The organism is Mycobacterium sp. 1245805.9 (genome assembly GCF_001672915.1).
Lineage (GTDB): Bacteria > Actinomycetota > Actinomycetes > Mycobacteriales > Mycobacteriaceae > Mycobacterium.
Window position 1 is genome coordinate 1 of record NZ_LZKR01000162.1, and the last position, 55644, is coordinate 55644.

General features: G+C 69.2%; 57 protein-coding genes (1 of these 57 only partly in view). 26 read left to right on the top strand and 31 right to left on the bottom strand.

Translation table 11 applies throughout. The features are described 5' to 3' along the window. Positions 1-326, top strand: a 326-nt coding sequence (locus tag A9X00_RS31460) for a PE-PGRS family protein (protein ID WP_067158246.1), incomplete at its 5' end; no start/stop codon positions are given. Between the two features lie 14 nt (positions 327-340). Here A9X00_RS31460 and A9X00_RS21680 read toward each other — a convergent pair. The 4 genes from A9X00_RS21680 to A9X00_RS21695 form a co-directional block, all read right to left on the bottom strand. Continuing rightward, entirely contained in the window at positions 341-1087 is a 747-nt protein-coding gene (locus A9X00_RS21680; protein WP_067158248.1) for a succinate dehydrogenase/fumarate reductase iron-sulfur subunit, read from the bottom strand. Further along, positions 1087-3015 (bottom strand): fumarate reductase/succinate dehydrogenase flavoprotein subunit, encoded by a 1929-nt coding sequence (locus tag A9X00_RS21685; RefSeq protein ID WP_067158250.1) that lies wholly within the window; start codon positions 3013-3015, stop codon positions 1087-1089. The genes A9X00_RS21680 and A9X00_RS21685 overlap by 1 nt, the downstream gene beginning before the upstream one ends. Positions 3016-3057: 42 nt before the next feature. Further along, positions 3058-3885: a hypothetical protein gene (locus A9X00_RS21690; RefSeq protein WP_067158252.1), complete on the bottom strand. Its 828-nt coding sequence runs from the start codon at positions 3883-3885 to the stop codon at positions 3058-3060. A 90-nt stretch (positions 3886-3975) separates the two neighbouring features. Then, complete coding sequence (locus A9X00_RS21695; RefSeq protein WP_067158254.1) at positions 3976-4272, bottom strand: hypothetical protein; 297 nt, start codon at positions 4270-4272, stop codon at positions 3976-3978. Between the two features lie 92 nt (positions 4273-4364). Between A9X00_RS21695 and A9X00_RS21700 the strand changes: the two genes are divergently transcribed. Next, positions 4365-5123: an isocitrate lyase/phosphoenolpyruvate mutase family protein gene (locus tag A9X00_RS21700; RefSeq protein WP_067158357.1), complete on the top strand. Its 759-nt coding sequence runs from the start codon at positions 4365-4367 to the stop codon at positions 5121-5123. Positions 5124-5281: 158 nt separating this feature from the next. On the opposite strand, the gene A9X00_RS21705 is transcribed toward A9X00_RS21700, so the two are convergent. Beyond that, entirely contained in the window at positions 5282-5722 is a 441-nt protein-coding gene (locus A9X00_RS21705) for an Hsp20/alpha crystallin family protein (protein WP_067158256.1), read from the bottom strand. A 214-nt stretch (positions 5723-5936) separates the two neighbouring features. On the opposite strand from A9X00_RS21705, the gene nirB reads away from it, so the two are divergent. Further along, entirely contained in the window at positions 5937-8501 is a 2565-nt protein-coding gene (gene nirB / locus A9X00_RS21710; protein WP_082975424.1) for a nitrite reductase large subunit NirB, read from the top strand. A gap of 13 nt (positions 8502-8514) precedes the next feature. Continuing rightward, a complete protein-coding gene (gene nirD / locus A9X00_RS21715; RefSeq protein WP_067158258.1) occupies positions 8515-8880 on the top strand; it encodes a nitrite reductase small subunit NirD in 366 nt (121 codons plus the stop codon). A gap of 10 nt (positions 8881-8890) precedes the next feature. Here the strand turns inward: nirD and A9X00_RS21720 are convergent, their stop codons facing one another. The 9 genes from A9X00_RS21720 to A9X00_RS21760 all read right to left on the bottom strand — a co-directional run bounded on the left by A9X00_RS21720 (position 8891) and on the right by A9X00_RS21760 (position 17471). After that, positions 8891-9340 (bottom strand): hypothetical protein, encoded by a 450-nt coding sequence (locus A9X00_RS21720; protein WP_067158260.1) that lies wholly within the window; start codon positions 9338-9340, stop codon positions 8891-8893. A 31-nt stretch (positions 9341-9371) separates the two neighbouring features. Beyond that, on the bottom strand, positions 9372-10100 hold the full coding sequence (locus A9X00_RS21725; protein WP_067158262.1) for a sirohydrochlorin chelatase: 729 nt from the start codon (positions 10098-10100) through the stop codon (positions 9372-9374). After that, a complete protein-coding gene (locus tag A9X00_RS21730) occupies positions 10091-11242 on the bottom strand; it encodes a uroporphyrinogen-III synthase (protein ID WP_067158264.1) in 1152 nt (383 codons plus the stop codon). Before A9X00_RS21730 ends, A9X00_RS21725 begins: the two co-directional genes overlap by 10 nt. A gap of 77 nt (positions 11243-11319) precedes the next feature. Continuing rightward, complete coding sequence (locus A9X00_RS21735) at positions 11320-12702, bottom strand: NarK/NasA family nitrate transporter (RefSeq protein ID WP_067158266.1); 1383 nt, start codon at positions 12700-12702, stop codon at positions 11320-11322. A gap of 235 nt (positions 12703-12937) precedes the next feature. Further along, positions 12938-13483 (bottom strand): GNAT family N-acetyltransferase, encoded by a 546-nt coding sequence (locus A9X00_RS21740; protein ID WP_067158268.1) that lies wholly within the window; start codon positions 13481-13483, stop codon positions 12938-12940. Between the two features lie 9 nt (positions 13484-13492). Further along, the gene (locus tag A9X00_RS21745; protein WP_067158270.1) at positions 13493-14368 is read right to left on the bottom strand and encodes a 5-oxoprolinase/urea amidolyase family protein; all 876 of its coding nucleotides are present in this window, start codon (positions 14366-14368) and stop codon (positions 13493-13495) included. Between the two features lie 14 nt (positions 14369-14382). After that, entirely contained in the window at positions 14383-15057 is a 675-nt protein-coding gene (locus A9X00_RS21750) for an allophanate hydrolase subunit 1 (RefSeq protein ID WP_067158272.1), read from the bottom strand. A 101-nt stretch (positions 15058-15158) separates the two neighbouring features. Continuing rightward, complete coding sequence (locus tag A9X00_RS21755; protein ID WP_067158274.1) at positions 15159-16172, bottom strand: ABC transporter substrate-binding protein; 1014 nt, start codon at positions 16170-16172, stop codon at positions 15159-15161. Between the two features lie 48 nt (positions 16173-16220). Next, complete coding sequence (locus A9X00_RS21760) at positions 16221-17471, bottom strand: DNA polymerase domain-containing protein (RefSeq protein ID WP_067158276.1); 1251 nt, start codon at positions 17469-17471, stop codon at positions 16221-16223. 59 nt (positions 17472-17530) lie between these two features. Here A9X00_RS21760 and fadD2 point away from each other — a divergent pair, with 59 nt between their 5' ends. Beyond that, the gene (gene fadD2, locus A9X00_RS21765; protein ID WP_067158361.1) at positions 17531-19210 is read left to right on the top strand and encodes a long-chain-fatty-acid--CoA ligase FadD2; all 1680 of its coding nucleotides are present in this window, start codon (positions 17531-17533) and stop codon (positions 19208-19210) included. A gap of 24 nt (positions 19211-19234) precedes the next feature. Here the strand turns inward: fadD2 and A9X00_RS21770 are convergent, their stop codons facing one another. Continuing rightward, positions 19235-19564: an ATPase gene (locus tag A9X00_RS21770; RefSeq protein ID WP_369830781.1), complete on the bottom strand. Its 330-nt coding sequence runs from the start codon at positions 19562-19564 to the stop codon at positions 19235-19237. Between the two features lie 459 nt (positions 19565-20023). Here A9X00_RS21770 and A9X00_RS21775 point away from each other — a divergent pair, with 459 nt between their 5' ends. Continuing rightward, positions 20024-20536 (top strand): hypothetical protein, encoded by a 513-nt coding sequence (locus A9X00_RS21775; protein ID WP_156772222.1) that lies wholly within the window; start codon positions 20024-20026, stop codon positions 20534-20536. 75 nt (positions 20537-20611) lie between these two features. Here the strand turns inward: A9X00_RS21775 and A9X00_RS21780 are convergent, their stop codons facing one another. From A9X00_RS21780 to A9X00_RS21795, 4 genes are read right to left on the bottom strand one after another with little or no spacing between them, the layout of a single operon-like run. Further along, positions 20612-22822 carry an acyl-CoA dehydrogenase gene (locus A9X00_RS21780; protein ID WP_067158280.1) on the bottom strand — a complete coding sequence of 737 codons (2211 nt, stop codon included), beginning with the start codon at positions 22820-22822 and terminating at the stop codon, positions 20612-20614. Positions 22823-22875: 53 nt separating this feature from the next. Beyond that, positions 22876-23847: a 2-hydroxyacid dehydrogenase gene (locus tag A9X00_RS21785; RefSeq protein WP_369830779.1), complete on the bottom strand. Its 972-nt coding sequence runs from the start codon at positions 23845-23847 to the stop codon at positions 22876-22878. After that, complete coding sequence (locus A9X00_RS21790; protein WP_156772227.1) at positions 23823-24926, bottom strand: alpha/beta hydrolase; 1104 nt, start codon at positions 24924-24926, stop codon at positions 23823-23825. The genes A9X00_RS21785 and A9X00_RS21790 overlap by 25 nt, the downstream gene beginning before the upstream one ends. Positions 24927-24952: 26 nt before the next feature. Beyond that, positions 24953-25510 (bottom strand): TetR/AcrR family transcriptional regulator, encoded by a 558-nt coding sequence (locus tag A9X00_RS21795; protein ID WP_156772223.1) that lies wholly within the window; start codon positions 25508-25510, stop codon positions 24953-24955. A 181-nt stretch (positions 25511-25691) separates the two neighbouring features. Between A9X00_RS21795 and A9X00_RS21800 the strand changes: the two genes are divergently transcribed. Together A9X00_RS21800 and A9X00_RS21805 are read left to right on the top strand one after the other, a co-directional pair. Continuing rightward, positions 25692-26273, top strand: a complete 582-nt coding sequence (locus A9X00_RS21800; protein WP_067158286.1) for a VOC family protein — start codon at positions 25692-25694, stop codon at positions 26271-26273. A 34-nt stretch (positions 26274-26307) separates the two neighbouring features. Then, positions 26308-26859: a hypothetical protein gene (locus A9X00_RS21805; RefSeq protein ID WP_067158367.1), complete on the top strand. Its 552-nt coding sequence runs from the start codon at positions 26308-26310 to the stop codon at positions 26857-26859. Here the strand turns inward: A9X00_RS21805 and A9X00_RS21810 are convergent. Continuing rightward, entirely contained in the window at positions 26792-27496 is a 705-nt protein-coding gene (locus A9X00_RS21810; RefSeq protein ID WP_067158370.1) for a TetR/AcrR family transcriptional regulator, read from the bottom strand. The two genes, A9X00_RS21805 and A9X00_RS21810, sit on opposite strands and share 68 nt — an antisense overlap. A gap of 72 nt (positions 27497-27568) precedes the next feature. Between A9X00_RS21810 and A9X00_RS21815 the strand changes: the two genes are divergently transcribed. Continuing rightward, positions 27569-28465, top strand: coding sequence for an oxygenase MpaB family protein (locus A9X00_RS21815; protein ID WP_067158288.1), 897 nt, complete (start codon positions 27569-27571; stop codon positions 28463-28465). A gap of 9 nt (positions 28466-28474) precedes the next feature. Here A9X00_RS21815 and A9X00_RS21820 read toward each other — a convergent pair whose 3' ends face one another. Beyond that, positions 28475-29032 (bottom strand): cation transporter, encoded by a 558-nt coding sequence (locus A9X00_RS21820; protein WP_156772228.1) that lies wholly within the window; start codon positions 29030-29032, stop codon positions 28475-28477. 118 nt (positions 29033-29150) lie between these two features. Beyond that, positions 29151-29480 (bottom strand): helix-turn-helix transcriptional regulator, encoded by a 330-nt coding sequence (locus A9X00_RS21825; RefSeq protein ID WP_067158290.1) that lies wholly within the window; start codon positions 29478-29480, stop codon positions 29151-29153. A gap of 163 nt (positions 29481-29643) precedes the next feature. Between A9X00_RS21825 and A9X00_RS30130 the strand changes: the two genes are divergently transcribed. From A9X00_RS30130 to A9X00_RS21840, 3 genes are read left to right on the top strand one after another with little or no spacing between them, the layout of a single operon-like run. Then, a complete protein-coding gene (locus tag A9X00_RS30130; protein WP_082975426.1) occupies positions 29644-31434 on the top strand; it encodes a PPE family protein in 1791 nt (596 codons plus the stop codon). A gap of 41 nt (positions 31435-31475) precedes the next feature. Further along, positions 31476-32468 (top strand): permease, encoded by a 993-nt coding sequence (locus A9X00_RS21835; RefSeq protein WP_067158292.1) that lies wholly within the window; start codon positions 31476-31478, stop codon positions 32466-32468. Further along, positions 32468-33202 (top strand): TIGR03943 family protein, encoded by a 735-nt coding sequence (locus A9X00_RS21840; RefSeq protein ID WP_067158293.1) that lies wholly within the window; start codon positions 32468-32470, stop codon positions 33200-33202. The genes A9X00_RS21835 and A9X00_RS21840 overlap by 1 nt, the downstream gene beginning before the upstream one ends. Positions 33203-33214: 12 nt before the next feature. Here the strand turns inward: A9X00_RS21840 and A9X00_RS21845 are convergent, their stop codons facing one another. The 5 genes from A9X00_RS21845 to rpmB are packed head-to-tail and all read right to left on the bottom strand — an operon-like array spanning position 33215 to position 34606. Then, on the bottom strand, positions 33215-33604 hold the full coding sequence (locus A9X00_RS21845; RefSeq protein WP_067158295.1) for a hypothetical protein: 390 nt from the start codon (positions 33602-33604) through the stop codon (positions 33215-33217). A gap of 20 nt (positions 33605-33624) precedes the next feature. Next, positions 33625-33888 carry a 30S ribosomal protein S18 gene (rpsR, locus tag A9X00_RS21850; RefSeq protein WP_067158297.1) on the bottom strand — a complete coding sequence of 88 codons (264 nt, stop codon included), beginning with the start codon at positions 33886-33888 and terminating at the stop codon, positions 33625-33627. Positions 33889-33897: 9 nt separating this feature from the next. Beyond that, entirely contained in the window at positions 33898-34203 is a 306-nt protein-coding gene (gene rpsN / locus A9X00_RS21855; protein ID WP_067158299.1) for a 30S ribosomal protein S14, read from the bottom strand. A 2-nt stretch (positions 34204-34205) separates the two neighbouring features. Then, positions 34206-34370, bottom strand: coding sequence for a 50S ribosomal protein L33 (gene rpmG, locus A9X00_RS21860; RefSeq protein WP_067109236.1), 165 nt, complete (start codon positions 34368-34370; stop codon positions 34206-34208). Next, entirely contained in the window at positions 34370-34606 is a 237-nt protein-coding gene (gene rpmB / locus A9X00_RS21865; RefSeq protein WP_067158301.1) for a 50S ribosomal protein L28, read from the bottom strand. Before rpmB ends, rpmG begins: the two co-directional genes overlap by 1 nt. A gap of 110 nt (positions 34607-34716) precedes the next feature. Here rpmB and mrf point away from each other — a divergent pair, with 110 nt between their 5' ends. Beyond that, positions 34717-35916 carry a ribosome hibernation factor-recruiting GTPase MRF gene (gene mrf, locus A9X00_RS21870; protein ID WP_067158374.1) on the top strand — a complete coding sequence of 400 codons (1200 nt, stop codon included), beginning with the start codon at positions 34717-34719 and terminating at the stop codon, positions 35914-35916. Then, positions 35913-36179: a type B 50S ribosomal protein L31 gene (locus tag A9X00_RS21875; protein WP_067158303.1), complete on the top strand. Its 267-nt coding sequence runs from the start codon at positions 35913-35915 to the stop codon at positions 36177-36179. Before mrf ends, A9X00_RS21875 begins: the two co-directional genes overlap by 4 nt. Here the strand turns inward: A9X00_RS21875 and A9X00_RS21880 are convergent. The 4 genes from A9X00_RS21880 to A9X00_RS21895 form a co-directional block, all read right to left on the bottom strand. Next, entirely contained in the window at positions 36152-36643 is a 492-nt protein-coding gene (locus A9X00_RS21880; RefSeq protein ID WP_067158305.1) for a Fur family transcriptional regulator, read from the bottom strand. The two genes, A9X00_RS21875 and A9X00_RS21880, sit on opposite strands and share 28 nt — an antisense overlap. Next, positions 36636-37496, bottom strand: coding sequence for a metal ABC transporter permease (locus A9X00_RS21885; protein ID WP_082975427.1), 861 nt, complete (start codon positions 37494-37496; stop codon positions 36636-36638). Before A9X00_RS21885 ends, A9X00_RS21880 begins: the two co-directional genes overlap by 8 nt. 62 nt (positions 37497-37558) lie before the next feature. Beyond that, on the bottom strand, positions 37559-38341 hold the full coding sequence (locus tag A9X00_RS21890; protein WP_067158307.1) for a metal ABC transporter ATP-binding protein: 783 nt from the start codon (positions 38339-38341) through the stop codon (positions 37559-37561). Beyond that, a complete protein-coding gene (locus tag A9X00_RS21895; protein ID WP_197515232.1) occupies positions 38334-39125 on the bottom strand; it encodes a metal ABC transporter solute-binding protein, Zn/Mn family in 792 nt (263 codons plus the stop codon). Before A9X00_RS21895 ends, A9X00_RS21890 begins: the two co-directional genes overlap by 8 nt. 256 nt (positions 39126-39381) lie before the next feature. On the opposite strand from A9X00_RS21895, the gene A9X00_RS21900 reads away from it, so the two are divergent. From A9X00_RS21900 to mycP, 12 genes are all read left to right on the top strand, one after another. Then, positions 39382-40287 carry a class I SAM-dependent methyltransferase gene (locus A9X00_RS21900; protein ID WP_067158311.1) on the top strand — a complete coding sequence of 302 codons (906 nt, stop codon included), beginning with the start codon at positions 39382-39384 and terminating at the stop codon, positions 40285-40287. 115 nt (positions 40288-40402) lie between these two features. After that, complete coding sequence (locus A9X00_RS21905; RefSeq protein ID WP_067158313.1) at positions 40403-41914, top strand: PPE family protein; 1512 nt, start codon at positions 40403-40405, stop codon at positions 41912-41914. 170 nt (positions 41915-42084) lie between these two features. Then, the gene (gene eccA / locus A9X00_RS21910) at positions 42085-43938 is read left to right on the top strand and encodes a type VII secretion AAA-ATPase EccA (protein WP_067158315.1); all 1854 of its coding nucleotides are present in this window, start codon (positions 42085-42087) and stop codon (positions 43936-43938) included. Continuing rightward, the gene (gene eccB, locus A9X00_RS21915; RefSeq protein WP_067158316.1) at positions 43935-45530 is read left to right on the top strand and encodes a type VII secretion protein EccB; all 1596 of its coding nucleotides are present in this window, start codon (positions 43935-43937) and stop codon (positions 45528-45530) included. Before eccA ends, eccB begins: the two co-directional genes overlap by 4 nt. Continuing rightward, positions 45527-49495: a type VII secretion protein EccCa gene (eccCa, locus tag A9X00_RS21920; RefSeq protein WP_067158319.1), complete on the top strand. Its 3969-nt coding sequence runs from the start codon at positions 45527-45529 to the stop codon at positions 49493-49495. Before eccB ends, eccCa begins: the two co-directional genes overlap by 4 nt. A 2-nt stretch (positions 49496-49497) precedes the next feature. Further along, positions 49498-49806 (top strand): PE family protein, encoded by a 309-nt coding sequence (locus A9X00_RS21925; RefSeq protein WP_067158321.1) that lies wholly within the window; start codon positions 49498-49500, stop codon positions 49804-49806. Between the two features lie 3 nt (positions 49807-49809). Next, positions 49810-51306 (top strand): PPE family protein, encoded by a 1497-nt coding sequence (locus A9X00_RS21930; RefSeq protein ID WP_067158323.1) that lies wholly within the window; start codon positions 49810-49812, stop codon positions 51304-51306. Between the two features lie 51 nt (positions 51307-51357). Next, a complete protein-coding gene (esxG, locus tag A9X00_RS21935) occupies positions 51358-51651 on the top strand; it encodes a type VII secretion system protein EsxG (RefSeq protein WP_067158324.1) in 294 nt (97 codons plus the stop codon). A 28-nt stretch (positions 51652-51679) separates the two neighbouring features. Then, positions 51680-51970, top strand: a complete 291-nt coding sequence (locus A9X00_RS21940) for a WXG100 family type VII secretion target (protein WP_067158326.1) — start codon at positions 51680-51682, stop codon at positions 51968-51970. 10 nt (positions 51971-51980) lie between these two features. Then, positions 51981-52859, top strand: a complete 879-nt coding sequence (locus A9X00_RS21945) for an ESX secretion-associated protein EspG (protein WP_067158331.1) — start codon at positions 51981-51983, stop codon at positions 52857-52859. 24 nt (positions 52860-52883) lie between these two features. Further along, complete coding sequence (gene eccD, locus A9X00_RS21950; protein ID WP_156772224.1) at positions 52884-54338, top strand: type VII secretion integral membrane protein EccD; 1455 nt, start codon at positions 52884-52886, stop codon at positions 54336-54338. Then, on the top strand, positions 54335-55644 hold the 5' portion of the coding sequence (mycP, locus tag A9X00_RS21955) for a type VII secretion-associated serine protease mycosin (protein WP_067158333.1). Its footprint extends 79 nt past the window's final position; the window shows 1310 of its 1389 coding nt (coding positions 1-1310); its start codon is at positions 54335-54337; the stop codon falls past the right edge of the window. The genes eccD and mycP overlap by 4 nt, the downstream gene beginning before the upstream one ends.

The following is a 55644-nucleotide window of genomic DNA, read 5'->3' on the forward strand; positions in this document are numbered from 1 at the left end:
GGGTCGGCGGCACCGGCGGGCACGGCCGCGGGCTGATCGGCTCCGGCGGGGCCGGGGGCACCGGCGGCACGAGCAACTCCTCGAACGCCGCCTCCGGCGGGGCCGGGGGTCGGGCCGGGCTGATCGGGTTCGGCGGAAACGGCGGTGAAGGCGGGGGTGGCGCCACCCTCAGCACCAAAGGCGGGAACGGCGGGCACGGCGGGGACGCGGTGCTGATCGGCGACGGCGGCAACGGCGGAAACCCCGGCCGCGGCGCCGGCGGACTCTCGGGCCTTCCCGGTGCCGGCGGCGCAGCCGGGCTGCTGTTCGGCCTGCCGGGTTTTTAGCGAAAAATGACTTCCTAGCGCCGGAAGAGCTTGTTACCCAGCCAGACCACGGGGTCGTACTTGCGGTCGGCGACGCGCTCTTTCATCGGGATCAGGGCGTTGTCGGTGATCTTGATGTTCTCCGGGCACACCTCGGTGCAGCACTTGGTGATGTTGCAGTAGCCCAGGCCGTGCTCTTCCTGCGCCTGGTTGCGCCGGTCCAGCGTGTCCAGGGGGTGCATCTCCAGCTCGGCGATGCGCATCAGGTAGCGCGGCCCGGCGAACGCCTTCTTGTTCTCCTCGTGGTCGCGGACCACGTGGCAGACGGTCTGGCACAGGAAGCACTCGATGCACTTGCGGAACTCCTGCGAGCGCTGCACGTCGACCTGCGCCATCCGGTACTCGCCGGGCTGCAGGTCCTTGGGCGGCGCGAAAGACGGTATCTCGCGGGCCTTTTCGTAGTTGAACGAGACGTCGGTGACCAGGTCGCGGATCACCGGGAACGTGCGCAGCGGTGTGACGGTGACGACCTCGTCCTCGGCGAACGTGGACATCCTCGTCATGCACATCAAGCGGGGGTAGCCGTTGATCTCCGCCGAGCAGGACCCGCACTTGCCGGCCTTGCAGTTCCACCGCACTGCGAGGTCGGGCGTTTGGGTCTGCTGCAGGCGATGGATGATGTCGAGCACCACCTCGCCCTCGTTGACCTCAACCGTGAAATCCTCTAGCGCGCCGCCGGCCTCGTCGCCGCGCCACACCCGCATGGTGGCGTTGTAGGTCATCAGCTCTCCGTCCTCGGGGTCCGTCCTGGGTGGTCGGCCAGTTCGCCGTCGGTGTAGTACTTCTCCAGCTCGGAGATCTCGAAGAGCTCCAGCAGATCGGGCCGCATCGGCACCTGATCCTCGCGCGTGATGCTGATGTCGGGGATCACGGCGTCGCCCCCGGCGGCGCGGCAGACCAGCAACACCTTGCGCCAGGACGAGTCCATCGACGGGTGGTCGTCGCGGGTGTGCCCGCCGCGGCTCTCGGTGCGCTCCAGCGCGGCCTTGGCGACGCATTCGCTGACGAGCAGCATGTTGCGCAGGTCGATGGCCAGGTTCCAGCCGGGGTTGTACCGCCGTTGCCCCTCGACGTGGATGTTCTTGAACCGCTCGCGCAGTTTCTCGAGCCGGCCCAGGGCCTCGGAGATCTCCTCCGACTTGCGGATGATGCCCACCAGGTCGTTCATCGACTGCTGCAGTTCCAGCTGCAGGGTGTAGGGGTTCTCGGCCGCGGCGCCGTTGGTCGGTCCCTCGAAGGGGGCCAGCGCCCGCTTGGCCGCCGTCTCGACGGCGTCCTCGGCGACCGTCGGGCGGCTGCTCAGCGCCCGCACGTAATCGGCGGCGCCCAGGCCGGCGCGCCGGCCGAACACCAGCAGGTCCGACAGCGAGTTGCCGCCCAGCCGGTTGGAGCCGTGCATGCCGCCGGAGCACTCGCCGGCGGCGAACAGGCCGGGAACGGTGGCCGCGCCGGTGTCGGCGTCGACCTCCACGCCGCCCATCACGTAGTGGCAGGTGGGCCCGACTTCCATTGGCTCCCTGGTGATGTCGACCCCGGCCAGCTCCTTGAACTGGTGGTACATCGACGGCAGCCGCCGCTTGATCTCGTCCGGTGTCAGCCGGGACGCGATGTCGAGGTACACCCCGCCGTGCGGGGTGCCCCGGCCGGCCTTGACCTCCGAGTTGATCGCGCGCGCGACCTCATCCCGCGGCAGCAGGTCCGGCGTGCGACGGGCCGAGTCGTTGTCCTTGAGCCACTGGTCGGCCTCTTGCGCGGTTTCGGCGTACTGGCCCTTGAACACCGGCGGGATGTAGTCGAACATGAAGCGCTTGTCGTCGGAGTTCTTCAGCACCCCGCCGTCACCGCGCACGCCCTCAGTGACCAGGATCCCCTTCACGCTCGGCGGCCACACCATGCCGGTCGGGTGGAACTGGACGAACTCCATGTTGATCAGCGACGCGCCCGCCCGCAGGGCCAGCGCGTGCCCGTCACCGGTGTACTCCCAGGAGTTCGAGGTGACCTTGAACGACTTGCCGATCCCGCCGGTGGCCAGCACCACCGCCGGCGCCTCGAACAGCACGAAGTTGCCGCTCTCGCGCCAGTAGCCGAACGCCCCGGCGATCGCGTCACCGTCCTTGATCAGTTCGGTGATCGTGCACTCGGCGAACACCCGGATGCGCGCCTCGTAGTCGCCGAGTTCGGCGTAGTCCTCCTGCTGCAGCGAAACGATCTTCTGCTGCATGGTGCGGATCAGCTCCAGGCCGGTGCGGTCACCGACATGCGCCAGCCGCGGGTAGGTGTGCCCGCCGAAGTTGCGCTGGCTGATCTTGCCGTCCTTGAGGCGGTCGAACAGCGCGCCGTAGGTTTCCAGCTCCCAGACGCGGTCCGGGGCCTCTTTGGCGTGCAGCTCGGCCATCCGCCAGTTGTTGAGGAACTTCCCACCGCGCATCGTGTCGCCGAAGTGGGTCTTCCAGTTGTCTTTGGGATTGGTGTTGCCCATGGATGCCGCGCAGCCGCCCTCGGCCATCACCGTGTGGGCCTTGCCGAACAGGGACTTGCACACCACCGCGACCTTGAGGCCACGCTCACGCGCCTCGATGACCGCACGCAATCCTGCGCCGCCGGCACCGATGACGACTACGTCGTAGGCGTGCCGCTCGACCTCAACCATGAAACCTCGCTCAGTTTTTCTCTGTAACCGTCAAATGGCTTGTCAGCCAACAAATCTCAGGTCCGGAATGGTGCCGCTGGCCACCAGCGCGATGTAGAAGTCGGTGACCATCAGGGTGCCGAGCGTGATCCACGCGAACAACTTGTGCCGGGTGTTGATCGCGCTGACCTGCGTCCAGATCCAGTACCGCACAGGGTTCTTGGAGAAGTGCTTGAGCCGCCCGCCGGTCACGTGCCGGCACGAATGGCAGGACAGCGTGTAGATCCACAGCATGATGACGTTGCCGACCAGGATGAGATTGCCCAGCCCGAAGCCGAATCCGCCGGGGCCGCTGTCGGAATGGAACGCGACGACGGCGTCGAAGGTGTTGATGACCGAGATGATGGCGGCGATATAGAAGAAGTACCGGTGGGTGTTCTGGATGATCAGCGGAAGCCTGGTCTCGCCGGTGTAGTGCACGCGGGGCTCGGCCACCGCGCAGGCGCTGGGGGACTGCCACACCGTGCGGTAGTAGGCGCCGCGGTAGTAGTAACAGGTCAGCCGGAACAAGAGCAGGAACGGCAGCGACACCGCCGCGTACGGCACGAACCACCAGTCCGGCAGGAACTGCGGCCAGAAGTCGCTGGCCGCACCGCAGGCCTTGCTCATGCACGGCGAGTAGAACGGCGTCAGGTAATGGTATTTGAGGACGAAGAAGTAATCCTTCTGCAACCCGCGCGCTATCGCGTAGATAAGGAATGCCGCGAAGCCCAGGTCGATCCGCAACGGCGACAACCACCACCGGTCGGTGCGTAGGGTCCGCTGCGGGATGCGGGCGCGTGTGGGTGAAAAGACACCGGACGCAGGACGGTTCGCCGTGGGTGCGCTCATCTAGTGTTCCTCTTCGAACGGGCTGTCTGTCGAAGGGTACACAGAGCAAACCCCCTGTTTCGCGGGGGGCTTGAAGTTGTCCGAGGTTTGTCAGGCCCTGTTGTGACCCCCGACACCTTCGTCGTCGACATCGCGCCAAAAGTCGGTGTCGTACTGGGTGTCGGGAATGGCGATCTTCTCGCCCGACTGCTGCACGGTGGCGCGGTCGAGATCCAATTCGGCGACGTCGGTGTCGAGCAGTTCGACGTCGGACAGGATCCGGTCGGCGTCGATGACGATGCGGCGCATCGCCGGGCTGTCGCCGTATCGCGCCCGCAATGAGCTCACGCACCGCCGCAGGCCACCGATGAGGTCGTGCAGTTCGGCGAGTTCAGTCGTGGTGCTCAACGGATCTCCTACTACTTTCGGGGCGCAGACGGTGTTGCGGATCACAGTACGCCCTCGATAGTAGCGACCGTCGCGGCCTAGTGTCGGACACCATGACGGGCCGAACCACCGCCGAGCGCGCCACGGCGCTGCTCGAACTGCACCGGCCGGGCGACCCGGTGATCCTGCCGACGGTGTGGGACGCGTGGTCGGCCCGGCTGGCCACCGACGCGGGATTCGCCGCGCTGACCGTCGGCAGCCACCCGCTCGCCGACTCCATCGGCAAACCCGACAACGAGGGCATGTCCTTCGACGACGTGCTGACCCGCGTCGCCCAGATCACCGCGGCCGTCGACGTCCCGGTGTCGGTCGACGTCGAATCGGGCTACGGGCAGCCGCCAGCGCGCCTGATCGAGGGCCTGCTGGGCGTGGGCGCCGTCGGGCTGAACATCGAGGACACCGTGCACTCCGAGGGCAAGCGGCTGCGCTCCGCCGGTGAGCACGCCGAACTGGTGGGGGCGCTGCGCGCGGCCGCCGACGCGGCCGGGGTGCACGTCGTGATCAACGCGCGCACCGATCTGTTCCTGCGGCGCGACGGCGACGACGCCGATCGCGTCGAGCGGGCGGTGGCGCGGCTGACCGAGGCCGCCGCCGCGGGCGCCGACGTCCTCTATCCGGTGGGCCGCCACGACCCGGATACGTTGCGGCGCTTGGCCGCCGAGTTACCGCTGCCGATCAACGCGATCGCGCTGCCCGACCAGGACGACCCGGCTTCGTTCGGCCCGCTCGGCGTCGCCCGGGTCAGCTTCGGCCCCTTCCTGCAGGCCGCGCTGGCGGCGCGGGCCAAAGACCTGCTGGCGCGCTGGGCCTGACGCTCTGAGTGTGAATCCAGGGCTTTCGCTGTGAAGCCAGGGCGGGGATTCGGCGATTTTCCCGCCCACGCTTCACACGCAAAGCCGTGGCTTCACACGCGAATCCGGCGAGGCCGTCCAGAATTGGCGCGGCCCCGCCGGATTGATCTGTCGCGGGACTACTTGGTGATCGCGATGCGCTGCGGCTGTGCTCCGGCATAGGCGCCGGCGACCCGCACGGTCAGCACGCCGTTGTCGTAGGAGGCGGTGACGGCCTCGCCGGTGACATGCGTGGGCAGCTGGAACGAGCGGCGGAAGGATCCGTAACGAATCTCACGCAACGTGCGGCCGTTCTGCTCCTCCGCGTGCTCGTCGCGGTGTTCGCCGTGGATGACCAGTTGGCCGTTCTCGACCTCGACGTTGACATCCTTCTCGACGTCGACACCCGGCAGCTCGAGGCGGACGACCGCGTCATCGCCGTCCTTGACGATCTCGGCGGCCGGGGTGAAGCCGCTGTTCACCGGCTTGAACCAGTCCGTCGCCGCGGCGGGGCCGAAGAAGTCACGCAACCAGCGGTCGGTGTCCCAGGCCGGTCGCGACCACAATGCGAGGTTGCTCATGGGGATCTCCTTATGCTTCCTTGTGAGTTTGCTGTGACCGGCGCTTTGCCGGCCGGCTATTCCTACAAACATGAGTCGACCACGCTAAAGTTCCACTCGGGCGTTCGCCGGCAGCGAACAGCTTCACAGCCGTCGTTGTGAGGTGTGAGCACGCCGTCATGCGGGTGTCACATTGCGCGATTCCGAGTTAATTTGCCGCCCCTAACCTCATGGCATGGCCCAATCCGAAACCTGGGGCGCGGACAGTGCTGCGCGTCACGTCGTTGTGGTCGGGCACGGCATGGTCGGCCACCGGCTGGTGGAGGCGCTCCGAGCCCGCGACACCGAAGGGCGTTGGAGCATCACCGTTTTGGCCGAGGAGTCCGACGCGGCCTATGACCGTGTCGGTCTGACGTCCTACACCGAGAGCTGGGACCGCCAGCTGCTGGCCCTGCCCGGTAACGACTACGCCGGCGACGACCGGGTCCGGCTGCTGCTGGACGCCCGCGTCACCGAAATCGACCGCGACACAAAGACCGTGGTGACCGCCGACGGTCGACGGTACAGCTACGACGCCCTGGTGCTGGCCACCGGGTCCTACGCCTTCGTCCCGCCGGTACCCGGTCACGACCTGCCGCAGTGCCACGTCTACCGCACGCTCGACGACCTCGACGCCATCCGCGCCGACGCCCAGCGCACGCTGCAGGCCGGCCACGCCACCGCCGGGGTCGTCATCGGCGGCGGCCTGCTGGGGCTGGAGGCCGCTAATGCGCTGCGCCAGTTCGGGTTGCAGACCCACGTCGTCGAGATGATGCCGCGGTTGATGGCCCAGCAGATCGACGAGGCCGGCGGCGCGCTGCTGGCCAGAATGGTCACCGAACTCGGCATCGCCGTGCACCTGGGGACGGGCACCGAATCGATCGAGGCCGTCGCGCATCCGGACGGCTCGACGTCGGCGCGGGTGTGCCTGACCGACGGCGAGCTGATCGATGCCGGCGTGGTGATCTTCGCGGCCGGCATCCGGCCGCGCGACGAGCTGGCGGCGGCCGCCGGACTGGAGCGCGGCGAGCGGGGCGGCGTGCTCACCGATTTATCCTGCCGGACAAGTGATCCCGACGTCTACGCGATCGGCGAGGTCGCGGCGATCGGCGGCCGCTGCTACGGACTGGTCGGTCCCGGCTACACCTCCGCCGAGGTGGTGGCGGACCGGTTGCTGGGCGGCGCCGCGGAATTCGGCGAAGCGGACCTGTCGACGAAGCTCAAGCTGCTCGGCGTCGACGTCGCCAGCTTCGGCGACGCGATGGGGGCGACCGAGAAGTGCCTCGAGGTCGCCATCAACGACGCGGTCAACCGGACCTACGCCAAGCTGGTGCTCTCCGACGACGCCAAGACCCTGCTGGGCGGGGTGCTGGTGGGCGACGCCTCGTCGTACGGGGTGTTGCGGCCGATGGTCGGCAGCGAGTTGCCGGGCGACCCGTTGGCGCTGATCGCGCCGGCCCAGGCCGGCGGCGCGCCGGGTCTGGGCGTTGGGGCGCTGCCGGATTCGGCGCAGATCTGCTCGTGCAACAACGTCAGCAAGGGCGATCTGAAGGGCGCGATCGCCGGCGGTTGCGCCGACGTGCCCGCCCTCAAGTCGTGCACGGCCGCGGGCACCTCGTGCGGGTCGTGTGTGCCGCTGCTCAAGCAGCTGCTGGAAGCAGAGGGCGTCGAGCAGTCCAAGGCGCTGTGCGAGCACTTCAGCCAGTCGCGGGCGGAGCTTTTCGAGATCATCACCGCCACCGAGATCCGGACGTTCTCCGGCCTGCTGGAGCGCTTCGGCCGCGGAAAGGGTTGCGACATCTGCAAACCGGTGGTCGCGTCGATCCTGGCGTCCACCGGCTCGGAGCACATCCTCGACGGCGAGCAGGCCTCGCTGCAGGATTCCAACGACCACTTCCTGGCCAACATCCAGAAGAACGGCAGCTACTCGGTGGTCCCGCGGGTCCCCGGCGGTGACATCAAGCCGGAGCACCTGATCCTGATAGGCCAGATCGCGCAGGACTTCGGGCTTTACACCAAGATCACCGGCGGCCAGCGGATCGACCTGTTCGGCGCCCGCGTCGACCAGTTGCCGCAGATTTGGAAGCGGCTGGTCGACGGCGGCATGGAATCCGGGCACGCCTACGGCAAGGCGTTGCGCACCGTCAAGAGCTGCGTGGGCAGCGACTGGTGCCGCTACGGCCAGCAGGATTCGGTGCAGCTGGCCATCGACCTGGAGCTGCGCTACCGCGGGCTGCGCGCGCCGCACAAGATCAAGCTCGGCGTCTCCGGTTGCGCGCGCGAGTGCGCCGAGGCGCGCAGCAAGGACGTCGGCGTCATCGCAACCGAGAAGGGGTGGAACCTCTACGTCGGCGGCAACGGCGGCATGACGCCCAAGCACGCCCAGCTGCTGGCCAGCGATTTGGATACCGAGACGCTGGTCCGCTACGTCGACCGGTTCCTCATGTACTACATCCGCACGGCCGACCGGCTGCAGCGCACCGCGCCTTGGGTCGAATCGCTGGACGGCGGCCTGGATCACGTGCGCGAGGTCGTGTGCGACGACTCCCTGGGCCTGGCCGAGGAATTCGAGGCCGCAATGGAGCGGCATGTGCAGAACTACAAGTGCGAATGGAAGGGCGTTCTGGAGGACCCGGACAAGCTGTCGCGGTTCGTCTCCTTCGTCAACGCCCCCGACGCCGTCGACTCGACGGTGACGTTCACCGAGCGCGCCGGGCGCAAAGTGCCTGTGCCCATTGGCATGCCGCGGGTTCGGTCGTAATCAAGGAGACACGATGACACTTCTCAACGACGCGCAAGACATTCAGGTGTGGACGACCGCCTGCGCCTACGACCGCCTGATTCCCGGTCGGGGCGTGGGCGTCCTCCTCGACGACGGTTCGCAGGCGGCGTTGTTCCGGCTGGACGACGGGTCGGTGCACGCGGTGGGCAACGTCGACCCGTTCTCCGGCGCGGCGGTGCTTTCGCGTGGCATCGTCGGCGACCGCGGCGGCCGGCCCACCGTCCAATCACCCATCCTCAAGCAGGCTTTCGCCCTCGAGGACGGCTGCTGCCTGGACGACCCGCGGGTGTCAGTGCCGGTGTACCCCGCGCGGGTCACGCCCGAGGGGGACATTCAGATCGGGCGGATCGCCGCTTAGTTCGATAGCGCTAGCCGATATCGCCGACGAGGTAGCGCTGCATCGTCGGGCCGATCGCGTCGACCAATGCCTCCACCGACATCGAGTGCAGCGGTTCGGAGCGCACGCCGTAACGCATGATGCCGAGGCCCACCAACTGGGAGGCGCACAGCGACGCCCGCACCGCGACCTTGTCGGCCCCCAGGATTTTCAGCAACGGGCCGAAGACCGGGCCGATGAACATGCCCTGCACGATCTCGGCGGTCTTGGCCAGTCCGGTGGACGCGATCGCGCTGGCCGCAAAGGGGCCGCCGCCGGCGGCGTCCCAGGTGGTGATCAGCATGTACAACGTCCGGCGGCCCACCTGGTTGACCCCGCCGGTGACGATCCGGTCGATGAACTCCGGTGTGCCGAAGGGCAACCGGAGCATCTTCGCCACCGGGTCCAGCAGCCCACGCGATGGCTCTTCGCGACGCGGCATGGTGTCAGGATCGCCGGTCTGCGAGCAAAGATCAAGGGCGATTGGAAAGCGCGTGGGGGGCTTGGGTTCGCCGCCGCGGGAGTCCGGGTGCCGCGCGGCGGAACCGGTTCGCGATCAGCCGCGCCAGCCCGGGATGGGTGCCCAGCGGCTGGGTGACGACGTCGGCGCCGCTGGCCCGCAGGCGCTGTTGGAACAGGCCGTCGGCCAGTAGGTAGGAGGCGACCACGACGCGCCGCGCGCCACTGCGGCGGGCGGCGGCGACCGCGTCGGCCACGGACGGATCGCCGGTGGCCGCGTATCCCAGCCGCACCCGCGATCCCACCAGCGCGGACAACGTCGTCGCGGTCACGTGCAGGTCGGCGCGCGCCCTCTCGTCCGTGGTGCCGGCCGCCGCGAGGATCACCGAATCACCCAGGCGCCAACCGGATTCCGCCAGCTGGTCGGCGACGATCCGCGCGATCTCCCCACTCGGGCCCAGCGCGGGCGCGACGGTGACGTTCGGGTGCCCGCTGGCGGCCACGTGGGCGGGCACGTCGGTGCGCACGTGATATCCGCGCGACAGGAAGGCCGGGACCACGACGGCGGGGCTGCCGGTGGCCGCCGCCCGGGCCAGCACCTCGCCCGGCGTCGGGCCCAACACGTCGACGAACGCGACCTGCACCCGGCGGTCGAGCAGCGCGCCCACCTGCGCTGCGAGGTCTCCGATCATCGCGACGCCGCCCGGCCTTCGGGTGCCGTGCGCGGCCAGGATCAGCTCCATCCCGCGCCGCCCGGCGGGTCGATGGCCAGCCGGTAGCCCCGCTTGACCACCGTTGCGATGATGTTCTTGTCGCCCAAGGCCGTTCGCAGCCGGAGGACGGCCGTGTCGACGGCGTGCGGATCGTTGCTGCTGCCGGGCAGCACCCGCAACAGTTCGGACCGCGCGACGACGTCGCCGGGCCGTTGCGCCAGCGCGCGCAGCACCGACATCCCCGACGGCGACAGCAGCTTGATGTCACCGTCCACCAGCACGCACGTTCCGCGGATGTCGATCGTGTGGCCGGCGACCTGCACGGTGGACGATCCCAGCTGCGGCAGCTCCTCGGCGATGTGGCGGGCCAAGGCGCCCAACCGCATTCGCGCGGGCGACGACGTCGGGACACCTTTGCGGATCAGCGGTTTGGAGGTCACTGGGCCGACGCACATCGCGTGCACGTCGGTGCGCAGGGCGTCCAGCACCTGGTCCTCGACGGCCAGGTCGCGACTGCGCTCCAGCACCGCCGCCGCCGCGGGCGCCGACGTGAACGTGACCGCGTCGAACTGCCGCCGCGCGATCCCGGTCACCAGCAAATCGAAATCGCCGCCGAGCGGAGTCGACTTCCACCGGTACACCCGGATGGGCACCACCTCCGCGCCGGCGAAACGCAGGCCGCCGATGAACTCCGGGAACGGGTCCCAGGCGTCGGCGGCGCCGTGCAGCTGGATGGCGATGCGCATCCCGGACACACCCGACTCGAGCAGATACTCGAGCACCTCCTGTGAGGATTCGGACTCAGGAGACCACTCCTCGTGCAGCCCGGCGGCGCGCACCGCGCCCGTGCCCTTGGGCCCCCGCGACACGATCCGGGTCTTCGACAACGACGCGATCAGCTGGTTGGCCAGCCCCCATCCCTCGGCGGCGGCCAGCCAGCCGCGGAATCCGATGCCGGTATGCACCACCAGGATGTCGGGCGGCTGCGCGATCAAAGCTTCAGTGTGGCTTTGTAATTCGTCGTCCTCGGGCAGCGCGATCATGTTGATCGCGGGCGCGCTGCAGACCTCCGCGCCCTGCCTGCTCAGCAGTGCGCAGAGTTCCTCCGCGCGCCGGGATGATGTAACCGCGACCCGGTAGCCGGCCAGCGGCGTGGACCTCGGCTGAGCCATAAGACCTGTGTATGCCTGTGACGTTTCCGCTGCGTTACCACGCAATTGCTGCAGCATTGCCCTTGTTGCGACGGCCATCACACCCGGGCGTGATCTGCTAAGGGGACGGTTTTCGGCGCGCTGGGGCGGCGCACGTACAGCGTCCAGGTGAGGGTTGCGGCGACCACATAGGACGCCAAAAACACCCAGTAGGCCGACGTTTCGGTGCCGCTGTTGAGGTAGGACTCGCGCAGCGCCAGGTTGATCCCGACTCCGCCCAGCGCGCCGACCGCCGAGCAAAAGCCGATCAGCGATCCCGACATCGCCCGCGACCAGTGACGGCGCTCGGCATCGGGAAGGTCCAGCCCCCGGCTGCGCGCCTCGAAGATGGACGGGATCATCTTGAACACCGACCCGTTGCCCATGCCCGACAAGACGAACAGCGCGATGAAGCCGATCACGTAGCCGGTCATCGTCGTCGAGCCGCCGCCGGGACGGCCGTCGACGGTGCTGATGGCGACCAGCAGCCCGGCGCCCACGATCATGCCGCCCAGCACGCCCAGGGTGACGCGGCTGCCGCCCAGGCGGTCGGCCAGCCGGCCGCCGTAGATGCGGGCCAACGAGCCCAATAACGGCCCCACGAAGGCGATCTGCGCGGCGTGCAGCGACGCGTGCTTGGCGGTTTCGCCGCCCGCCTGGAAGTTGACCTGCAACACCTGGCCGAACGCGAACGCGAACCCGATCCACGAGCCGAACGTGCAGATGTAGAGCAGCGAGATCACATAGGTGTCGCGCTCGAACAGGACCGAACGCATCGTGCCGACCTCGATCCCGTGGTCGAGGTTGTCCATGAACAGCGCCGCCGCGACGCCGACGATCGCCAGCAACACGAGGTACACGGCGCACACCCAGTAGGGCGCTTCATGGCCGGCGGTCGCGAGCACCAGCAGACCGATCAGCTGGATGACGGCAACCCCGAGGTTGCCGACGCCGGCGTTGATCGCCAGCGCCGCGCCCTTGAGGCGCTGCGGGTAAAAGGCATTCACGTTGGCCAGCGACGCCGCGTAATTGCCGCCGCCCAGGCCGGTCAGCGCCGCGCACACCACATACGGCCACAGCGGTAGGCCGGGATGGGCCATCAGCACGATGGTGCCGACCGTCGGGATCAACAGGACGAACGCCGAGAAGGCCGTCCAGTTGCGCCCGCCGAAGGTGGCGATGCCCAACGTGTACGGGATGCGCGCACAGCCGCCCACCAGGGTGGCGACGGCGCCGAGCAGCAACTTGTCGCCGGCCGAGAAGCCGTAGACGGATGCCGGCATGAACAGTGTCATCACCGGCCAGAGGGTCCAGATCGAAAAAGCGACGTGGTCACCCGCGACCGTGCAGAGCAGGTTGCGGCGGGCGATGTTCTTGTCGCCGGCCTCCCAGGCCGCCGCGTCCTCCGGATTCCAGTCCGTGATGCGGTGATTACGGCCCATGCGAATGTGCACCTTTCGTCGACGGCGGGATATCGCGAACAGGCTTGGGCCGCCGTGTATTTCGATGCTCACATTTGGCGCGCGAGCCAGTCAACTCGATTCGACCGATATCGCCTGAAAGTTGAATCCCAGTTATCTGGTAACTAGCTGAGGGCAATTCGGCGGGCGCGTGATTTGAAGCGGCCGCGGGATTTATTGTGAGCTGCAATACATTCCGCGCGCGCGACCGCACTGACTACCAAACGTCGCCCGCCCGCCAGTCGCACATCAACTCGGCTGCGGGGTCCAGGCTCACCTCGACCGGCAGGACGAACACCGCGCCGTCGTCGTCGGGCGTGCGGATCGGGCCGGTCGGGGCCAGCACCGACGTCGGGCCGCGCCACGGCACCCAGCCCCGCGCCGCGTATATCCCGCGCGCGACGTCGGTCGAACTGACCGCACCCACCCGGTAGGCCCCGCGGATCACCTGCTCGACGCCGTCCATCAGGGCGTGCACCAGCCCCTGGCCGCGGAAGTCCTCCCGCACCGCGACCCCCTCGACGTAGCCGCACCGCAGCGCGTCGCCGCGGTAGAGCAACCGCCGCTGGACCACGGCGGCGTGCGCGATGATCGCGCCGTGCTGCCAGATCAGGGCGTGCATGCCGCCCAGCGAGTGCTCCCAGTCGTCGGCGGTGAAATCCCCGGCGAACGCGGCCGTGACCATCTGGCGGACGCGCTGACGGGTCTCGACGTCGAGATCGGCGGTGTGGACCAGGCGGGCGGTGTGGACCCGGGTTTGCACCCTCTTTGTCTACCAGCCTTGCCGAGGCCGCGCCCAGTGCAGGCGCACGTACTGGCCCGGTCGCACCTGCGCGATCTTGTCGGCGTCCTCGTCGGTGACCACGCCGATCACCGGGTACCCGCCGGTGACCGGGTGATCGGGTCCCAGGATCACCGGTAATCCGTTGGGCGGCACCTGGATTGCGCCGCGGGTGGCGCCCTCGCTGGGCAGCTGCCGGTCGGGCCAGCGGTGCTGCAGCGGGCGGCCCTCCAGCCGCATCCCGACCCGGTCGCTGCGGTTGGAGGCCATCCAGATCGTGTGCACCAGGGCGTCGGGATCGGTGAACCAGTCGTCGCGCGGGCCGGGCACCACCTGCACCTCGACCAGGTGCTCGTTGATCGCCGCCACCGGTGCCTGGTCCAGCTCGGGGTAATCCTCGGTGTGCTCGCCGACCGGTAGCCGGTCGCCGCTGTGCAGCGGCGCCGGGCCGATCGCCGACATCACGTCATAGCTGCGCGAACCCAGGACTGGCTCCACGCAGATCCCGCCGCGCACCGCCAGGTACGTCCGCAGCCCGGCGCGCGGGGCGCCCAGCGAGATCACCTGCCCCTCGCGGACGTGGTGAATGCTGTTGGTGCCGAACTTGATTCCGTTCACGGTGGGGTCGGTGTCGGCGCCCGTCACCGCGATGTCGACGTCGCCGCCGCGGACGCGGGCGGAAAAGCCGCCGAAGGTCACTTCGACGGTGGCGCGGTCGTCGGGGTTGGCGACCAGCCGGTTGGCGAGCGTGTGCGCGCGGCGGTCGGCGGCCCCGGACCGGCTGACGCCGAGGTGGGCCAGCCCCGGGCGGCCGAGGTCCTGGACGACGGCGAACGGTCCGGTGCGCAGGATTTCCAAGGTCGGCACGGCTATCTCCTTGCTCAGACGGCGCGGAACTGAACCCACATGCCCCGGGTCAGCAGGGCCGGGTTAGGCCGGTCGAGGTCCCACAGGACGGCGTCGGTGTGGCCGATGAGCTGCCAGCCGCCGGGCGACTGCCGGGGATATACCGCGCTGAACTCGCCGGCCAGGCCGACCGAACCGGCCGGCACCGACGTCCGCGGCTCCGCCCGGCGCGGCACCCGCAGCCGCGCGTCGCCGTCGACCAGGTACGCGAAACCCGGTGCGAAGCCGCTGAATCCGACCCGCCACGGGGTGGCGGTGTGGGCGTCGATCACCTGCGCGGTGGACAGCCCGGTGTGGTCGGCGACCTCGGCGAGATCCGGGCCGTCGTACACCACGTCGATCACCACGTCGGCCCGGCGGTCCGCCGGTGCGCCGGCATCGGCGGTGACCCGCATCCTGCGCAGCCGCTGCCGGGTGACTCCCTGCCGGCGGGGGCTGTCGAGCTTGACCAGCACGGTGCGGGCGGCGGGGACGACGTCGACGACGCCGGGCAGCGCCGCGGCGGCCAACGCGTCCACCCACGCCAAGACCTCGGCGGTGCTGCCGCATTGAAGCATCAGCGCATGGTCGCCGTAGTCGAACACGGTGTTGCCGACCAGGTCGGTCGACACCTCCTGGGAGAGGCCGCTGCCTATATCCGTCACGCTCATTACTGAACGGTAACCCCGGCATCCGTGCAGGCGGGAGGGAATGCGGGCGGATTTTCGAGCACTGCCAGAGGTGCCTTAACGAACGCTCAAACAGCCGGGATTCAGCCCAGGACCTTGGCGATCAGCGGCGGCAGTTGATCGGCGACCAACGGGTAGCTCAGGGGAGAAGCGAACGCGATCGCGCCGGTGAGATCCTTGGTGGTGAAGACGTGGCGGTTCTGCGCGGTCGCCAGCGAGCCGGCGACGTCGGGGTCGGCCAGCAGCGCCTTCTGGTCGTCGGGGCTCTCGGTTGTCCAGATCACCACGTCGGCGGAATCCAGCACCGCCTTGATCTGATCGCGGGGGATGACGGCGCGGTGATCGCTGCCGAACGGCTTGATGCTGTCGGCGATGACGAGTCCCATCTGGTTCAGGAAATCGGTCCGCCAGCCCGCCAGGGTCGCCACCACCGTGCCCTGCCACAGGGTGCCCTGCATGAGCAACGCCTTCTTGCCCGTCCACTGCTGGTTCTTTTGCGCGACGGCGGTGAATTGCTTGTCGACGCCGTCGATCAGGGACTTCATCTTGTCGGCCTGGAACACCGCCTGGCCGACGGCGGTGGCCTGCTCCTTCCACGGCTCGAAGAACGCGTCGCCGTCCGACTGCGCGAGGGTGGGCGCGATCGCCGACAGCTTCTGGTAGGTGTCGGCGTCCAGGCCGGCGTTGATGGCCACGATCAGGTCCGGTTTCAGGCCCGCGATCTGGTCGACCGGAATGCCGTTGTCCAGGTTCAACACCACGGGCTGGGCGCCGCCGAGCTTGGGCTGCGCCCAGGGCCACACCGCGAACGGCTGATCGCCGAACCAGTTGGTCACCGCGATCGGGACCACGCCCAGGGCCAGCAGGTCGTCCTGCTCGGTATAGCCGGCGCTGACCACGCGCTTGGGCGGCTCCTTGATGACGGTCTGACCGAACAGGTGGGTGACGGTCACCGACCCACCCGGGGCGGCACCCGGCGACGGTTTGCGCGAACAGGCCGCCAACACTCCGGCGAACCCGGCCGAACCGGCGGCCGCGGCCATCCCCGCAGCCCCCGTGAGCTGCAGGAATCCCCGTCGATCCCATCCGTGTCGCATCGCGTGAGATTATCGCTTTCTTCGCTCGGACCCGCGTCGCCGCGCGGCTCATCCCCTGCGCGGCCCTTCGTAGCCCACCCACGGGCTGTAGTCGGCGATCAGCTCCTCCTGTGGCGGGCGCCGGTCGGCCGGCACGTGCTGCAGGTTGATCCGGATCCGGTACCAGATCGAACTCGGCCCGCGCATGCCGTCGACCAGGACGTCGGCCGGCCGCAGCAGCGCGGCCGCTTCGGGATGGCGGTCGCGCCAGGTGTCCAGCGCCGCCATCGCCTCGTCTTTGGTCTTGGTGCGGGCGATCTCGATGAGCGGCTTCGACGAGACGCGCCCGCTCTCCGTGCGGCTCCCCGATCCCCGCGGCGCGCGCTCGGGCGGCCCCAACTCCTCGGCCAGCATCAGCAGCCGATCCAGCTCGCCGACCGCGTCGTCCATGCCCTCCCACGGGTCGCCCAGCTCGGCGAACCGGGCGGGCACCGTGTCGATGGTGAACGCCGCCGGGTCGCAGCCGGCGACCTCGTCCCAGTGCAGCGGCGTAGACACCCGGGCATCCGGGGTGGCGCGCACGGAGTAGGCCGACGCGACGGTGCGGTCCTTGGCGTTCTGGTTGAAGTCGACGAACACGCCCTCGCGCTCCTCCTTCCACCAGCGGCTGGTCGCCGCGTCGGGAATGCGCCGCTCGACCTCGCGCGCGACGGTCTGCGCGGCCAGCCGCACCTGGCGGAACTCCCAGCGCGGGGCGATCCGGGCGTAGATGTGAAAGCCCCGGGACCCCGACGTCTTCGGCCACGCGGTCAGGCCGTAGTCCTCCAAGACGTCGCGGGCCACCAATGCGACGTCGACGATGCGCCGCCACGCCACGCCCGGCATCGGGTCCAGGTCGACGCGCAGTTCGTCGGGGTGATCGAGGTCGCCGGCGAGCACCGGGTGCGGGTTGAGGTCCACGCAACCCAGGTTGATCACCCACGCCAGCCCGGCGGCGTCGCGGACGACGGCCTCCGCCGCGGAAGTGCCCCGGGCATAGTGCAATTCGGCGACGTCGACGTAGTCCGGCCGGTTTGCCGGCGCCCGCTTCTGGAACACGGCCTCTTGCGAGATGCCCTTCACGAAGCGCTTGAGAATCATGGGGCGTCCGGCCACGCCGCGCAGCGCCCCGTCGGCGACGGACAGGTAATAGCGGACCAGGTCGAGCTTGGTGTGGGGCCCCGAGCCGCCGTGGCTTTCGAAGACCACTTTGTCGGGGTGGGTGATGGTGACCTCGTGCCCGGCCACCTCCATTCCCACCGGGCCGGTCATGTTCATCATCGTAGGTCGGGGGGTATTAACTAGTGGCACTGCGACCTACGTCACATAGGGTGGAATTCATGCCTAACCTCATCGGCCTGCCCGGCCAGGCTGTCTCCAAGATTCAGCAGTACCTCGAGCGGGGCTCGGCCGAACTGCACTACGTGCGCAAGATCTTCGAATCGGGTGCGTTCCGGATCGAGCCGCCGCAGAACTACGCGGCGATGGCCGCGGAGATCTACAAGTGGGGCGAGTTCGGCATGCTGCCCTCGCTCAACGCGAGACGCCATCCGGATCGCGCGGCCTGCATCGACGAGGAGGGCGAGTTCACCTATCGCGAGCTCGACGACGCCACGCACGCGGTGGCCAACGGCCTCATCGAGAAGGGTGTCAAGGGCGGCGACGGCGTCGCGATCCTGGCCCGCAACACCCGCTGGTTCCTGATCGCCTACTTCGGCGCCGCCCGGGTGGGCGCCCGCATCATCCTGCTCAACAGCGAGTTCTCCGGCCCGCAGATCAAGGAGGTGTCGGAGCGCGAGGGCGCCAAGCTGATCATCTACGACGACGAATACACCAAGGCCGTCAGCAAGGCCGAGCCGGAGCTGGGCAAGCTGCGGGCGCTGGGATCCAATCCCGACGCGGACGAGCCGTCCGGCAGCGACGACGAGACGCTGGCCGACCTGATCGAGCGCAGCAGCTCCGAGCCCGCCCCGAAGGCGAACAAGCACTCGTCGATCATCATCCTGACCAGCGGCACCACCGGCACCCCCAAGGGCGCGAACCGCAGCACCCCGCCGACGCTGGCGCCCATCGGGGGGATCCTGTCGCACGTGCCGTTCAAGGCCGGCGAGGTGACCTCGCTGCCGGCGCCGATGTTCCACGCGCTGGGTTTTCTGCACGGCACCCTCGCGATGTTCCTCGGCTCGACCCTGGTGCTGCGGCGTAAATTCAAGCCGCCGCTGGTGCTGGAGGACATCGAGAAGCACAAGGTGACGGCCATGGTCGTCGTCCCCGTGATGCTGTCGCGCATCCTCAACGCGCTCGAGAAGATGGATGAGAAGCCCGACCTGTCCAGCCTGAAGATCGTGTTCGTGTCCGGCTCGGCGCTCGGGTCGGAACTGGCGGAGCGCGCGCTCAAGGACCTGGGCCCGGTGATCTACAACATGTACGGCTCGACCGAGATCGCCTTCGCCACCATCGCCGAGCCCAAGCACCTGGAATTCAATTCGTCGACGGTCGGGCCGGTCGTCAAGGGCGTCAAGGTCAAGATCTTCGACGACAACGGCAAGGAGTTGCCGAAGGGTGAGGTGGGCCGGATCTTCGTCGGCAACGCCTTCCCGTTCGAGGGATACACCGGCGGGGGCAAGAAGCAGATCATCGACGGGCTGTTGTCCTCGGGCGACGTCGGCTACTTCGACGAAAACGACCTGCTCTACATCAGCGGGCGCGACGACGAGATGATCGTCTCCGGCGGCGAGAACGTCTTCCCGGCCGAAGTCGAGGACCTCATCACCGGACATCCGGACGTCGTGGAGGCCACCGCCATCGGGGTGGAGGACGAGGAGTGGGGCCACCGGCTGCGCGCGTTCGTGGTCAAGAAGGAAGACGCCGACCTGGACGAGGACACCGTCAAGCACTACGTCCGCGACCACCTCGCGCGCTACAAGGTGCCCCGCGAAGTCGTGTTCCTCGACGAGCTGCCGCGCAACCCCACGGGCAAGGTCCTCAAGCGCGAGCTCCGCGAGATGGAGATCGACTGACCAGCTCCCGGTGGAGCCGGGGGATCATCTGCGGGCTTGGATGGCGCGGATGATCTGGGCGGAGAGCTTGGGGTCGATCAGCAGCTGATCGACGAGCGCCGTGAGCACCTCTTGCCCGGTCACGCGGGCGACCCCGATGCGGTCGGCGGCCTCGCGCTGCCAGACGTCGAGCGCGCGGTGCGTGGCCAGCGGCAGGTCGACGGTCCGCCGGGTTCGCCGGCCGCCCGCCGGCTGGGCGGGGGCCTCCCCGAGCATGTTGAGGCGCTGGGTCGGGCCGGTCTGGTCGGGCCGCGGCGGCTTGGCGGCGTAACGGGCGAACCGGTTCGGGCTGGACTCGTTGCGGTTGGGGTTGATCGTCATCGCGGCGACCCCTCTCTGGGGTGCAAGTCAGTAGATCCGCTTCTCAGTATGCGCTTCGTCGAGCACCTCTATTGATATCACCCCGTCCGGCCCGCCCGGCGCGCCGGACCGACCCGGCGCGTCGCGGCGGCGCGCGGCAAAATAGCCGGGCCCAAATTCACGCCGTTTCATGAAATTGCGACTTCCTTAAGTAATTACTTTCGCATTCACTTAGGTACTGATCTCAGTAGACCGCTTTTGAGCAGGTGAAATTGGTGATCCGCAGATACTGATCCAGTAAATCCGCAAAGATTAATCTGTACGACACCATTATCCGGGCCGCTAATCGGCCGCGCTAGATATAGGTCACATCGATTGGCTTTTTTTGTGTAGGAATCGCAGAATATGGATATTCGTTATCTGACGTATTGGGTTTCAGGCTTCTTGTTCAACAACGTGGTAAGGAGCTCACAGATGTTGAATTCACTGGGTTCGATCCGCAAGGCCGCGCTCGCCGCGGTGGGCTCCGGCGCGGTGGCGGGGGCGCTGCTGTTCGGCGGCGCGCCCATCGCGCAGGCCGCCCCGCAGCCCGGCCCCGGCATCAGCTTCGACACGGTCGGCCCGCACGGTGGTCCGGACCTCCCGCTCAAGCCCGGCGGGGGCGGCGGCGGCCACGGTGGCTGGAACGGCCCCGGCGGCGGCGGTCACGGCGGATGGTCCGGCCACGGCGGCTGGGGCGGCCCGGGCGGCTGGAACGGTCACGGCGGCTGGAACGGTCACGGCGACTGGGGCCACGGCGGCAATTGGGGTCGCGGCGGTTGGTGGGGCCCGCGCGGCGGCGACTGGGACCGCGGCCGCTGGTGGGGTCCGCGCGGCGGCGACTGGGACCGCGGCGTGTGGGGCCACCCCGGTTGGGGCAACGGCGGTTGGGGCCCTCCGGGCCTGGGCTACCGCCCGTGGTGGCCGCTGTGGAACTGGTGGTGGTGATCTAGCCGCCGCAAAGACCCGGGTCATGCCGACCTGACAGACGTGCGTCAGGTCGGCATGACCCGTTCGAGGTGATTACGGGTCGCGGGGCAGGCCCAGCAGCCGTTCGGCGATGATGTTGAGCTGGACCTCCGAGGTGCCCCCGTAGATGGTGGTGGCCCGGCTGGCCAGCAGATACTCGCCCCACTTGCCCGGCAGCTGGCTGGTGTCCCCGATCGCGGCGTCGGTGCCGAACGACGACACCGCGAACTCGGCGTACCCCTGACCGGTGCGCATCGACAAAAGCTTGGAGATCGCGGCGGAGGGCATCGCGTCCCCGCCGGCCAGCGTCAGCAACGTCGAACGCAGGTTCAGCACCTTGGCGGCGTGACCCTCCGCGATCAGTTGCCCGGCCCGGTGCTGGCCCACCTGATCGAACTGCCCGTCGCGGACGAACTCGACGAACTCGGGAAGCGTCGCAAGGAAGTTCGCGTCGCTGCTGCCGATCGACACCCGCTCCGCCGTCAGGGTGTTGCGGCTGACCTCCCAACCCCGGTTGACGTCGCCGAGCACATATTCGTCGGGCACGAACACGTCGTCGATGTAGACGGTGTTGAAGAATTCCTGGCCGGTCAGCTCGCGCAGCGGCTTCACCGTGACGCCGTCGCTGCGCATATCCAGCAGGAAATAGGTGATGCCGTTGTGCTTCGGCGCGCTCGGGTCGGTCCGCGCCAGCAGCGCGCCCCACTGCGAGTACTGGGCGGCGGTGGTCCAGATCTTCTGCCCGGTGATGCGCCAGCCGCCCTCGGCCCGGGTGGCCTTGGTGGTCAGTCCGGCGAGGTCCGATCCGGCGCCCGGCTCGGAAAACAGCTGGCACCAGATCATTTCGCCGCGCATCGTCGGCGGCAGGAACCGCTGCTTCTGCTCCTCGGTGCCGAACGCGACGATCGACGGGATGATCCAGGCCGCGATGCCGACCTGCGGCCGCTTGACCCGCCCGGCGGAGAACTCCTGGGCGATGATGATCTGCTCCACCGGGCCGGACGCCCGGCCCCACGGCTTGGGCAGGTAGGGCAGCACCCAGCCGCCCTCCGCGATCGCCACCCTGCGCGGCTCGCGGTCCATCTCCTTGAGCGCGCTGACCTCCGCGCGAATCTCGGCCCGCAGCTTTTCGGTGTCGGGATCCAGGTCGATGTCCACCGCGCGCATTCCCGTCGTGGTCGCGGTGTCCACGACTCGTTGCGGGTATTCCGAGCTGCGGCCGAAGGACGCGGCCAACATCAGTGCCCGGCGGTAATAGACGTTCGTGTCGTGCTCCCAGGTGAACCCGATCCCGCCGTGCACCTGAATGCAGTCCTGCGCGCAGCGTTGGGCTGCGGCCGGCGCCAGCGTCGCCGCCACGGCCGCGGCGAACTCGACCTTGGAAGACGCTATGTCCCACCCGTTCTCGCGGGCCTCGTCCAGCGCGCGGGCGGCATCCCACGCCGCCGCGGTGGCCCGCTCGGTGTCGGCGATCATCTCCGCGCACTTGTGCTTGATGGCCTGGAACTGGCCGATCGGCCGACCGAACTGCTCGCGGATCTTGGCGTACTGCGACGCGGTGTCGGTTGCCCACCGCGCCACGCCGATGGCCTCGGCCGACAGCAGCGTCACCATCAGCGCGTGCGCGGTGGCCATGGTCAGGTTGCTCAACACGACGTCGTCGGTCACCTCGACGGCGTTGGCCCGCACGTGCGCGATCGGGCGCAGCGGGTCAATGCTTTTCACCGGCTCGATCTCGAGCTGCTCGGCGCGCAGCACCACCCATTCCTCGCCGCTGTCGATCGCGACCGGGAGCACCAGCAACGACGCCTGCGCGGCGCCCGGGACCGCGCGGACCTCGCCGCGGATCACCAGTGCGTCCCCCTGGCGGGTGGCGGTCAGCGCACAGCACTCCATCGCGTAGGCGGCGATCGCCGCGCCCGACGCCAGCTCGGAGAGCACCTTGGCCTCGGGGTCGTGCGCGGAGATCAGCGCGCTGGCGATCGCCGACGGCACGAACGGCCCCGGCACCGCCCCGTAGCCGAACTCGGCCAGCACGATGGCCAATTCGAGGATGCCGAAGCCCTGCCCGCCCACCGATTCCGCGAGATGCACGCCCTGCAGGCCCTGTTCGGCGGCGGCCTGCCAGTACGGCGGGGGATTCACCAGGTTTTCCAGGGGTGTTTCCATCGCCTTGTGCAGCACCTCGGAAGGCGCGACCCGCGCCACCAGGGATCGCACCGAGTCGGCCAGGTCTTGATGCTCAGGAGTGATTGCGATCGGCATTGGTCGCCTTTCTCGGCCTTTGCTGGCTCACGTTTCGGCCAGCGCCTTCCAAGCTAACAACCAGTCGGTTGGTTGACTACATGGGCCAGCGGTTGCCCGTCGCGCAGCCGGCGGCAGTTCCCGACGGCCTCCGTCAGGTACCGGCGCATGGTGTCGGCGGTGTACCAGGTGACGTGCGGCGTCAGCACCACGTTGTCCAGCGCCAGTAACGGGTTATCGGGGGCCACCGGCTCCGCCTCGAAAACGTCGAGCCCCGCCGCGGCCAGCCGCCCGTCCCGCAGCGCGTCGACCAGGGCGCTCTCGTCGACCACCGCACCGCGGGAGGTGTTGACCAGCACCGCATTTGGCCTCATCCGGGCCAGCGCGTCGCGGTCCAGCAGGTGATGTGTCTGCGCGGTCAGCGGCAGGTGCAGCGAGACGATGTCGCTGGCGGCCAGCAGGTCGGGCAGCGGCCGCCAGCCGGGCCGGCCGTCGTCGCGGGTGCTGGTGTGCAGCACGCCCGCCCCCATCGCCGCGACGATGTCGGACACCCGTTTGGCGATGTTGCCGTACCCGACCAGCCCGACGGTACAGCCGCCGATGTCGCGCACCGTCTCGCCCAGCGCCGGATCCGCCGGCCAGCCCCCGCCCTCGCGGACCGCACGGTCCAGCCCCGGCAGCCGGCGCAACGCCGCCAGCATCAGCAGCACCGCGCCCTCGGCCACCGACGGTGCGTTGGCGCCCGGCATGTTGGCGACCGCGATGCCGCATTCCGTCGCCGTCGGCACGTCGATCGTGTTCACCCCGGCCCCGAGCTTGTGCACCAGCCGCAGCCTGGTCCCGCGCCGCAGATCGGCGCCCGACAGCGGCCGCAGCACGTGCCAGATCACGTCCGCGTGCGGCAGCTCTCGGTAAAATCCCTCGTCGTCGTCCTCGGCGCACCATCGCACGTCAAGCCAATCCGATTCTGGCGCAACGAAGTCGAGAACCTTTTCGCCGGGAACGAAATGGGCGAGAACTCTCAGCGCCACCTCTTGGTGATCCACCTGGCGATGGTATCGGCCTGCTCGCTGCGCGCGCCCGGGGTGGTGAAGTAGTGGTCGCTGTCGATCGAGGCCTGCGTCTTGTCGGTGCTGGCGAGCGCGTCGTAGATGCGCTGGGCGTCCGACGGGAAGACGCCGGTGTCCGCGTCAGCGTTGATCACCAGGGCCGGGGAGGTGATGCGTGCCAGGTGTGGCTCGGCGCGGGTTTGCGCCACCCGCAGGCTCCACATGCCCAGCCAGTTGCGCAGGGTGCAGGCGGCGGCGATGCCGTGTGCGGACCGGTTCGCCTTGGCGGGGACGCCCGCGTAACACAGGTTCGGTTGGCGCTTCGTCGGCTCGATGCTGGGATCGACCATGCGGGGATCGGCCCAGGTGCGCATCACCGTGAAGGGGCGGTCCGAAAAGCCCACGGCGCGAACCCGTTTGAGCTCCCGCTCGGCCCAGTCGGTGATGGCGTGGTTGCGAGCGATCTGGGCGTCGCGGTAGCGAGCGATGAACTCGGGCGAGTAGGGCGGGCCGTTGCGCTCGTCGAACATGTCGAGGTCGGCATCGGTGGCGACCGGGTCGTTCTCGTCGACGACGGCGGCGTCCATCCATGCCGTCAGGACGTCGGGGCGGCCGGGGTGGGCGGCCGTGGCGACGTAGCCGTCGGCGGGGATCAAGTCGGTGAGCCCGGCCGCAGGACGCATGCCCTCCAGGGGGGTCACGTGCGGTTCGAGCGCCTGCGCCTGATAGGCGGCCATCAGCGAACCGCCGCCCGAATTGCCGAGCAGCACAACGTAGTCCACGCCCTGCACCTCGCGCAGCCAACGCACCCCCACGCCGATGTCAACCAGCGCGTGGTCCAGCAGGAAGCTGCTTTCGAAGCCGCGGAACCTGGTGTTCCAGCCCAGGAATCCGATGCCGCGGGTGGCGATGTAGTCGGCGAGATAGTGTTCGGCGAAGTCGATCTGGTAGTGCGTGGCGATCATCGCCACCTTGGGCTTGCGTCCCACCGCGCGGTGGTAGAGCCCCTGGCAAGGGTGCCCGCCTGCACCGGCCCGGCCCGCGGTGGGCGAGGGCAGCCCGACGAATTCCTGCATCACGCCCGCGGCGCCGTTCTGACGGGTCAATTCGACTTCCCTCCGTCGCCGTAGATGGCTCGGTAGTAGATGTTGGCCAGCGTCCGGATGCAGGCGGCGTCGTCGGGGTCGCCCGGCCCGCCCAGTTTCGCGTAGCAAAAATGCGTGAACATGCCCAGAACCGCCTCGGCGATCAGCTCCGGATCGTCGTCGGTGCAGTAACCCTCGGCCTGGGCGCGCCGGACCGATTCGCTGATGAATGCTATTGGTATTGAGCATATTTCGGCCCAGTACCGTGCGAAGTCGTCGTTGACCATCGCCAGCTGGTAGACGCTGATCATCTCGGCGAGCCGGTTGCGGTAGGTCCACCACTGCGCGGCGGCGACCTCGTACGCGCGCTCGCGGTCGGACAGGCCGTGCGCGGTCACCGAACGCGCGCGCTCGGTGATCTCGTCGCGGAACCGCAGGGCCCATTGATGGACCATCGCCTCTTTGGAATCGTAGTAGTTGTAGAACGACGCGGACGAGCGGCCCGCCTCGGCGGCGATGTCGGCGATGGTCGTCGCCAGAATGCCTTTGCGGGCGATGACCGTTCGGGCGGCCATGTCGATCGCGGCCTGAGTTCGCCTGCCGCGGTGCGTCGGAAACGCCGGTTGGGGGTTGGGTCGCTCAGCAGGTTCGGCCGCGGTGGACAATAGTGCAAACCTCCTGGAGCGGAACTGAACCTGATGTTAGATTCAGATTTGGCTCTTCGCCAGGCTTTCGCGGATTGATAGGAGCCGCACGATGATCAAGCCGCACAACGCCAACACGGAATTCGAGCTGGGCGGGATTAACCACGTTGCGCTGGTGTGTTCGGACATGGCGCGGACCGTGGATTTTTACTCCAACATCCTCGGCATGCCGCTGATCAAATCGCTCGATCTGCCCGACGGTGCCGGCCAGCACTTCTTCTTCGACGCGGGCAATGGCGACTGCGTCGCGTTCTTCTGGTTCGCCGACGCCGCCGATCGGGTGCCCGGCATCTCGTCGCCGGGCGCCATCCCGGGCATCGGCGACATCACCAGCGCGGTGAGCACCATGAACCATCTGGCATTCCACGTGCCCGCCGAGAAGTTCGATGCCTACCGCCAGCGGCTCAAGGACAAGGGCGTGCGGGTCGGGCCGGTGCTCAACCACGACGAAAGCGAGCGCCAGGTCTCGGCGACCGTGCATCCCGGGGTCTACGTGCGCTCGTTCTACTTTCAGGATCCCGACGGCATCACGCTGGAATTCGCCTGCTGGATAAAGGAATTCACGAGCAGCGACAACAAGGCCATCCCCAAAACCGCGGCCGACCGGCGGCCCCCGGTGGACGCCGTACGCTGAAAGGGCAAGACCGTGCTGGAGCCGGGGGATGTCCATGACGACGAGCGGCATATTGTCAGACGCTCAGATCGCCGCGCTGACGCCCGAGCAGCGGCGTGACCTGATCACCCGGCTGGAGCGGCCGCTGAGCGACGTGATCGACCCGGTGCTCCTGAGCCGGATCCGGCGCACCCGCATGAGCCTGATGATCGGTGGCTCGATCGCGATGGTCCCCTGGCTGGGGTACCTGTCCACCACGCTGCCGTCGAACTACGTCGCCCACAACTGGACCGCCACGTGGGTGGGTTTCGACATCCTCTTGGTGGTGTTCATGATCGCGACGGCCGTCCTCGGTTACCTGCGACGCCAACTGGTGGTACTCGCCGCGTTCACCGCGGGCGTGCTGCTGATCTGCGACGCGTGGTTCGACCTGATGACCGCCGGACCCGCCGACGTGCGGGTTTCGGTGGCGACCGCGCTGGGCATCGAGGTGCCGTTGGCGTTCCTGCTCATCCGCGGCGCGATACGCATCATGCGGCTCACGATGATGCGCTTGTGGCTCCTGGACCCCCGGATGCGGCTGTGGCACCTGCCGCTGTTTCCTTGAGCCGGTACAGGTTTGGGTTGGTGAGCTCGTCGAGCAGCGACGCCAGGTGATCGACGAGCTGGTCGGGCTCCAGTTGGACGTCACCGGCCAGCCAGGCGCTGATGGTCTGCCCGACGCCGCCCACGGCGAAGTGCGCCGCGGCCTTGACGCGGTCGTTCGCCGGCGCCCGCAACGTGTCGACGGCATGCTGGCCGGACAGCATCGCGAAAAGCGCGCTGGACTCGGCGCGCTTGCGCACGATCACCGGGTCGCCAAGCTGCGTGTTGAAGAGCAGCCGCCCGATGCGGGCGTCGCCGGCGACGGTCCGCACGATGTTTGCCATCCCCGCGCGGGTCTGCTCGTGCGCCGGCACCGCCGCCACGGCCGCCTGGGTGGTGGCGGCCAGTTCCGCGACCACCCAGTCGAACACCCAGCTGACGAACTGGTCCTTGTCGCTGAAGCTCTCGTAGAAATAACGGGCCGCCAGGCCCGCCCGGTCGCAGATGCCGCGGACGGTCAGCGCGGAGATGTCCTGCTGGTCGGCCCCCAGCAGGTCCAGGCCGGCGGCCAAAAACTGCCGGCGGCGGCCGGCCACCCGCTCGGCGGCGTCGGCGCCGCGATAGGGGCGCGCTTTGGGTGTCTGCGCCATGGGCACCATCTTGACACCGCCGCCGACACGGGACAACATCAGGAAACACACGTTCGCACAATTTGCGCAGGGGGCTTCCGAATGGCGTTGCCGGACTCGATCGGTCATGTGGAGCGCGCCGTCGCAGACGCGCCCCGCCCGGGCCGATACCGCCGTGGGCGCGGCTTGGGCATCGACGAGGGGCTGATGGGTGTGGCGTTGCTGGCCGGGCCCGCCAACGTGATCATGCAGCTGGCGCGTCCGGGCGTCGGATACGGCGTGTTGGAGAGCCGCGTCGAAAGCGGCCGGGTGGACCTGCACCCGATCAAACGGGCGCGCACCACCTTCACCTACCTGGCGGTGGCAACCGCCGGTAGCGACGCCCAGAAAGAGGCCTTCCGCCGGGCGGTCAACCGGGCCCACGCGCAGGTGTACTCCACCCCCGACAGCCCGGTCGCCTACAACGCCTTCGACGTCGACCTGCAGCTGTGGGTGGGGGCGTGCCTGTACAAGGGCGGCGTCGACATCTACCGGACCTTCGTCGGCGAACTGGACGGCGAGGACGCCGACCGGCACTACCGCGAGGGCATGGCCCTGGCCACCACGCTGCAGGTCCCGCCCGAGATGTGGCCGGCGGACCGGGCGGCCTTCGACCGGTACTGGCAGGAGTCGCTGGCCAAGGTGCACATCGACGACGCCGTCCGCGAGTACCTGTATCCCATTGCCGCCGGGCGCATTCGGGGGGTGACGCTGCCTGGCCCGCTGCAGCGCCTGTCCGACGACTTCTCGCTGCTGATCACTACGGGCTTTCTGCCCCAGCGCTTCCGCGACGAGATGCGGCTGCCGTGGGACGCCGCGCGGCAACGCCGCTTCGACCGGCTGATGGCCGTGCTCCGCGCGGTCAACCGCGCGCTGCCGCGCTTCGTCCGGCATTTCCCGTTCAACGTCCTGCTCGCCGACGTGGACCGCCGGATCAGGACGGGGCGGCCACTGGTCTGACGTCCCGCCTCAGCAACAGTGAGTGCCGCGCCAGGCCGCACGGCCTTCCCTTACTGCCGCGGCGGCGATCACCAACGCGGCCACGGGGTCGGCCCACGACCAGCCGAATAGTGAATTCAGCAGCAGGCCCACCAGCAGGACACCGGACAGGTAGGTGCATAACAGGGTCTGTTTGGAGTCGGCGACCGCGGTGGCCGACTCCAACTCCCGTCCGGCCCGCCGTTGCGCGAACGACAGCGCCGGCATGACCACCAGCGACACCGCGGCCATACCCATTCCGACCGTCGAGTGCGCGGCCGCTGCCCCGGCGACCAGCGATCGCGCCGACTCGACGCCCACATAGGCGGCCAACGCGAAGAAGGACATCGCGATCGCCCTCAACGCCGCTCGTTCGCGCGCCGCAGGGTCGGCGCCGGAGAACTGCCAAGCGACGGCGGCGGCCGACAACACCTCGATCAGGGAGTCCAGCCCAAAACCGATCAGCGCGGTAGACGACGCCGCCGACCCGGCGCCGATGGCGACCGCCGCCTCGGCGAGGTTGTACGTGATGGTCGCCGCCACCAGCATGCGCACTCGCCGCGACAATGCCGTGCGGCGCTGCGTCGTCAGGGTTTTCGGGGTCGGCGCAACGCAGCACTCGTCCGCGCAACGACCTTGATCCCTGGGCGACCTCGGGGAGTGACCATCACTCACGGTGTGCCCGGTGAATGCAGGCTTGCTCGGGGTCGACAGCGAGAACCATCTGGGCCAACTCCGCCAACGCGTGGGCAAGGTGGGCATCGGCCAGCGTGTAGCGGACGTTCCGGCCCTCATAGGTCGCCACCACCAAACCGCACCCGCGCAGGCAGGACAGATGGTTGGAGACGTTCGACTTCGTCAGCCCCAGCTCCGACGCGAGCTGGCCCGGATACATCGCGCCGTCGAGCAACGCCAGCAGGATCCGGCACCGCGTCGGATCCGCCAGCGCCCGTCCCAGCCGCGCCAATGCCAACTCGCGCGATTCAAGGTTCAGCATTGGCTGAACAGTACAGCATCCGTCGATACGAATGGTCGTGTCCGTCCGGAGTCAGTTGTTAACGACAATCATTTTCAGTAAGCTTGGCGACGACCAGCCACAGCCCAGGCGAGGAGTGTCCGTCTATGACCCTGCGGGTCGTGCGCGAAGACGGTGGTGACCTATGACCGCGCCGATTTGGATGGCCTCCCCGCCGGAGGTGCACTCGGCGTTGCTCAGCAGCGGCCCGGGGCCGGGGTCGTTGCTGGCGGCCGCGGGGGCGTGGAACGCGCTGAGCGCCGAATACGACTCGGCCGCAGACGAACTCACCGCGTTGCTGGCGTCGGTGCAGGCCGGTGCCTGGGAGGGGCCCAGCGCCGAGTCCTACGTGGCCGCGAACGCGCCGTATCTGGTGTGGCTTTTGCAGGCCGGCGCGGACAGCAAGGCGGCCGCCGCCCAGCACGAGACCGCGGCCATGGCCTACACCGCGGCGCTGGCCGCCATGCCGACGCTGCCCGAATTGGCCGCCAATCACATCGTCCATGGGGCCCTGGTAGCGACCAATTTCTTTGGGATCAACACGATTCCGATCGCGCTGAACGAGGCCGACTATGTGCGGATGTGGGTTCAGGCGGCGACCACGATGGGCATCTATCAAAGTGTGTCCACCGCGGCGGTGGCGTCGACGCCGCAGACCACCCCCGCGCCGCAGATCCTCAAATCCGACGCGCAGACCCCGGCCCAATCGTGGGCCAACGATTTCGTGCAGGGCATCGCGCAGCAGATCGAGCAGTTCCTGCAGAACCCGCTGGGCCTCCAGCAGCAGATCTCGCAGGCCCTGGGAGACCTGTCCCAGAGCGACAATCCGCTGAGTCTCCCGCAGGGGCTCGTGGATTTCCTGCAGAACAACCTGGGTATCGGGAATGTCCAACTCGCCCACGATCCGTTGGTCGACAACGCGCTGAATCAATTCATCGCGCAGATCCTGCAGAACTACGGAGTGACCTGGCAACCCGCCGAGGGCACGGTCAACGGGCTCGAGTACGACGCATATGCGGACCCGAGCCAGTCGATCTTTTATGTGGTCCGATCCCTGGAAGTCCTCGAAGACTTTGAACAGTTCGGCGTGTATTTGACGCAAAATCCGGTGCAGGCCTTTCAATACCTGGTCAGCCTCGAGCTGTTCGACTGGCCGCTGCACATCGAAACCATTGCTGCCTTCGGGGTCACGCAGCCGGCGGCCGTTGTACTCGCGGCCCCGGCCCTCGCCCCGTTGGGTGCGCTCGGCGGCTTGGGGGGACTGGCCGGCCTGGCAGCCGCGCCCCCACCCGCCGTCGCGCCGACGCCGGCACCCGTGCCCGCCGCGCCGCCGTTGTTGCCGGTCGCGATGGGCCCGACTTTCGCGGCGCCGGCCGCCGCCCCAGCCTCGGCACCTGCGCCCGCGCCCACACCCTCCGCCCCGCCGGCTCCCGCGGGCCCGGCCCCCACGGCACCGCCCGCGGCCGCGGGTCCGCCGGGTTTCTTCCCGCCTTACGCGGTGGGCCCTCCCGGCATGGGATCCGGGTCGGGAATGGGCGCCAGCGCCAGCTCCAGCGCCAAAAGGAAAGCGCCCGAACCGGATTCGGCCGCAGCGGCGGCCGCGGCGTCCGCGCGGGAGGCGGCCCGAGCGCGGCGGCGCCAACGGCAGCGGCAGCGCGGGTACGGCGACGAGTACATGGACATGAATGTCGACGTCGACCCGGACTGGGGTGGACCGCCAGGCGCCGTGACGGGGGCCTCGGAGCGGGGCGCCGGAACGCTGGGGTTCGCCGGCACGGCACCCAAGGAAGCGGTCACCGAGGCGGCCGGCTTGGCGACGCTGGCAGACGAGTTCGGCGGCGGCCCACAGATGCCGATGATGCCGGGCACGTGGGGCCCGGGTGGTGCCCGCGAGGATGCCGAAGGCTTCCCCGACGGCCAGCGACGTGACGGCTAGCGTTGCCGCATCCTGTGGCCGCGCGCTGACATACTGAGGCGATGGCGACGCTGAAGACCCGGCCAAGGTTGCGCGTCGGGTCGATGGAAGTCCTCGTGGGCATCCTGCTCGTCGGCGCTTTCGCGGCGACGAGGCTGCGCAACGCGGTCGCCCTCAGTCCGGCGTTGTCGACCGCTGGAACCGTGTTCTGTGGGGTGTTCGTCCAGGCGGTCCCTTTCCTTGCGCTCGGCGTGGTGGTCAGCGGGCTGATCGCGGTTTTCGTGTCGCCGGAACGATTGGCGCGCTGGCTGCCGCGCCGTTCGGCGGTGGCGGTGTTGGCCGCCGGCGTCGGCGGGGCGGCGTTACCCGGCTGTGAATGCGGTTCCGTTCCGGTGGCGCGGCGACTGTTCGGCGAGGGAGGCGCCACGGGGGCGGCGGCTTTGACCTTCATGCTGGCCGCACCGGCGATCAACCCGGTAGTGCTCGTGGCCACCGCGGTCGCGTTTCCCGGTGTGCCCGGGATGGTCGTCGCGCGCATGGGGGCATCGCTGCTGACCGCGGTGATCATGGGGTGGATCTGGTCACGGTGGGGCCGCGCGGAGTGGATCACCCGCCGGTTGCCCGCTTCGGGTCCCCGGACCGAGTCACGATGGACGGTGTTCACGGAGGCGGCAAGGCACGACTTCCTGCAGGCTGCATCGTATTTGGTGATCGGTGCCGGCGCGGCGGCCGCGCTTCATGTGGTAGTGCCGCGTTGGGTGTTCACGCACCTGGCGTCGAACCTGATCCTGGGTGTCGCGGTGATGGCCGCCCTGGCCGTGGTGCTGGCGCTGTGTTCGGAGGCCGATGCGTTCGTGGCCGCCAGCATGATCATGGTGCCGCTGCTGCCACGTCTCGTGTTTCTGGTCGTGGGCCCGGCGGTCGACGTCAAACTGTTCGCGATGCAGGCGGGCATGTTTGGCCGGGCCTTCGCGGCCCGCTTCGCGCCCGCCACGTTCCTCGTCGCGATCGCGTGCGCCTGTGGCGTCGGACTGTTCGTGCTGGGTGGCCGGTAATGACCCGCGAAACCGAGAACACCGTGCTGCTGGTGGTGGGCATCAGCATCGTGATGATCACGATCACGGGCGAGTTCACCCGCTACGTCAAGCCGGGACTGCTGCCGTGGCTGGTCGCTTCGGCGGTGCTCCTCATCGGCCTGGCGCTCTTGGCGATGCTGCGCGATATCCGTCGTGGCGGTCCGCGGGTCACCGATGGGGTCGACGAACACGGCCACGCGCACTCGCATAGCCGCGGCATCGTGTGGCTGCTCGTCGTTCCCATCGTGGCCCTGTGTTTCGTGACGCCGCCGGCCCTGAGGCCGTCGGCCGCCGCGCCGTCCGCGACATCGGTGTCCAATGATGTTCTGAATCGGGCGTTTCCGCCGATTCCGCCCGGCCGCGCGCCCGAGCTGTCGTTGCCGGAGGTGCTGATGCGCGAGGCCCAGGACACCACCGGCTCGCTGAAGGGCCGGCCGATCACCGTGACCGGCTTTGTGTTGAACGAGGCCCAGGGCGTCGACCTCGGCCGCGTCGTCATCATCTGCTGCGCGGCCGACGCCCAACTGGCCCGCATCCACCTCGGTGGCCCGGCCGCCGCCCAAGCCACCGGATTACCCGACAACACCTGGGTTCGGGTTGAGGGCGAAGTCCAACCCCGGCAACCGAATTCGCCCAAGATCCCGACGCTGCAGGCCACCTCGGTCACGCGCGTCGATGCCCCGGCCAACCCCTACGATTATCCTCGTCGATGACCTGCCGTCGTCTCAATTGCTCCGACCGGCGTCGCGGGCCCAAAACTGGTGCCTGCCGAGATGCCTTGGCACGGGTGTGTTTTCCCATTGTCCGCGCTCCAGCCAATCGCGCAGGGCCGCCGCCTCGCCGTCGTCGGTGATGGGGCCGATCCAATGGGGTGGTCCGCAGGGCGTCCGGTCGTCGGTGCAGGGCTGGACGAGAGCCATGACGCCGCGTCCGGATGGGCGGGACGCGCACGTGAGTGGTCCGAGCATGCACGTGGCGGAGACCAGCATGGCGCGCGGACAGCGCCGGATCGTGGGACGAAGTTCTTCGATGACCGAGGCGACGTCGTTGGCCGCGCACGCGGTGCAGACGACGACGGTGAACGGGCGCTCGGTACCGCCGCGCGACGAACTCACGTCTTCACAGCCCACCCGTCTCAGTGGCCCGCGGTCGGGCCGGGGTAGGGCAGCAGCGCCATTTCGCGTGCGTTCTTGATCGCGGTGGCGACCTGCCGTTGTTGTTGGACGCTGAGACCCGTCACGCGACGGGAGCGGATCTTGCCCCGCTCCGAAATGAACACGCGCAGCGAGGCGGTGTCCTTGTAGTCGACCGCGCTGAGCCCAAGGCTGGTCAGAAGATTCCTCTTGGGCTTGACGGCGAGTTCGGCGGCACGACGGGTCCGCTGAGGTTTCTTAGCCATCTCGAGCCGTCACCAACTCGCCTTGCGAACACCGGGCAACTGCCCGTTATGGGCCAATTGGCGGACGCGTACGCGCGACAGCCCGAACTTGCGCAGGTGCCCGCGTGGGCGCCCGTCGACGGCGTCGCGGTTGCGCAGCCGCACGGCACTGGCGTCGCACGGCTGGCGAACCAGCTCGCGTCGCGCGGCTTCCCGTTGCTCGCCGGTGCTCGACGGGGAACGGATGATCTCTTTGAGTTCGGCACGCCGCTCGGCATAACGCGCCACGATGGCTCGCCGCTGCTCGTTCTTGACCACCTTCGATTTCTTGGCCACGCTCAGCGCTCCTCGCGGAAGTCGACGTGGCGGCGGACCACCGGGTCGTACTTGCGCAGCACCAGCCGATCGGGGTCGTTGCGCCGGTTCTTGCGTGTGATGTAGGTGTAGCCGGTGCCCGCCGTGGAGCGCAGCTTGACGATCGGGCGGATTTCGTTGCGCGCCATCAGATTCGCTGCCCTTCCCGGCGCAGCCTGGCCACCACGGCCTCGATGCCGTCGCGGTCGATTATCTTGATGCCCTTGGCGCTGACGCGCAGGCGGATACGGCGGTCCTCCGACGGCAGGTAATACGTCTTGAGCTGGATGTTGGGTGACCAGCGCCGACGAGTGCGGCGGTGCGAATGCGACACCGCGTTACCGAAACCCGGTGTGCGGCCGGTCACTTGGCAATGAGCGGACACTGTTCCCTTCCCGGCCAATCGACCTTATTGAAAATCATTTTCGACAAGCCCCGCCGAACACGGTACCGTACGGGTAGCGCTAATGAAAATGATTTTCAAGAAGGGGAATGATGCGGACGCCCGTCATCCTGGTCGCCGGTCAGGCCGGCACCGATCCGGTCGTGGGAGCGCTGCTGCGCGCACCCGGGACGCTGGTCGTGGAGCACCGTTTCGACGGTCATGTGGTGCGCCGGACGACGGCGATGGTGCAGCATCGGGTGTTGACGACGGCCGAGGCCGGGGTCGAACTCGCGCACGGGTGCGTGTCCTGCACCATCCGCAACGACCTGCTGGTGCTCTTGCGTCAACTACACCGGCGCGACGACGTCGCGCGCGTCGTGGTGCACCTGGCGCCGTGGCTGGAACCCGAACCGATCTGCTTTGCCATCAACCATGTTCGGATCCGCGTGGCCCCCGGCTACGTCGACGGGCCGGCGGCCCTGGACGTGTCGATCGCGGCAGTGGTGAGCTGTGTCGATTCGTCGGCGTGGCTGGACGACGCGCTCGGCGACGCCGAACTCGACGACGGGCGCACCCGCGCCCAGGTGGTCGTCGGGCAGGCCGAGTTCGCCGACGTGGTCGTGCTCAACCGACCCGACCCGCAGGTGGCCGGCGCGCTGCGCCGTCTGTCGCCCCGCGCGCGCATTCAGGTGGGACCGGACCACATCGAGCACGCCGTGAACGATCTGCCGCCCGACGCGAGGCGGGGCCGAAGCGATGATCCGCACGGCCCGCTGCTGGCCGGAGAGCCGCCTTTGGATCCCCGCGGCCGAATTACGTTGGTGGAGTTCAATTCCCGTCGCCCCTTTCACCCTCAGCGTCTGCACGCTTGTGTGGACCTGCTGCTCGACGGCGTGATCCGAACCCGCGGACGGCTCTGGCTGGCCAGCCAGCCCCAGCACGCGATGTGGTTGGAATCGGCCGGCGGCGGATTGCGGGTGAGCTCGGCCGGCAAATGGCTTGCCGCCCTAACCCCCGCCGAGCTGGCCGGCATCGACCCCGAGCGACGGGCCTTCGCCGAGCTGAGATGGGACGACCGGCACGGTGACCGGCACACGGCGATGACCGTACTGGTATGCGGGGCCGAGCTTTCCGAGATTCTCGACGGCCTGCACGGCGCGCTGCTCACCGACGAGGAGTACCGCTCCCCGCGGGACTGGGCCCACTACGACGACCCGTTCGGCCACTGGCACGAAGACCCCTGCGCAGCCCTGACGGAGGCCGTCGACGACACGGCTGCCCGGCATACCCAGGACGGAGGCAGCCGATGAAGCCCGGCATCCACCCCGATTACCATCCCGTCGTATTCCAGGACGCCACCACCGGCGCAATGTTTTTGACCCGATCGACCCTCACCAGCGCGCGCACCGTCGAGTGGGAAACGCCGCACGGAGTGCAGACGTACCCGCTTGTCGTCGTCGAAGTCACCTCCGATTCGCACCCGTTCTGGACCGGCGGGCGCCGCATCGTCGACACCGCGGGGCAGGTGGAGAAATTCCACCGCCGCTACGGCAGCGGGCGATCGTCCGTGTGAAGCGGATGCGGTCGGCCGGCTGAGCGCTCGGATTCCGGGGCCGCTCGGCATTGCGGACATGTCCCGTAGAGATCGACGTAATGAGTGACGTCGGTGTAGTGGTGTTGGCGGCTCAGGCGGTCGGTGTGCTCTTCGATCTCGACCGGTATGAATGCCACGGCTTCGCCGCACCGCCGGCAGACCAGATAGTGCCGATGACCCGTCCCGGCGCGCAGACGGTAGAGGATCTCGCCGTCCTCGGCGCGCTGGGTCTCCGCGACGCCGTCGGCGGCAAGTGTGCGCAGAATGCGGTAGACGCTGGTCAGCCCGATCCGCAGCTGCCGGTTCTGGCGTACGTCCAGATAAAGTTGCTGGGCGCTGCGAAAGTTCTCCTGCTCCCGCAATACCTCCAACACGGCCCGTTGCTTGGCCGTAGAACGTCGCCGCCGGGGCTCGGCGGGCGACGTGGGATAGCCGTCAACCATTCGAGATAGCGGGGGTCGGTCTCGGCGACGGGCCTATGGTCGGTGAGCCACCGCCCGATTCATCAATTGCTTGGGCGGCAACACGTCGGCGGCGGTCGCTCGCCCAGACGATCGACCAGACGGCGCAGGCGATCGTCACGATCGGAAAACTCGGTGGCAGGTTGAACATGGCCGAGGCGGCCAAGCCGCACCACACCGCGCTGAGACTGATCACCGTCGAGGTGGCCATGGCCCTGACCGGGCGCGGCGTGAGCATGATCGCAGTGGCGGCGGGAGTGACGACCAGCGCGAACAACAGAAGCGTGCCGACGGCCTGTACGGCCATCGCGACCGTCAGCCCGAGCAGCACCATGAAGACCATCGAAAGCGCGCGCACGGGAACGCCTTTGGCTTCCGCGACAAGAGCGTTTACGGAGCTGAATAGCAGCGGCCGGTAGATAGCGGCGACGCTGAGCGCCAGCACCACCAGCAGGATCCCGAAGCTGATCAACTGAGCGCGGGAGATGGCGAGCAGGTTGCCGAACAAGACATTGGTCACCGTGCTGGAGCTCCTGGTGGCGAGCGAGTTGAAGAACAGACCCAAACCGGTCGCCGCTGCAAGAACCGTTCCGGTGACCACTTCGCGATCGGCGGACCGCTTGCCCAGCGCGCCGATCACCAGAGCCCCGCCGACACAAAAGATGCCGAGGCCGACCACCACGGGCACACCCAGCAGAACCGCGCCGGTGGCGCCGGGAAATCCGATGTGCGCCAAGGCGTGGGCGGCGAACGCGGTCCGTCGCACCACGACAAAGTAGCCGATCAATCCTGCGGCCAGGGCGACGATGGTGCCGCCGATAAGGGCGTTGCCCATGAACGCCGACGTCAGAATCGGCCACCAATTAGGTTGGTAGCCAAGGGCTTCGAGGTGTGAGCTCACAACGTGCTCCTCATGTACAGCTGCCCATGCAGCGTGTGCGCGACTTCGATGGGAGTCCCGTACAAGTGGGTCAGCAGCGCTTCGTCCACGACGTCGTGGATCGGTGCGTAATGCGGATGCCCGTCGAGCAGGTAGATCGCGCTGTCGAGGATGGGCAACAGCGGGTTGAGGTCGTGCGCGACCACGAGGATGGTCACGGCCAGTTCGGTGTGCAGCCGGGCCAGCAGCGCGATGATGTCGCGTTGACTGTGAAGATCCAGCGACGCCAGCGGTTCGTCGAGGATCAGCATCTGGGGGTGTGCCACCAAGGCCGCGGCGAGCGCGATGCGTTGGCGTTGCCCGCCGGAAAGTGTCGACAGCCGGCGCTCGACGATGTCCGTGGCCTCGACGGCGGCCAGAGCCCAATCGACTTGCCGGCGTTGGGCGGCGGTGCTGCGCCCAAACGCCCAGCGGCGCCCGGTGAGTCCGAGCAGCACCACATCGGCGGCGCGGACCGCCTCCCCCGAGCTCTCGGCATAGTGTTGCGGCACATAACCGATGACGTCGTTGGCCTGCCCTGGGCGGTGGCCGAAGACCTCGATCCGTCCGGCGGCAGCCGGGACCAGACCGAGGACCATGTGCAACAGGGTCGTTTTGCCCGACCCGTTAGGCCCGATCACGGCGGCAATGCCACCGGCGGGCACGGTGAAGGTGCCGTGCGACCAGATGAGGCGTCTTCCGCGCACCGCGCTGACGTCGGCGAACACTAGCGCGGGCGCCGTGGCCGCAGACTCAGACACTGAGACCCAGCGCCTTGCCTAAAGCGGCCAGCTGGTTGTACTGCCAGGCCTCAAACGACGTCTGCCCGGGCGGCACGGTCTCGGTGACGTTGACGACGGGTACCCCGGCTCGTTCGGCGGCCGAACGGATCTGCTGCGGGATCGAACCCTCGGTCTGGGTGTTGTAGATCAGGACGTCGACACGTCGCGCGGCGAGCGCCGCGCGGAACGCGTCGATGTCCGCCGGTGACGGATCTGTCCCGTTGGCCGAGGCCCGCCGATAACCTTCCGGGGTCTTGTTGACGAGGCCCAGGGCCTGCGCCTGATAGTCGAAGACCGTCTCCGTGGCCGCGTAGGCCTTGCCTCCCGCCGCGGCTTTGATCTTGCCGATGAGGCCGGTGTATTGCGCGATGGCAGAAGCGAATTCGGTGCGGCGCCGGCCGAAGTAGTCGCCGGCTTGCGGATCGAGCTTGCTCAACTCGGCGCTCACGGCGTCGGCCACGGCGGCCACCGCCGACGGCAGGTACCACAAGTGTGGATTGGCGCCGTCCGGGGTCTTGGTGACGTCGGCGGCGCTCACCACGCGGGCACCGGCGCCGGAGCTGGCGGCCAGCTTGGAGGCCCAGGCGTCGTAACCGTCGCCATTGACGACGACAAGTTTGGCGCCCGAGAAGGACTCCGCGTCCGCCGGCGATGGCTCGTAGTCGTGCGGGTCCACCGACGAGCTGGCCAGCACCGTTTTGACGGTCGCGCACGAGCCGCCAAGTTCGGAAACGATGTCGCCCCATTGATCCACGCTGACCACCACCGAGACCGGCGCGGTCGGGCAGGACGCCGCGGCGGTGCTGCCGGTGGCCGCCGGTGTGCTGGCGGCGCCCGACGGCGATGGGGTTGCGGTCGGGTTCGTCGAACAGGCCGCGATAGTCAGTGTCAGTGCCGCGCCGGCGACCCATGTACGCAGGACGTACGGACGCACGACACTCACAGGGGAAACGATAACCGTTTTCATTAGTGTCGCGCGAGGGGCTGATCGGATTTCTTGGTCGCGTAGTGTCGGTTGGGTGCGTAGCGAAGGTGATACCTGGGACATCACAACGAGTGTCGGTTCGACGGCGCTGTTCGTGGCGACCGCCCGAGCGCTGGAGGCGCAGAAGCCTGACCCGCTGGCCGTCGACCCGTACGCCGAGCTGTTCTGCCGTGCGGTCGGCGGCAACGCGGCCGACGTCTTGGATGGAAAGGATCCCGACCATCCGCTGAAGTCCGAGGACTTCGGCGTGCACTTCGTCAACTTCCAGGGCGCCCGCACCCGGTACTTCGACGAATACTTCCGCCGCGCCGCCGACGCGGGCGTGCGGCAGGTCGTCATCCTGGCCGCCGGGCTCGATTCCCGCGCCTACCGGCTGGACTGGCCGGGTGCCACGACGATCTTCGAGCTGGACCGCCCGCAGGTCCTGGACTTCAAGCGCGAGGTGCTCACCGCGCACCGCGCCCACCCGCGAGCCGAGCGTCGCGAGATCGCCGTCGACCTCCGGGACGACTGGCCGCAGGCCTTGCGGGACGGCGGTTTTGACCCGGCCAAGCCGTCCGCCTGGATCGCCGAGGGCCTGCTGATCTATCTGCCGGCCAGCGCGCAGGAGCAGCTGTTCACCGGCATCGACGGCCTGGCGGCACCCGGCAGCCACGTCGCGGTCGAGGACGGCGCCCCGCTCGCGCCCGATGAGTTCGAGGCCGCGGTCGAGGAAGAGCGCGCCGCCGCCGCCGAGGGCGACCGACGCCTGTTCTTCCAGTTGGTCTACAACGAGCAGCACGCGCCGGCCACCGAGTGGTTCGGCGGGCGCGGCTGGAACGCCGTCGGCACCCCACTCGCCGATTACCTGCGACAGGTCGGGCGGCCGGTGCCCGGCCCGGATACCGAAGCCGGGCCGATGATCGCCCGCAACACCCTGGTCAGCGCGGTCAAGGACTGACCGAAACCGGACGGGAACTTTCCCGCGCCAGTTAGCGACTACTCCTTCGGGCTCACGACGCCGCCCATCAGCCCGGGCGCCGCCAGGTCCAGCCCGATCGTTGAGGAGTCGCAGCATGACCGCGCCCGTGTGGATGGCGTCGCCCCCGGAGATCCATTCCGCCCAGCTGAGCAGCGGTCCCGGACCCGGCGGGCTGCTGGCCGCCGCGGCGGGATGGACCTCGCTGAGCGCGACGTACGCGTCGGTCGCCGACGAACTCACCTCGATCCTGGCCGCGGTCCAGGCCGGGGCGTGGGAGGGGCCCACCGCCGCGCAGTATGCGGCCGCGCACGCGCCGTACCTGGCCTGGCTGATGCGGGCCAGCGCCAACAGCGCCGCGGCGGCGGCCCGGCACGAGACCGCGGCCGCCGCCTACACCGCGGCGTTGGCCGCGATGCCCACCCTGCCGGAACTTGCCGCCAATCACGCGATCCACGCGGTGCTGTTGGCGACGAACTTCTTCGGCATCAACACGATTCCCATCGCGCTGAACGAGGCCGACTACGTCCGGATGTGGATCCAGGCGGCCACCACCATGGCCACGTATCAGACCGTGGCCGGCACGGCGGTGGAGTCGGCGCCGCAGACCGATGCCGCGCCCCAGATCCTGCATGCCGCCGACGACAACAGCGACGGCAGCGACACCGGTGACAGCGGCGACATCGTCGACGACGACTCGGGCGACCCAACGCAGCTGAGTTGGTGGGAAAACCGGTTCCTCGAGATCTTTCAGACACTGGGGCGGGACATCGAGGAATTCCCGGAGAACCCCGCGCAGTCTATTTCGCAGATCGAGTCCGACATTCCCGGACTGATCGCCGACGAGGCCACCCACGTGGGCGAGGTCTTCGAGACGTTCCCGGAGTTGCAGACGGTGATACCGCTTGCCCTCGTCACCTCCGGCGCGACGGTCGGTCTTGGCGGCTTCGCGGGGATGGCCGGGCTGAGCGGATTGGCCGGGATTCAGCCGCCCGCGGTCCCGGCGGCGGCGCCGTTGCCCGAGACGCCCGTCGCGCCCGTGGCGAGCAGCCCGGCCGTGATGAGTGCGTCCGCCCCCGGCACGGCCCCGTCCTCGGTGCCGGCGCCGGCTCCCGCGCCCGCCCCGGTGTCGGTGGCCGCTGCACCGCCGCCCCCACCGCCCGCGGGCGTCGCCGGGGGCGCGTTGCCCTACCTGGTCGGCGGTCCGACTCTCGGCTCCGGCACTCCGATGGGAGCCGGCACGCAGCGCAAGGCGCCCGAACCCGATAGCGCGGCGGCCGCCGCGGCCGCGGGAGCCTCGGCGCGAGAAAAGGAACGGGCGCGCCGGAGGCGGCGGGCGGCGATGAACGACCACCACCGCGGCTACCGGTACGAGTACGTGGACCCGGAGTGGGAGACGGACGAGGAGCCCGGCCCCGACGCGGCCGCCGTTGCGTCCGACCGGGGCGCGGGCCCCCTGGGTCTTGCGGGAACAGGGCGCGCGCAGGCGGCTCCGGCGGCGGGCCTCGCCACGCTGGCGGGCGACGAATTCGGCGGCGGCCCATCGGTGCCGATGATGCCGCGGACTTGGGGGCCCGAAGGTTTTGATAATGAAAACGATTTTCAGTAAGCTCAACGGGTCGATGGTACGTCGCGGCGGAACGCGCTGGTCAGCGGTGGCAGAAGGGATGGCGTAGGCGCGGCTCGGGCGGGGCGGTCGCGCCTCGACAACGAGCTTAGGCAATGCTAACTTCAGGCGGGTTAGGTTAGGGGAAGCTACATAGATGGGAAGTAACAGCCGTGGAACGCGGTGACGCCGGCGTGCTCGCAGCCCGGCCTGCGAATTCTCGTCCAGACGGCAGGGTTGACGCCGATATCGTTAGCCGGTTCGCGACATGTTGTCGCGCCCTCGGGATCGCGGTGTACGAGCGCCAGCGCCCCGCCGACCTGGCCGCGGCCCGCTCCGGTTTCACCGCGCTGACGCGCGTCGCGCACGACCAGTGCGACGCCTGGACCGGACTGGCCGCCGCCGGCGACGTCTCCCTGCGCGTGCTGGAGGCCATTTCGCGCACCGCGGCCACGGCCGGCACGTTGCAGCGCCACGTGGAACTGGAGCCCGGCGCCCTGGGCTTCCGCTACGACACCGGCCTGTACCTCCAGTTCCGCGCCGCCACGCCCGACGATTTCCACCTCGCCTACGCGGCGGCGCTGGCAACCGACGGACGGTTTGCCGACGCGCACCGGATCGTCGCCGGCCTCCTCGAGCGCCGCCCCAGCTGGCGCGAGGCCCGCTGGGTGTCCGTCGTCGTCAACTACCGCGCCGAGCGCTGGTCGGACGTCGTCAAGCTGCTCACCCCGATCGTCAACGACGCCGATCTCGACGAGACCTTCTCGCACGCGGCGAAGGTCACGCTGGGCACCGCGCTGGCCCGCCTGGGCATGTTCGCGCCTGCGCTGTCGTACCTCGAGGAGCCCGACGGCCCCGTCGCGGTGGCGGCAGTGGACGGCGCGCTGGCCAAGGCGCTGGTGCTGCGGGCGCACGTCGACGAGGAGTCGGCGAGCGACGTGCTGCACGACCTGTACGCGGCGCACCCCGACAACGAACAGATCGAACAGGCGCTGTCGGACACCAGCTTTGGGATCGTGACCACGACGGCCGCCCGCATCGAAGCCCGCACCGATCCGTGGGACCCCGCCACCGAGCCCAGCGTCGAGGACTTCGTCGACCCGGCGGCCCACGAGCGCAAGGCGGCGCTCCTGCACGAGGCCGAACGCCAGCTCGCCGAATTCATCGGGCTCGACGAGGTCAAGAACCAGGTGTCGCGGCTGAAGAGCTCGGTGGCCATGGAGCTGGTGCGCAAGCAGCGCGGGCTCACGGTGGCGCAGCGCACGCACCACCTGGTCTTCGCCGGACCACCCGGAACCGGTAAGACCACCATCGCCCGTGTCGTCGCCAAAATCTATTGCGGCCTGGGGCTTTTGAAGCGGGAGAACATCAGGGAGGTGCACCGCGCCGACCTGATCGGCCAGCACATCGGCGAGACCGAGGCCAAGACGAACGCCATCATCGACAGCGCGCTGGACGGGGTGCTGTTCCTCGACGAGGCCTACGCCCTGGTGGCCACCGGCGCCAAGAACGACTTCGGGCTGGTCGCCATCGACACGCTGTTGGCGCGGATGGAAAACGACCGCGACCGGCTGGTCGTCATCATCGCCGGCTACCGCGCCGATCTGGACAAGTTCCTCGACACCAACGAGGGCCTGCGGTCCCGGTTCACCCGCAACATCGACTTTCCCTCCTACACCCCGGGCGAGCTGGTGGAGATCGCGCACAAGATGGCCGAACAACGCGACAGCGTGTTCGAGCCCGCCGCGCTCGAGCACATGGAGGCCTTGTTCTCGAAGCTGGCCAGCGAGTCGACACCCGACGCCAACGGGATCTCGCGGCGCAACCTCGACATCGCCGGCAACGGCCGGTTCGTGCGAAACATCGTCGAACGCTCCGAGGAGGAACGCGAATTCCGGCTCGACCATTCGGAACACGCCGGGACCGGCGAATTCAGTGACGAGGAGCTGATGACGATCACCGACCAGGACGTCGAGAATTCGGTGGAGCCGCTGCTGCGCGGTCTCGGGCTGTCGGTGCCCGCATGACCAATAACGGTGTGCCGGAAGGGGATCGGCGTTCGTTTACCTCACGAACCCCGGTCAACGACAACCCCGACAGGGTCGAATACCGCCGCGGCTTCGTCACGCGCCACCAGGTGACCGGCTGGCGCTTCGTCATGCGCCGGATCGCCTCCGGCATCGCCCTGCACGACACCAGGATGCTCGTCGACCCGCTGCGCACCCAGTCGCGTGCGGTGCTGATGGGTGCGCTCATCCTCATCACCGGGCTGGCGGGCTGCTTCGTGTTCTCGCTGATCCGGCCGAGCGGGTCGGCGGGTAACAACGCGGTGCTTGCCGACCGGTCGACCGCCGCGCTGTACGTGCGGGTGGGTGAGGATCTGCACCCGGTGCTCAACCTGACCTCGGCGCGGCTGATCGTCGGCAAGCCGGTCAACCCGACCACGGTGAAAAGTTCTGAGCTGGACCGGTTTCCGCGCGGCAACCTGATCGGCATTCCGGGCGCGCCGGAGCGAATAGTGCAGAACGCCTCGCACGACGCCGACTGGACGGTGTGCGACGCCGTGAGCGGAACCTCGCACGGCGCCCACAGCACGGGTGTCACGGTGGTCGCCGGCCGCCCCGACAGCGACGGCGCCCGGGCGGGTGCGATCCACGCCAACCAGGGCATCCTGGTTGACTTCCCGAGTGACCGGGGCCCCGGCACCTGGCTGCTCTGGGACGGCAAGCGCAGCCAGATCGACCTGGCCAACCACGCGGTGACCAACGCGCTGGGCCTCGGTGTCGAGGTGCCCGCCGCGCGGCCGATCGCCCAGGGATTGTTCAACGCCATCCCCGAATCGCCCGCGCTCGCGCCGCCGTCGATCCCGAATGCCGGTGCACCCGCGGGCTTTTCGGTGCCGGCCCCGATCGGCGGCGTGATCGTCTCCTACGGGCTGGAGCAGAACGTGCGTTACTACGCGGTGTTGCCCGACGGCCTGCAGCAGATTTCGCCGGTGCTGGCGGCCATCCTGCGCAATTCCAATTCCTATGGCCTGGACCAACCGCCGCGGCTCGGCGCCGACCAGGTGTCCAAGCTGCCGGTGTCGCGGATGCTCGACACGACCCGCTACCCCGAACAGCAGGTCGCCCTCGTCGACGCGGCCAAGGATCCCGTCACCTGTGCCCACTGGAGCAAGCCGGCCGGGGCGGCAACCAGCTCGCTCAGCCTGCTCTCCGGCTCGGTGCTCCCGGCGCCGGAGGGCATACGCACCGTCGACCTGGTCGGTGGTGGCGCCCCGGGCGTCGCGGCCCGCGTCGCCCTCGCGCCGGGCACCGGCTACTTCACGCAGACGGTGGGCGGCGGGTCGGCGGCCCCGGCCGCCGGGTCGTTGTTCTGGGTCTCCGACACCGGGGTGCGCTACGGCATCGACACGGAAACCGGTGACGGCGCGGTCCGAAGCAAAACCGTTGAGGCCCTTGGCCTGAACCCGCCCGCGGTCCCCGTGCCGTGGTCGGTGCTGTCACTGTTCGCGCCGGGTCCGACGCTGTCGCGCGCCGACGACCTGCTGGCCCACGACGGCCTGGCGCCCGACGCCAGGCCTGGGCGCCCCGTTTCGGCGGAGGGGGAGGGCCGATGAGCCGACTGATCTTCGAGGCGCGCCGGCGGCTGGCGCCACCAGCCACCCGCAAGGGCACCATCACCATCGAGGCGCCCCCGGAGCTGCCCCGGGTAATTCCGCCGTCGTTCCTGCGCCGGGCCATGCCCTACGTGCTGGTGCTCCTGATCGTGGGCATGGTGGTGGCGCTGGTCGCCACCGGGATGCGGGTGATCTCCCCGCAGACGTTGTTCTTCCCGTTCGTGCTGCTGCTGGCGGCGACCGCGCTCTACCGCGGCAACGACAACAAGACGCGCACCGAGGAGGTCGACGCCGAGCGGGCCGACTACCTGCGTTACCTGTCGGTGGTCCGGGACAACATCCGGACGCAGGCCGCCCAGCAGCGAGCGGCCGCCGAGTGGTCCCACCCGGACCCGGCCGGCCTCACGGCGGTGCCCGGCTCGCGCCGCCAGTGGGAGCGCGACCCGCACGACCCCGACTTCCTGGTGCTGCGGGCCGGCCGTCACCAGGTGCCCCTGGACACCGCGCTGCGCGTCAACGACACCGCCGACGAGATCGACCTGGAGCCGGTGTCGCACAGCGCATTGCGCAGCCTGCTGGACACCCAGCGCACCGTGCGCGACGTGCCGACCGGGATCGACTTGACGAAGGTCTCCCGTATCACCGTCCTCGGTGAGGTGGACGACGCGCGGGCGGCGTTGCGCGCCTGGATCGCCCAGGCCGTGACGTGGCACGACCCGACCGTGCTCGGTGTCGCGCTGGCCGCGCGCGACCTGGAGGGCCCGGACTGGTCCTGGCTGAAGTGGTTGCCGCACGTCGACATTCCCGGCGAGCTCGACGGCGTCGGCCCAGCCCGCTTCCTGTCGACGGACGCCGACGAGCTCGTCGCGACGCTGGGGCCCGCGCTCGCCGACCGGCCCGCGTTCACGGGTGGGCCCGCGGATGCGTTGCGGCACTTGCTGATTGTCGTCGACGACCCCGACTACGACCTGAACGCCTCGTCGCTGGCGCTGGGCCGGGCGGGTGTCACCGTCGTCCACTATTCGGCCACGCCCCCGCACCGCGAACAGTATTCGGATCCAGAAAAGCCGATCCTGCGGATCGCGCGCGGCGCGATCGAGCGTTGGCAGACCGGCGGCTGGCAACCGTACATCGACAACGCCGATCGACTCGGCGTCGCCCAGGCCGCGCACCTGGCCCGTCAGCTGTCGCGGTGGGACTCCAACCCGACGCACGCCGGGTTGCGCTCCGCCGCCACCCGTGGCGCGACCTTCACCACGCTGCTGGGGATCCCGGACGCGTCGCAGCTGGACGTGCCGACGCTGTGGGCGCCGCGCCGCCGCGACGACGAGTTGCGCGTTCCGATCGGCGTCACCGCGACCGGCGAGCCGCTGATGTTCGACCTCAAGGACGAGGCCGAGGGCGGAATGGGCCCGCACGGCCTGATGATCGGTATGACCGGCTCCGGGAAGTCGCAGACCCTGATGTCGATCCTGTTGTCGCTGTTGACAACCCATTCGGCCGACCGGCTGATCGTCATCTACGCCGACTTCAAGGGCGAGGCGGGGGCCGACAGCTTCCGGAACTTCCCGCAGGTCGTCGCGGTGATCTCGAACATGGCCGAGAAGAAGTCGCTGGCCGACCGGTTCGCCGACACGCTGCGTGGCGAGGTGGCGCGCCGCGAGACGTTGCTCCGCGAGGCCGGTAGGCGGGTCCAGGGCAGCGCGTTCAACTCGGTGACCGAATACGAGAACGCCATCGCGGCAGGGCACGATTTGCCGCCGCTGCCAACGCTGTTCGTCGTCGCCGACGAGTTCACGCTGATGCTGGCCGACCACCCGGAGTACGCGGAGCTGTTCGACTACGTCGCTCGCAAGGGCCGCTCGTTCCGCATCCACATCCTGTTCGCATCCCAGACGCTGGACGTGGGCAAGATCAAGGACATCGACAAGAACACCTCCTACCGAATCGGGTTGAAGGTGGCCAGCCCCAGCGTGTCCCGGCAGATCATCGGTGTCGAGGACGCTTATCACATCGAGTCCGGTAAGGAGCACAAGGGCGTGGGCTTCCTGGTGCCCGCACCCGGCGCCGCCCCGATCAAGTTCCGCAGCACCTACGTCGACGGCATCTATGAGCCGCCGCAGAAGGCCAAGGCCCTTGTGGTGCAGTCGAACCCGGAGCCCAAGCTGTTCCCGGCCGGAATGGTGGAGCCCGATCACGGCACCGTGATATCCACCGGCGAGGACGAGGAATACGCCGGGCCGCCGCGCAAGCTGATCGCGACCATCGGCGAACAGCTGGCGGGCTACGGGCCGCGGGCACCGCGGCTGTGGCTGCCACCGCTGGACGAACCGATCCCGCTGACCGAGGTGCTGGCCCGCGCCGGCGTGCCGCAGGGGCAATGGCGGTGGCCGCTCGGCGAGATCGACAAGCCGTTCGAGATGCGCCGCGACCCGCTGGTGTTCGACGCCGCGTCCTCGGCCGGGAACATGGTGATCCACGGCGGCCCGAAGTCCGGGAAATCGACCGCGCTGCAGACGTTTATCCTGTCGGCGGCCAACCTGCACTCGCCGCGGGAGGTCACGTTCTACTGCCTGGACTACGGCGGCGGCCAGCTGCGGGCGCTGGACGGACTGGCACACGTCGGCAGCGTCGCGTCCGCGCTGGAACCCGAACGCATCCGCCGCACCTTCGGCGAGCTGGAGCAGCTGCTGCTGTCCCGCCAGCAGCGCGAGGCGTTCCGGGAGAAGGACGGCTCCGCCCCCGACGACGGTTACGGCGAGGTGTTCCTGGTCATCGACAACCTCTACGCCTTCGGCCGGGACAACACCGACCAGTTCAACACGCGTAATCCCTTGCTGGCCAAGGTGACCGAGCTGGTGAACGTCGGCCTCGCCTACGGCATCCACGTGGTGATCACCACGCCGAGCTGGCTGGAGGTGCCGCTGGCGATGCGCGACGGTCTCGGGCTGCGCCTCGAGCTGAAGTTGCACGACGCGCGGGACAGCAACGTGCGGGTGGTCGGCGCGCTGCGCCGCCCCGCCGACGCCGTCCCGCACGACCAGCCGGGCCGCGGATTGACCATGGCCGCAGAGCATTTCCTGTTCGCGGCCCCCCAGCTGGACCAGATCGGCGCCATCAACGCCCGCTACCCCGGCGTCTCCGCGCCGCCGGTTCGGTTGCTGCCCACCAACCTCGCGCCCGACGCGCTGGGACCGCTCTACCGCGGCGCCGAGAAGGTTGTCATCGGCCAGCGCGAGGAGGACCTCGCCCCCGTCGTCCTCGACTTCGCCGAGAACCCACTGCTGATGGTGTTCGGTGACAGCAAGTCCGGTAAGACCACGCTGCTGCGCCACGTCATCCGCACCATCCGCGAGCACTCCACCGCCGACCGGGTGGCCTTCACGGTGCTGGATCGGCGGCTGCACCTGGTCGACGAGCCGTTGTTCCCCGACAACGAATACACGGCCAACATCGACCGGGTCGCCCCCGCGATGCTGGGTCTGGCCAACATCATCGAGTCGCGGCGGCCGCCGGCCGGCCTGTCACCCGCGGAGCTGTCCCGCTGGACTTACCAGGGCCACACTCATTACCTGATCGTCGACGACGTCGACCAGATACCGGACACCCCGGCGATGAGCGGCCCGTACATCGGGCAGCGGCCGTGGACCCCGCTGATCGCGCAGCTCTCTCAGGCCGGCGATCTGGGGTTGCGGGTCATCGTCACGGCGCGGGCCACCGGCTCGGCCCACGGCCTGATGACCAGCCCGCTGCTGCGCCGCTTCAACGACCTGCAGGCGACCACGCTGATGCTGTCCGGCAACCCGCAAGACAGCGGCAAGATCCGGGGCCAGCGGTTCGCCCGGCTGCCGGCCGGCCGCGCGGTCCTGTTGGGCGACAGCGACATTCCGACGTACGTGCAATTGGTCAACCCGCTAGTCGGTGAGGCCGCCATGTTTGGTGATACGCAACAGAAGGGGAGTTAGTCATGACGTTGCGAGTGGTTCCCGAAGGGCTGGCCGCGACCAGCGCGGCCGTGGAGGCGCTGACGGCGCGGCTGGCGGCCGCGCACGCGGCGGCGGCCCCCGCGATTACCGCGGTGGTGCCGCCGGCGGCCGATCCGGTGTCGCTGCAGACGGCCGCCGGATTCAGCGCCCAGGGACAGGAGCACGCCGCCATCGCCGCGCAGGGTGTCGAGGAGTTGGGCCGCGCCGGCGTGGGCGTGGGCGAGTCGGGCGCGAGCTATCTCGCCGGTGACGCCGCGGCGGCCGCGACCTATGGGGTGGCGGGCGGCTAGAAAATGACGGCGCCCGTTTGGATGGCTTCGCCGCCGGAAGTGCATTCGGCGTTGCTGAGCACCGGTCCGGGACCGGGGTCGCTGCTTGCGGCCGCCGGCGCCTGGTCGGCGCTCAGCGCCGAATACGCCTCGGCGGCAGCCGAACTCAGCGGGCTGTTGGGGGCGGTACAGGCCGGCGCGTGGCAGGGTCCGAGCGCCGAGCAGTATGTGGCCGCGCACGCCCCGTACCTCGCGTGGCTGCAGCAGGCCAGCGCCGACAGCGCGGGCGTGGCGGCCCAGCACGAGGTCGCCGCGGCGGCCTACACCAGCGCGCTGGCGGCGATGCCGACCCTGGTCGAGCTGGCCGCCAACCACGTCATCCACGGGGTGCTGGTGGCGACGAATTTCTTTGGCATCAACACGATTCCGATCGCGCTCAACGAGGCCGACTACCTGCGGATGTGGGTGCAGGCCGCCACCACGATGGGCGCCTATCAGGCCGTCTCGGGCGGGGCGCTGGCCTCGGCGCCGCGCACCGCGCCGGCCCCCGACATCGTGAATCAGAACGGCACGACCACCCCGGCCGCCCAGTCGGGGTTGTCTCTCAACCCTTCGGATCTGCTGTCTCAGTACACCAATTTCTACGGAAACATGTTCCAGGAGCTCGCCACGTTCTTCCAGGATCCCGTCGGGAACACGGTGAAGATGATCCAGGCGTTCATGACGAATCCTTCTGAGGCACTGGTGCTTTACGGCCCGCTGTTGTTCGCGATCGCCTACCAGGTGTTCTCCTGGGTCGGTGCGAGCATCACCTACCCGTCGCTGCTGCTGAGTCCCTTCCTCGGGCTCGTCCTCCCGGTGGCCCTGCAACCCGCGCTGTCGCTCGCGGCCGCGGCGGCTCCCGCGCTGGCGGCACCGGTGGTGGGGGGCATCGCCGCGACCGCCGTGCCCGTCTCCGCGGTGTGGCCGGTCGCCGGCGTGGCCCCGACGACTGTCGCCGCTCCCGCGGGCGCCCCCGCGTCCGCACCCGCCACATCCGGGGCGCCCGGCGCACCCGCTCCGGCAACCGCCGGAACCTTCGCGTACATAGTGGGTTTCGGTGGCGGACCGGGCAGCGAGTCCGGGCCGACGGTCGGTCCCCACGGACGGGCCAAGGCGCCGGCGGCCACCATCCCGGCGGCCGGCGCGGCGGCACCCATCCGGGCGCAGGCGCGGGCGCGGCGGCGCCGGCGGGCGGCGATGCGGGAATACGGCGACGAGTTCCTGGACATGGATTCCGACATCGGCATCCCGCCCGACTACGCGGATGAAGAGCTGGTGTCGGCGGTGGCGTCCGGGAACGGGGCCGGGACGCTGGGCTTCGCGGGCACCGCGCACAAAGACGCCGCCGTGGGGGCGGCCGGGTTGGCCAAGCTGACGGGCGACGAGTTCGGCGGCGGGCCGCGGGTGCCGATGGTGCCCGGCACCTGGGACCAGGACGGCTCCGGTGAGTCGGGGAGAGGGGGAGACGACGGTTCGTAACGAGACAGTGGGCAACCGAAATCCGAAGAGAGTGAAAGGAAACCAATCACCATGAGCATGTTGGACGCTCACATCCCGCAGCTGGTGGCCTCGCAGTCGGCGTTTTCCGCCAAGGCGGCGCTGATGCGCAGCACGATCAGCCAGGCCGAGCAGGAGGCGGTGTCGGCGCAGGCGTTCCACCAGGGCGAGTCCTCGGCGGCGTTCCAGGCCGCGCACGCCCGTTTCGTGGAGGCCGCGGCCCGGGTCAACACCCTGCTGGACATCGCCCAGGCCAACCTCGGCGACGCCGCGGGCACCTATGTGGCCGCCGACGCCGCCGCCGCTTCCGGTTACACGTCGATTTAAATCCGGGATCTGACCGAAAGGACTTGTGATGTCACAGATCATGTACAACTACCCCGCGATGCTGAGCCACGCCGGGGACATGGCGGGCTACGCCGGCACCCTGCAGGGCCTGGGCGCCGACATCGCCAGCGAGCAGGCCGCGCTGTCCAACGCCTGGCAGGGCGACACCGGTATGACCTACCAGGTGTGGCAGGCCCAGTGGAACCAGGCCATGGAATCGCTGGTGCGCGCCTACCAGGCGATGGCCAGCACCCACGAGGCCAACACCCTGGCCATGTACGCGCGGGACACGGCCGAGGCCGCTAAGTGGGGCGGCTAACCCCGGCCAAATGAGCGAGCCGAACGCCGTCGAGCTGACGGTCGACCACGCGTGGTTCATCGCGGAAACCATTGGGGCGGGCACCTTCCCGTGGGTGCTGGCGATTACCACGCCCTACCGCGACACCGCGGAACGCGCCGAGTTTTTCGAGCGGCAGCGTGCCGAGCTGACCCGGATGGGTCTGGTGACGCACGACGGGCTCGTCAACCCGGCCGTCGCCGGCTGGATCAAGGCCGTCTGCTTCCCGGACCGGTGGCTCGACCTGCGCTTCGTGGGACCCGCCACCGCCACCGGCTCGGGTGAGCTGCTGCGGGGCGTGGTCGCGCAGCGCAGCGGTACGACCGCCAAAACGGTCGTCGCGCTGCGCAGCGCGCAGCTGGTCACCTTCACCGCGATGGACATCGACGACGCGCGGGGGCTGGTGCCGGTGCTCGGCGTCGGGCTGGCCCAGCGGCCGCCGGCGCGATTCGACGAGTTCAGCATGCCGATGCGCGTCGGGGCCCGGGCCGACGAGCGGCTGCGGTCCGGCGCCTCGCTGACGGAAGTCGTTGAATACCTGGGGATCCCGGCATCGGCGCGGCCGGTGGTGGAGTCGGTCTTCTCCGGGCCGCGCAGCTACGTCGAGGTCGTCGCCGGCTGCCGCCGCGACGGGCAACACGCCACCACCGAGGTCGGCATGAGCGTCGTCGACACCGCGGCGGGTCGCGTGCTGGTCAGCCCCTCCCGAGCCTTCGACGGCGAATGGGTCTCCACGTTCGCCCCCGGCACCCCCTTCGCGATCGCCGTCGCGATCGAACACCTGACCGCCCTGCTGCCGGAGGGCCAGTGGTTCCCCGGCCGGCGGCTGTCCCGAGATTTTTCCGCCGAACACCAAACAGCAACGAGATAGAGAAGAGAGAACCATGTCGCAGGAATGGACGCAGCGTCTTTCGAGGGCCGCCAAGTGACGTCCGGCACCGTCATGCCGATCGTCCGCGTCGCCATCCTCGCGGAGAGTCGGCTGACGGAGATGGCCCTGCCCACCGAGTTGCCGCTGCGCGAAATCCTGCCCGCGGTCAAACGTTTGGCGGCCCCGGCCGCTTCGAACGGTGACGCGGACGACAGCCTGGACACCCTCGCGGCGGCCCACCTGAGCCTGGCGCCGATCGGCGGGGCGCCGTTCAGCCTCGACGCCAGCCTGGACACCGTCGGGGTGGTGGACGGTGACCTGCTGGCGCTGCAGCCGGTGCCCGCCGGCCCGGCGGCGCCGGGCATCGTCGAGGATATCGCCGACGCCGCAATGATCTTTTCGACCTCCCGCCTGAGGCCTTGGGGCACAGCGCAAATCCAGCGCGGCGCGCTGGCCGCGGCGATCGCCGTGGCGTTCCTGGCGACCGGCCTGGGTGTCACCTACCGGGTGGCCACCGGCGCGCTGTCCGGACTGGTCGCGGTGAGCGTGATCGCCGCGCTCACCGCGGTCGCGGGCCTGCTGATCACGGCGCGTTCCGCGCGCACCGGAATGGCGCTGTCGGTCGCGGCCCTGGTGCCCATCGCCGCCGCCCTGGCGTTGGCGGTGCCCGGCAGGTTCGGGCCGTCGCAACTGATGCTGGCCGCGGCCGGCGTCACCGCGTGGTCCCTGATCGCCCTGATGGTCCCCGGCCCGGAGCGCGAGCGCATCGTCGGTATCTTCACCGCGACCGCGGTGGTGGGGGCCGCCGTGCTGGTGGCAGCCGGCGCCGAAACGCTCTGGCATTTCCCGATACTGACCATCGGCTGCGGGCTGATCGTGGCGGCCCTGCTGGTCACCATCGAGGCCGCCCAGTTGTCCGCCCTGTGGGCACGCTTCCCGCTGCCGGTCATTCCGGCGCCCGGCGACCCGACTCCGTCGGCGCCGTCGTTGCGTGTGCTCGAGGACCTGCCCCGGCGGGTGCGGATCGGCGACGCGCACCAGAACGGATTCATCGCCGCCGCGGTATTGCTCAGTGTCCTGGGTTCGGTGGCCATCGCGCTGCGCCCAGAGTCGTTGGGGGGCTTGGGCTGGTACGTGGTCGGTGCGACCGCCGCCACGTCCGTGCTGCGCGCCCGGGTCTGGGATTCGGCCGCCTGCAAGGCCTGGCTGCTCTCCCAGCCCTACCTGGTGGCCGGCGTGGTGTTGGTCCTCTACACCGCGACGGGGCGTTACGCCGCCGCGCTGGGTGCGTCGCTGGTGCTGATCGCGCTGGCATTGGTGTGGGCGGTGGTGGCGTTGAACCCGCGCATCGCCTCGCCGGAGAGCTATTCGCTGCCGCTGCGCCGACTGCTGGGATTCCTCGCGGCGGGCCTCGACGCATCGCTGATTCCGGTCCTGGCCTACCTGGTCGGCCTGTTCACGTGGGTCCTCAATCGATGATCCGTTCCGGACTCGCTTGCGTCACAGCCGCTTTGGCGGCTGTGATGTGGGCCTGCCCGCAGGCGTTGGCGATCGATCAGCCGACGGTCGACCCGGGCATGGCACCGCCCAACGGAGCCCCGGGGCCCGGGCAGCCGATGGAGCAGCGGGGCCCCTGCGCGGCGTCCGGTGTCATTCCCAGCAGCGACCCGGCGGTGACGACGCCCAGCCAGGCGATGCTGAATCTGCCCGCGGCATGGCGGTTTTCCCGCGGCGACGGCCAACTGGTGGCGGTCATCGACACCGGGGTGCGGCCGGGCCCGCGCCTGCCCAACGTCGATCCCGGCGGCGACTTCGTCGAGACGACCGACGGCCTGACCGACTGCGACGGGCACGGCACCCTGGTCGCCGGGCTCATCGCCGGCCAGCCCGGTGACGACGGGTTCTCCGGCGTGGCGCCCGCGGCGCGGGTGCTCTCGATCAGGATGACCTCCGCGAAGTTCTCGCCGCGCACGCCGGGCGGAGATCCGCTGCTGGCGCGGGCGTCGCTCGACGTCGCGACCCTGGCGCGGGCCGTCGTGCACGCGGCCGACCTCGGCGCCCGGGTCATCAACATCTCCGCGATCACCTGCCTTCCCGCCGACCGCCCCGTCGACCAGGCCGCGCTGGGCGCGGCGATCCGGTATGCGGCGGTGGACAAGGATGCGGTGATCGTGGCCGCCGCGGGCAACACCGGGGCGACCGGATCGGTCGCGGGCGGGATGTCCTGTGACTCCAACCCGCTCACCGATCTCGGCCGCCCCGACGACCCCCGCAACTGGGCCGGCGTCAAGTCGGTTTCGATCCCGTCGTGGTGGCAGCCCTACGTGCTGTCCGCGGCGTCGCTGACGCCGGACGCGCAGCCGTCGAAATTCACCATGGCCGGGCCGTGGGTCGGCATCGCGGCGCCCGGCGAAAACATCGTGTCGGTGAGCAACCGCGACGGCGGCGGCCTGGCGAACGGCCTGCCCGACGACCACCAGCAGATGGTGGCGCTGAGCGGCACCAGCTACGCGGCGGGCTACGTGTCGGGCGTCGCGGCGCTGGTGCGTAGCAAGTATCCCCAACTGAACGCGACCCAGGTGGTGCGGCGCATCACCGCGACCGCGCACAACGGCGCCCGGGCACCCTCCAACGTCGTCGGCGCCGGCAGCGTGGACCCGGTGGCCGCGCTGACGTGGGACCTGCCCGCCGCCAACCCACCCGGTGTGGCGGCCGCGAAACCGGTTCCCGCCCCGCCGGCACCGCCGCGCGAGGACACCACCCCACGGACCGTGGCGTTCGTCGG

Excerpts from the sequence above, each read along its gene's own strand:
- A9X00_RS21680 (WP_067158248.1), bottom strand. The coding sequence starts at position 1,087 with ATGACCTACAACGCCACCATGCGGGTGTGGCGCGGCGACGAGGCCGGC.
- A9X00_RS21685 (WP_067158250.1), bottom strand. The coding sequence starts at position 3,015 with ATGGTTGAGGTCGAGCGGCACGCCTACGACGTAGTCGTCATCGGTGCC.
- A9X00_RS21690 (WP_067158252.1), bottom strand. The coding sequence starts at position 3,885 with ATGAGCGCACCCACGGCGAACCGTCCTGCGTCCGGTGTCTTTTCACCC.
- A9X00_RS21700 (WP_067158357.1), top strand. The coding sequence starts at position 4,365 with ATGACGGGCCGAACCACCGCCGAGCGCGCCACGGCGCTGCTCGAACTG.
- A9X00_RS21705 (WP_067158256.1), bottom strand. The coding sequence starts at position 5,722 with ATGAGCAACCTCGCATTGTGGTCGCGACCGGCCTGGGACACCGACCGC.
- nirB (WP_082975424.1), top strand. The coding sequence starts at position 5,937 with ATGGCCCAATCCGAAACCTGGGGCGCGGACAGTGCTGCGCGTCACGTC.
- nirD (WP_067158258.1), top strand. The coding sequence starts at position 8,515 with ATGACACTTCTCAACGACGCGCAAGACATTCAGGTGTGGACGACCGCC.
- A9X00_RS21720 (WP_067158260.1), bottom strand. The coding sequence starts at position 9,340 with ATGCCGCGTCGCGAAGAGCCATCGCGTGGGCTGCTGGACCCGGTGGCG.
- A9X00_RS21725 (WP_067158262.1), bottom strand. The coding sequence starts at position 10,100 with ATGGAGCTGATCCTGGCCGCGCACGGCACCCGAAGGCCGGGCGGCGTC.
- A9X00_RS21730 (WP_067158264.1), bottom strand. The coding sequence starts at position 11,242 with ATGGCTCAGCCGAGGTCCACGCCGCTGGCCGGCTACCGGGTCGCGGTT.
- A9X00_RS21735 (WP_067158266.1), bottom strand. The coding sequence starts at position 12,702 with ATGGGCCGTAATCACCGCATCACGGACTGGAATCCGGAGGACGCGGCG.
- A9X00_RS21750 (WP_067158272.1), bottom strand. The coding sequence starts at position 15,057 with ATGAGCGTGACGGATATAGGCAGCGGCCTCTCCCAGGAGGTGTCGACC.
- A9X00_RS21755 (WP_067158274.1), bottom strand. The coding sequence starts at position 16,172 with ATGCGACACGGATGGGATCGACGGGGATTCCTGCAGCTCACGGGGGCT.
- A9X00_RS21760 (WP_067158276.1), bottom strand. The coding sequence starts at position 17,471 with ATGATGAACATGACCGGCCCGGTGGGAATGGAGGTGGCCGGGCACGAG.
- fadD2 (WP_067158361.1), top strand. The coding sequence starts at position 17,531 with ATGCCTAACCTCATCGGCCTGCCCGGCCAGGCTGTCTCCAAGATTCAG.
- A9X00_RS21775 (WP_156772222.1), top strand. The coding sequence starts at position 20,024 with ATGTTGAATTCACTGGGTTCGATCCGCAAGGCCGCGCTCGCCGCGGTG.
- A9X00_RS21780 (WP_067158280.1), bottom strand. The coding sequence starts at position 22,822 with ATGCCGATCGCAATCACTCCTGAGCATCAAGACCTGGCCGACTCGGTG.
- A9X00_RS21790 (WP_156772227.1), bottom strand. The coding sequence starts at position 24,926 with ATGCAGGAATTCGTCGGGCTGCCCTCGCCCACCGCGGGCCGGGCCGGT.
- A9X00_RS21795 (WP_156772223.1), bottom strand. The coding sequence starts at position 25,510 with ATGGCCGCCCGAACGGTCATCGCCCGCAAAGGCATTCTGGCGACGACC.
- A9X00_RS21800 (WP_067158286.1), top strand. The coding sequence starts at position 25,692 with ATGATCAAGCCGCACAACGCCAACACGGAATTCGAGCTGGGCGGGATT.
- A9X00_RS21805 (WP_067158367.1), top strand. The coding sequence starts at position 26,308 with ATGACGACGAGCGGCATATTGTCAGACGCTCAGATCGCCGCGCTGACG.
- A9X00_RS21810 (WP_067158370.1), bottom strand. The coding sequence starts at position 27,496 with ATGGTGCCCATGGCGCAGACACCCAAAGCGCGCCCCTATCGCGGCGCC.
- A9X00_RS21815 (WP_067158288.1), top strand. The coding sequence starts at position 27,569 with ATGGCGTTGCCGGACTCGATCGGTCATGTGGAGCGCGCCGTCGCAGAC.
- A9X00_RS21820 (WP_156772228.1), bottom strand. The coding sequence starts at position 29,032 with ATGCTGGTGGCGGCGACCATCACGTACAACCTCGCCGAGGCGGCGGTC.
- A9X00_RS21825 (WP_067158290.1), bottom strand. The coding sequence starts at position 29,480 with ATGCTGAACCTTGAATCGCGCGAGTTGGCATTGGCGCGGCTGGGACGG.
- A9X00_RS30130 (WP_082975426.1), top strand. The coding sequence starts at position 29,644 with ATGACCGCGCCGATTTGGATGGCCTCCCCGCCGGAGGTGCACTCGGCG.
- A9X00_RS21835 (WP_067158292.1), top strand. The coding sequence starts at position 31,476 with ATGGCGACGCTGAAGACCCGGCCAAGGTTGCGCGTCGGGTCGATGGAA.
- A9X00_RS21840 (WP_067158293.1), top strand. The coding sequence starts at position 32,468 with ATGACCCGCGAAACCGAGAACACCGTGCTGCTGGTGGTGGGCATCAGC.
- rpsR (WP_067158297.1), bottom strand. The coding sequence starts at position 33,888 with ATGGCTAAGAAACCTCAGCGGACCCGTCGTGCCGCCGAACTCGCCGTC.
- rpmG (WP_067109236.1), bottom strand. The coding sequence starts at position 34,370 with ATGGCGCGCAACGAAATCCGCCCGATCGTCAAGCTGCGCTCCACGGCG.
- mrf (WP_067158374.1), top strand. The coding sequence starts at position 34,717 with ATGCGGACGCCCGTCATCCTGGTCGCCGGTCAGGCCGGCACCGATCCG.
- A9X00_RS21875 (WP_067158303.1), top strand. The coding sequence starts at position 35,913 with ATGAAGCCCGGCATCCACCCCGATTACCATCCCGTCGTATTCCAGGAC.
- A9X00_RS21880 (WP_067158305.1), bottom strand. The coding sequence starts at position 36,643 with ATGGTTGACGGCTATCCCACGTCGCCCGCCGAGCCCCGGCGGCGACGT.
- A9X00_RS21885 (WP_082975427.1), bottom strand. The coding sequence starts at position 37,496 with ATGGGCAACGCCCTTATCGGCGGCACCATCGTCGCCCTGGCCGCAGGA.
- A9X00_RS21905 (WP_067158313.1), top strand. The coding sequence starts at position 40,403 with ATGACCGCGCCCGTGTGGATGGCGTCGCCCCCGGAGATCCATTCCGCC.
- eccB (WP_067158316.1), top strand. The coding sequence starts at position 43,935 with ATGACCAATAACGGTGTGCCGGAAGGGGATCGGCGTTCGTTTACCTCA.
- eccCa (WP_067158319.1), top strand. The coding sequence starts at position 45,527 with ATGAGCCGACTGATCTTCGAGGCGCGCCGGCGGCTGGCGCCACCAGCC.
- A9X00_RS21925 (WP_067158321.1), top strand. The coding sequence starts at position 49,498 with ATGACGTTGCGAGTGGTTCCCGAAGGGCTGGCCGCGACCAGCGCGGCC.
- A9X00_RS21930 (WP_067158323.1), top strand. The coding sequence starts at position 49,810 with ATGACGGCGCCCGTTTGGATGGCTTCGCCGCCGGAAGTGCATTCGGCG.
- esxG (WP_067158324.1), top strand. The coding sequence starts at position 51,358 with ATGAGCATGTTGGACGCTCACATCCCGCAGCTGGTGGCCTCGCAGTCG.
- A9X00_RS21940 (WP_067158326.1), top strand. The coding sequence starts at position 51,680 with ATGTCACAGATCATGTACAACTACCCCGCGATGCTGAGCCACGCCGGG.
- A9X00_RS21945 (WP_067158331.1), top strand. The coding sequence starts at position 51,981 with ATGAGCGAGCCGAACGCCGTCGAGCTGACGGTCGACCACGCGTGGTTC.
- eccD (WP_156772224.1), top strand. The coding sequence starts at position 52,884 with ATGGACGCAGCGTCTTTCGAGGGCCGCCAAGTGACGTCCGGCACCGTC.